Origin of the sequence: Streptomyces sp. NPDC047108 (genome assembly GCF_040643575.1) — a bacterium.
Taxonomy (GTDB): Bacteria; Actinomycetota; Actinomycetes; order Streptomycetales; family Streptomycetaceae; genus Streptomyces.
On the sequence record NZ_JBEYUP010000002.1, the window covers coordinates 57087 to 111905 of the forward strand.

Sequence of the window (54819 nt, forward strand, 5' to 3'; positions counted from 1 at the left end):
CTTGCGGCGCAGCGCGACGACGGTGCACAGCAGGAGGACGACGATCAGTCCCCTGCCGTGACCCTCCTGGACGACCCACAGCCCGGCGGGCCCGAACAGGATGACGGCCCAGAAGGTGTCGACCCCGGTCGGGTGCCTGCGGAGGAAGTCGTAAACGCGCTGCACGTCACCCAGCGTAGGCACGTCGCGCACGTGCCGGGGTCAACCGGAGGGCCGATCCCTGTGCCCCACACATACTCCGCAAGGTGGACGATGGCCCGCGGCCGAGCGCTCGCCGGCCCGCCCGTACGGTGGGGGCGTGAGCGAGGACGAGGCGCCCCGGCAGGGCTGGCGCGAGGCGGCGGAACGGGCGTTGTACGGGCCGGACGGCTTCTTCGTACGGGAACGGCCGGGCGGGCATTTCCGCACGTCAGTACATGCGTCTCCGCTCTTCGCCGGGGCCGTCGCCGCTCTGGTCGTCCGGCTCGACCAAGCCCTCGGTCGCCCCGGTGAACTGGCGCTCGTGGACGTCGGCGCCGGCAGGGGTGAGCTGCTGGCGGACGTACTGCGGACGGTGCCCTCCGGCCTCGCCGCCCGGCTGCGCCCGTGCGCCGTGGAGCGCGCGCCCCGGCCCGCCGGTCTCGATCCGCGCATCGACTGGCGGCCCGGCCTCCCGGAAGCGGAATCCCTGACCGGCCTGGTGTTCGCCAACGAGTGGCTCGACAACGTGCCCGTCGACGTGGCCGAGACCGGCCCGGACGGCGAGCCCCGCGCGGTGCTGGTCGGCGCGGACGGGTCGGAGGCGCTCGGCGGTCCCGTTCCGGGCGCCGACGCGGACTGGCTGGAGCGGTGGTGGCCCCTGCGCGACGGCGAACCGGGGATGCGCGCCGAGATCGGCCGCCCCCGGGACGAGGCATGGGCGCAGGCCGTACGGTGCCTGGCGCGCGGACTCGCCGTCGCCGTGGACTACGCCCACACCCGCGAGACCCGTCCGCCCTTCGGCACCCTGACCGGCTTCCGCGACGGGCACGAGGTCCGCCCGGTCCCGGACGGCTCGTGCGACATCACGGCCCATGTGGCGCTGGACGCGTGCGCGTCGGCGGCCGGAGCGCTCGGCGCCCGCGGGGAGACGGCAGGAGCTCAGCCAGGCCGCGGAGGAGTCGAACTCGCGGACCGGGCCGACCCGTTCCTGCTGTCGCAGCGCGACGCCCTGCGGGCGCTGGGCATCGCGGGCCGGCGCCCGCCGCTGGCTCTGGCGACGACCGATCCCGCCGCATACGTACGGGCGTTGAGCGCGGCGGGTGAGGCCGCGGAACTCACCGACCCCGCGGGGCTGGGCGGCTTCACCTGGCTCGTCCACCCGGTGCGGATCCCCGCGGATGCCCTCGCCGCGACCGGCCTCGCCGGCCCCGCCCCGGTGGGCGGAGGCCCGGACCATGGCGCGGGACGCGGCGTCAGTCCCGGGTGAGCCAGCGGTCGGGGAGCGCCGCGTGGCGGCCCGTACGGGACCGGTCCGCCTGGGCGGCGACGATCGCCCGCGCCTCGGCCGCGTCCCGCAGCCCCGCCTGCACGCTCTTGTTCGCGCCCGTGTCCACGTGCACGTCCGCCAGGTCCAGGCGCCGCTGCCACGGCCCTTGGGTCCGCCGTACGCTCTGCACCTTCGCGTGCGGGACGAGGGACAGCGTCCGCCCCAGCAGTCCGTGCCGGGCGGCGAAGACGTGCTCGTCCGCGGCGAAGACCTGTCCCCGCCACCAGACCGGGACGCACCACCGCGCCCTCCTCGGCGGTGCCTGAAGGGCCCCCGTCACCGCGGCCACGTCGACACCGGGCAGGACACGGCCGACGACCTGCGCGGCCACGGACCGCTCGGCGACGGGCAGCAGGACGCCGTTCTTCGAGCCCGCCACGTCCAGTTCCACCCGCACCCAGCCGCGCCGCCGCCACAGCAGCGGCTCCACGATCCGTACGGTCTGCACGCGGCCCGGCGGCACCGTCTCGTGCTCGCGGTCGAGCAGGCCGTGGTCGAGCCGCAGGCCGTCCGGTGACTCGCCGAGCCTCCAGTCGTACTCGGCGACGAAGCGGCCCGCGCTGCTCGCCCACGCTCCGCCGAGGAAGGGCAGCGCGGTGGCGAGGGCGGCCCACAGGCTGCCCGTCAGCAGCCACGTCAGCGGCGGTGCGGCGAGAGCGACGAGCAGGGCGCACCAGACGCTCACCATCAGCAGCAGGGAAACGGCGAGGTCCCGCGGTTGGACGCGGGCGAGCTCCCGTACGGGCGCCTCGCCCGCGTCCTGCGCCGACTCGGGCGCGATACCCGCCGCCCGCGCCAGGAGTTCGGCGCGCAGGGCGCGGGCCTCGCCCTCGCCGAGATAGGCCAGTTCGTCCTTGTCGTCCGCGCCGACGACGTCGAGCTTGAGCTTGGCGACACCGAGCAGGCGGGCGAAGAGGGGCTGGGTGACGTCGACGGCCTGGAGGCGGTCGAGGCGGATGTGCGCGGTCCGCCGGAAGATCAGTCCGGTACGGATCCGCAGTTCTGTGCTCGTCACCGAGAAGTGGGTGAACCACCAGGAGAGGAAGCCGTACGCGCCCGCGAGGGGTATGAGCACGGCCAGCCCCACCAGCACGAGTCCCGGGGTGAGTTCGGCGAACCACTCCCGCGCCCGGTTGAGGTCGTGGACGATCAGGCCGGTGGCGACGGCGATGGGGGCCCAGGCGCGGCGCAGCGGGGTGACGGGGTGGAGCCGCCGCTCGACGCCGAGGCCGGGCAGGTCCGCGCCGTCGGTGGAGGAGTCCATGCCGTCGGTGGAGGAGTCCGCACCTTTGGTCAGGCGGTTCGTCGCTTCGGTCGAGCGGTCCGTACCGGTCGCGACGAGGCCCGCGTCCGCTGCGGTCTCCGTGTGCACGGCGCCGGTCTCGGACTCGCCTCCGGCTCCGCCGGCCCCCTCCGCCGCCGCCCGATCCGGCCCCGTCACAGCCCCGCCGATCGGGCCTGGCCGAGCTCCGTGAGGCGTTCGCGCAGCCGCTCCGCCTCCTCGGGCAGCAGCCCCGGGATGCAGGCGTCGGTCGCGGCCGCCGCGGTGTGGAGCTGGACGCTCGCCAGACCGAAGTGGCGCTCGACCGGCCCCGAGGTGACCTCGACGAGTTGCATCCGCCCGTACGGCACGACGGTCAGCTCGTGCCACAGCACACCGCGGCTGATCAGCAGGTCGTCGGCGCGCTCCGCGTACCGCCAGGAGCGCCAGTTGCGCTCCACCAGCCACCAGCCCCAGCCGGTCAGGGCCAGCAGCGGCAGCGCCGCGAGTGCGGCCCAGCCCGGTCCGGCGAGCGGCCACAGCACGGCCGCCGCGGCGACGGCCAGCAGCGGCACGATCGTCACGAGGAGCGTGCGGCGCATCCGCAGCAGTCCCCCCGGCAGGCCGGTCCAGACGGTGTCGTCCCCGGCTTCGGTGACCGCGTCGTCCCCGGCCCCTGCTCCCTGTCCTGTCCCCGTGTGCATGCCACCAGGTTAGGCGCTGGAGCGAGCTGCGAGACTGTCCTCATGACGGAGACGACAGTCGGGATCGGCGGTGCGGCGGAGAGCACGGACATGGTGCTCAACATCGGGCCGCAGCATCCGTCCACGCACGGTGTGCTGCGGCTGCGGATCGTGCTGGACGGCGAGCTGATCCGGAGCGCGGAACCGGTGATCGGCTACATGCACCGCGGCGCCGAGAAGCTCTTCGAGGCGCGCGACTACCGCCAGATCATCGTGCTCGCCAACCGCCACGACTGGCTGTCGGCCTTCTCCAACGAACTCGGCGTCGTCATGGGCGTGGAGCGCATGCTCGGCATGGAGGTGCCGGAGCGCGCGGTGTGGCTGCGGACGCTGCTGGCCGAGCTGAACCGGGTCCTCAACCACCTGATGTTCCTCGGCTCATACCCCCTCGAACTGGGCGGAATCACCCCGATCTTCCACGCGTTCCGCGAGCGCGAGGATCTTCAGCACGTGATGGAGGAGATCTCCGGCGGCCGGATGCACTACATGTTCAACCGCGTCGGCGGACTGAAGGAGGACCTCCCCGCGGGCTGGCTCGGCCGCGCCCGCGCGGCGGTCGCCGAGGTCCGCTCCCGCATGGACGTGTACGACCGGCTGGTCCTCGGCAACGAGATCTTCCGCGGCCGGACCCGCGGCGTCGGCGTGCTGTCCCCGGAGGACGTGCACGCGTACGGCGTGAGCGGGCCGATCGCCCGCGCGTCCGGGGTGGACTTCGACCTGCGGCGCGATGAGCCGTACCTCGCCTACGGGGACCTTCAGGACGTCCTGAAGGTGGTCACCCGGACCGAGGGCGACTGCCTCGCGCGCTTCGAGTGCCTGCTGGAGCAGACGCACAACGCGCTGGAGCTGGCGGACGCCTGTCTGGACCGGCTGGACGCGATGGGGCAGGGGCCGGTCAACCAGCGGCTGCCGAAGGTGCTGAAGGCGCCGGAGGGCCACACGTACGCGTGGACGGAGAACCCGCTCGGCCTCAACGGCTACTACCTGGTCTCCAAGGGCGAGAAGACGCCGTACCGGCTGAAGCTGCGCTCGGCGTCCTTCAACAACATCCAGGCGCTGACGGTGCTGCTGCCGGGCACGCTGGTCGCGGACATGGTCGCGATCCTCGGCTCGATGTTCTTCGTCGTGGGCGACATCGACAAGTGACCCGCGTGACCCACGGGGTGTGAGACGGCTGACCCGCGGCGCGCAGTGATGCGTACCGCGGGTCGGTGCGTGCGGGGGCGCGGGCGGGAGCCCGCCGCGGAGGCGGGCGGCACGGGCCGTAGGGGGCTACGACGAGTGGGCGCGCAGCTCCCGCACGTCGAGCTGTTCGGTCTCGTCGTGCTCGGTGAGATCGACGACGTCGCCCGCGCCGCGGTCCTCGCGGCCGGCGGCGGCCAGGACCTCGGCCCCGACGACATCCGCGAGGTCCTCGCCCTCGAGGTCGTCCTTCGCCCGCTCCTCGGGCGCCCCGGCGTCCGCGGCCCCGTCCCGGCCCGCCTCCGCGGCGCCGTTCAGGTCCGCGTCCTGGTCCGCGTCGCCCTGGTCCGTGACGTCCCGGTCCGTGTTGCCCTGGTCCGTGACGTCCTGGTCCGTGTTGCCCTGGTCCGTGACGTCCTGGTCCGCGTCCGCGGTCCGGTCCTCGGCGACCTCACGGGCCTCGGCATCGACGGCCGGCCCGTGGCCGTTCACCGACTCCTCCGCCGAGGCGTGGCCGCCCACCGACTCCTCGGCGCCCAGGCCCTCTTCGGGGTGCGCCAGGGCCGGGGCGAGCTGGAGCCGCTGGGTCGAGGCGGCGATGGCCTCACGCTTGCGGGTGCCCGGCTTGGCGCCGAAGAAGTCGAAGCCGCCCTCGACGCGCGAGGTCGGACGGCGCAGCGGCTCGTAGGGAACGACCGCGACGGCGGCCTGGACCGCGTGGTGGTCGCCGGTCGCGGCCTGGTCCTGCGCGGCGGCCGCCTCGGCGTCGTGGTCGTGGCCCGCCTCCGGACGGAACCCGGCCTCGTCCGGCGATCCGGCCCCGGGCTCGGGGTCGGCGGTCGCGCCTGCGGCCTCGGAGTTCACCGAGGACTCCTGATCCGCCGGCTCCGCCGGAACCTCCTGCTGCCGCTCCTGCTCGGCGAGTTCGCGGCGCCGGGCGGCTTCGGCGGCCCGCTTCGCGTTCTGGCGGGCGCTGTTGCGGACGAGTTCCGTGAGCGCGGTGTCGGCCTTCGCGTACGCCCCGGGGGTCGGGGCGCCGTTGGCGCCGAGCAGACCGTCACCGGGCGTGGCCGGCAGTGCCTTGGTCGGCGCCACCGTCTCCAGCTCCAGCAGGCGGCGGCCCTCCAGCGCGCTGGCCCGCTCGGTCTCCGCGGTGGCGTACCGGCGCAGCAGCTCGGCGTGTTCGTTGCGCAGGCGCGAGAGTTCGGCGCGCTTGCGGCGCAGCTTGGTGTCGAGCGCGGCCCGCAGCTCGCGCGACTCCTCGACGTCCGCCTCGAGTTCGGCGACCCGCTCCTCGTGACGCCATTCGTCACTGGTGCGGGCACGAGTGAGCTCGGCGACGCGCTTCCCCGCGGCGCGGTCCCAGGAACGCATCAGGACCGCGCCGGTCACTGCGGCTGCGGCGGCGGCCGCCACCAGGACCCGGAGCACCACGGGATCGCCGAGCAACAGCGCACTCGAGGCGCAGGCGATCGACGCGCCGGCGACCACCGTGGGGGGAAGAAGCCTGTGCAGGGGCGGCGAATGGCGGTGGCGTCCACGTGACATGGCCAGAAACTTACCGTGCGTGCGGTACGTGTGGGGAGCCGCCCGCCGATCTGTTTTCCGCCGGTTACGTCGGAGCTACCCCTTCAGCAAGTCCTTGGACTCCAAGTACTCCTTCGCGACATCCGCGGGCTTCTGCCGCTGCGCGTCGATCTTGCGGTTGAGCTGGATCAAGTCGTCGGTCGTGAGCGTCTCGGTGAGCTTGTTGAGCGCGGTCTCGATCTCCTTGTCGCCCGCGTCCTTCTCGTTGACCACGGGCAGCACGTTGTCCGCGTTCTGCAGGCGCTTGTCGTCCTCGAGCAGCACCAGGCCGAAGTCGTCGAGCGTGGCGTCGGTCGTGGTGGTCAGGACGAGCTGGTCGGAGCCGTCCTTGACCGCCTGCTTGGCCTGGGGGGTGCCGACGCCCTTGGGGTCGATCTCGGTGATGTCGATGCCGTACGTCTTCTCCAGGCCCGGCTGGCAGAATGGCCGGATTTCGCACTCGTCGCCGGCCGCGATTTTGATCTTCTGCTTCGACTTGCCCAGATCGGAGAGCGACTTGAGGTCGTACTTCGCCGCGAACTCCTTGGTGACGGCGAAGGCGTTCTGGTCGACGGCCTCACCGGCGGGCAGGACCTTGAGGCCCTTGGGCTCGGCGAGCTTCTTCAGCTCCGCGACGGTCTTGTCCACGTCGCTGGAGGCCACCGGCTTCGCCTTCGACCCGTTCTTCTTGCCGTTGAGGAACTCGGCGAGCGTCGCGGCGTACTCCGGGACGATGTCGATCTGCCCCTTCTCCAGGGCAGGTTCGTACAGCTCGCGGTTCTCGAGCGTCTTCACGGACGCGCCGTAACCGGCGTCCTCCAGGACCTGCTTGTAGAGCTCGGCCATCAGCGCGGACTCGGTGAATCCGGCCGAGCCGATCACGAGCGAGCCCTTCTTGCCTCCGCCCTCGCCCGAGCCGCCTTCCTTGCTCTCCAGGCTGTCGCCGCCGCATCCGGCAGTGGTGGCGGCCAGGGCGACCGCGGCCACGGCGGCGCCCGCCACCCGCACCGCTCGTCTCGTACGCGACGTCCTGCTCATGGGAATCACCATCCAACCGATCGTTGTTCAGACTGCCTTGACCACGGCTGCGGCCGGGGCCGGGGCGGCCGCGACAGAACGCCGCCGCATGGGGTCGAAGAGCCGGCCCACGAGCACCAGCAGGGCTTCGACGAGCAGGGCCAGCGCGGCCACGAGCACCGCTCCGGCCACCACCTGCGGGGTGTTGTACGTGTTGAAGCCGTTCGTGATGATCCGGCCGAGGCCGCCCTCGCCGGCCATCGCGGCGAGCGTCGCCGTGGCGACGACCTGCACCGCGGCGGACCGCAGACCGGTCATGACCAGGGGGTAGGCGAGGGGGAGTTCGACCCGCAGGAAGAGCTGCCCCCCGGACATGCCCATGCCCCGGGCGGCCTCCACCACGGCCGCGTCCACCTCGCGCATCCCGATGTAGGCATTGGTCAGCAGCGGCGGTACGGCGAAGAGCACCAGCGCGACGATCGTCGGCAGGTCGCCCTGCCTGCCGAGCGGAGTGAGCGTGAGCAGCACCAGCACGGCGAGCGTCGGCACGGCCCGGCCGATATTGGAGATATTGACGGCGAGTGCCCCGCCCTTGCCGATATGCCCGAGATACAGGGCGATCGGCAGCGCGATCAGGCAGGCCAGCACCAGGCACACCGAGCTGAACCACAGGTGTTCACCGAGCCGGTGCCACACCCCGCTCTGCCCCGCCCAGTTGGCGCCCGTGGTGAGCCAGGTCCAGGAATCGGCGATCGCACCCATGTGTCAGGCCCCCTTCCCGGCGCGCGCACCGGCACGTGTCCACGGCGTGAGCAGACGCTGCACGCCCAGCAGTGCCGCGTCGGCGGTGACGGCCAGCACCACGCAGATGACGGAGGCCGTGAGCACCTGGGGTCTGAAGTAGGTGTCGAGGCCGTCGAGGATGAGCGTGCCCAGACCGCCGTACCCGACGATGGCGCCGACCGTGGTGAGCGCGATCGTGGAGACGGCGGCGATCCGCACACCGCCGATCAGCGCGGGCAGCGCGAGCGGGAGCTCGACCTCGAACAGCAGCCGCACCGGCCCGTACCCCATCCCGCGGGCGGCCTCACGGGCCTCGGCGGGCACCGCGTCGAGGCCGGCCAGGATGTTCCGTACGAGGACGGTCAGCGAGTAGAGCACGAGCCCCGTGACGACCACCGAGACCGAGACGCCGAACAGCGGCATCAGCAGCGAGAACATCGCGAGCGACGGCACGGTGTAGAGCACGGAGGTCAGGCCCAGCACGGGCCCGGCGAGCCCGCCCCGCCTGCGGGCGAGCAGGGCCAGGGGGAAGGCGACCAGCAGGCCGATCGAGACGGAGGCTGCGGTGATGCCGATGTGCTGGACCGTGGCATCGATCAACTCCTGGCTGCGGGAGCTGACGTACTTGCCGCAGATCCAGTCGCCCCGCTCCAGACAGTCCGCCACGCGCGTCCACCTCCCCGGACTTCGCGACATCAATGCCTGGCGACCCTATCCCCAAGGACTGACAATCGGTGAAGACTGCCACACTGCCGCAATAGTTTCTTCATACGTTTCCGGCCCATGACCGGCCACAATGAGGTGTCATGATCCGCTTCGAGCACGTCACCAAGCGCTACGCCGACGGCACCACCGCCGTCGACGACCTGTCCTTCGAGGTCGCGGAGGGCGAGCTGGTCACGCTCGTCGGACCCTCGGGCTGCGGCAAGACCACCACGATGAAGATGGTCAACCGCCTCATCGAACCCACCTCCGGGAGCATCTTCCTGGAGGACCAGGACATTTCGACCGTCGATCCGGTGAAGCTGCGCCGCCGGATCGGCTACGTCATCCAGCAGGTCGGCCTGTTCCCGCACCGGACCGTCCTCGACAACACCGCCACCGTCCCGCACCTCCTGGGCTGGCAGCGCAAGAAGGCCCGCGCACGGGCGGCCGAACTCCTCGACCTGGTCGGGCTCGACCCGTCCGTCCACGGCAACCGCTACCCCGACCAGCTCTCCGGCGGCCAGCGCCAGCGCGTCGGCGTCGCCCGCGCCCTGGCCGCCGACCCGCCGGTCCTGCTCATGGACGAGCCGTTCGGGGCCGTCGACCCGGTCGTGCGCGAACACCTGCAGAACGAATTCCTGCGGCTGCAGTCCCAGGTGCGGAAGACCGTCCTCTTCGTCACCCACGACATCGAGGAAGCCGTACGGCTCGGCGACCGCATCGCCGTCTACGGGGAGGGCCGCATCGAGCAGTTCGACCCGCCCACCGCCGTCCTCGGCGCCCCCGCCACCCCGTACGTCGCCGACTTCGTGGGCGCGGACCGGGGCCTCAAGCGGCTGTCGGTGACCGCGATCGAGGCGGGCGACCTCGAACAGCCGCCCGTCGTCCACCTCGACGACCCGCTCCCCCAGGCCGCGGCCCGCCTCGCCGAGGAGGACGCGCGCTGGGCGGTCGTCCTGGACGACTCCGACAACCTCCACGGCTGGATCTCACTGGAGTCCGTGACCACAGGCTCCGTGGCGAAGAGCGCGCTCAAGGGCACGGTCCGCGAACACGCCCGCCGTATGGAGGCATGGCTTCCGCTCGGGTCGACGCTCAAGCAGGCGTTCAGCACGATGCTCCAGCACGACGCGGGCTGGATAGCGGTCGTCGACGGCGAACGGTTCCTCGGCGTCCTCACCCCGGCCCGTCTCCACGAGGCGCTCCGGCGCTCGATCGACGCGGACGCGAACGCGATCGCGCGCGCGGACGTGGACCTGGAGACGGTGGCGGGCGCCTAGCCCCGGCGGCCGGCACCCGCTGCCGCCGCGCAGTACCGCCCCGCACCGGGGGCCGAGTCCCGCACCGCCGCGGCAGTCGGTCCGCTACGCCGCCGCGCCCTGCGGCTTGTCGTCGTCCTCGTCCTCGGGGAGCTTGCACACCCGCTCCAGGAACAGCGCCGCTACGACGACCGCGATGCCCGTCACCACCGACAGACCCGCGTAGATCGCCTGGTCCCGGCGCGGCCCCTCGTCGAGGCCGTCCAGCAGCAGGAAGAGGAACGTGCCCCCGTACACCCCGGCGACCAGCGACGCGACCAGGGCGCTCGCCTGTCCGAAGACCACGGCGCGGGCGGCCACCAGCGGATCCACGCCCTTCGCTCCCGGCCGCCGCTCCCGCTGAGCCTTCAGCCGGCCGCGCAGTGCCAGCGCGGTCGCCGCGAGGACGGCCGCGATCACCGCGAGCACGATCGGTGCGGCCACCGGGACCCGGGGCAGCGTGGCGAAGGTGTCCCACAGGCGTGCACCGGCCCAGGACAGCACCACGGCCACGCCGAACAGGCCGACCAGGACCCTGACCCGCAGCTCCTTCACTGGATCTCTCTCCTCGCGATGCCACCCGTGCCGTGCGCCGGGATGCGCCACGGTCCACGGCCCGTACCGGGGAGCCTAACGACTACTCGGGCAGGCGGAGTTCCAGGTCCGTGCGGGGGACGACGCCCGCCCGCCCCACGGCGGCCAGCAGTTCGGCGACGGTCCCGAACCCGGGCACCTCGGCGCCCGGCTCCACGTCGTGCCACGGCACCAGGACGAAGGCGCGCTCGTGGGCGCGCGGGTGCGGCAGCGTCAGCCTCGGGTCGTCCGACCGCACGTCCTGGTACGACACGATGTCCACGTCCAGCGTCCGCGGGCCCCAGCGCTCGTCCCGCACGCGCTCGAAGGCCTCCTCGATGGCGTGCGAACGCTCCAGCAGCGAGGACGGCGGCAGGGTCGTCTTCACCAGCACGACGGCGTTGAAGTACGCGGGCTGCGAATCCGGGTCGACACCCCACGGCTGCGTCTCGTAGACCGGTGAGACCGCCTTGACCCGGAGCCCGGGAGTGTCCTCCAGGGCGTCGATCGCGCCCTGCAGCGTCTCCAGACGGTTGCCCAGGTTGCTGCCCAGGGCGATCACCGCGCGTTTGGGGTTGCTCAGCGTCACATCGGCGGCGTCGACCTGCTGGACCACCGCGGCGGGCACGGGCTGCACGGTGGGGTCGCTGCTGGTGCTCATACTCGGCTCCGGGTGATCGTGATGGTCACGTCGTCGAACGGCACGGTGATCGGGGCGCCGGGCTTGTGCACGACGACCTCGACCTCCTGAACGGCCCCGTGCTTCAGGCATTGCTGGGCGATCCGCTCGGCCAGCGTCTCGATCAGGTCGACCGGCTCGCCCTGGACGATGTCCACGACTTCCTCGGCCACCACCCCGTAGTGCACGGTCTTCGCGAGGTCGTCGCCTGCCGACGCCGGGCGGGTGTCCAGGCCCAGCACCAGGTCCACGACGAAGGTCTGGCCCTCCTCGCGCTCCTGCGGGAACACCCCGTGGTGACCACGGGCCCTCAGGCCGCGCAGCGCGACACGGTCCACGCGAATCCCTCCTGCTGGTCGTCTGTCCGGGGCGCGCACGACCCGCCGGCCGGGTGCCGCGCGCACACGAATCTACCTGCGGCCACCGACAGGGCCCGCCCACGGGGCCGCGCCCGACCTGCCGGGCCGGTCGCGCCCGGCGTGTCGTGCCGCACAGGCCGTGCCTACCCAGACCCCTGTCCCCCACCCCTACCCGGCACTTCCTTGGCTCGAACGAGTGGGGCCGGTGCACGGGCGGTACGGCGATCAGCCCTCGCCGTTTTCGTCTTCCTGGGTGTCGGCGAGTACGGGTGAGCCGTGATGAGACCACACCTTCCAGCCATCCGCTGTGCGACGGAACACATTCGTGGCCACCACGAGCTGCCCGACGAGCGGCCCCAGCTCGCCCTCCTCGTCCGCGGGTCCCCCGCTGAGGATGTTCTCGGTGCAGGTCACCAGTGCGGTGTCGTCCTCGACCGTGACCTCGACATCGGTCAGGAAGAACTGGATGTAGTCGGTGTTGGCCATGATCAGGGCGTACGAGCGCAGCACCTCGTTGTGGCCGCGCAGCACCGGCCAGCCCGGGTGCACGCAGCTCACGTCGCCGTCCAGCCACATCCCGGACAGGGTCTCGAAGTCGCCCTGCTCCATGGCCTCGTAGAGGGCTGTGTTGGCCTGCTCGACCGACTCACGGTCCGTACGGGCCGCGCTCACAGCACCCCCTGGCCCGTACGGTCGCCGTCCGTGCCTGCGCCCCGCGCGTCGTTCACTCTGTCCCCTCGCCGCTCACTCTGCCCCCTCCACCGCACGTGCCACACGCACCGCGTCCGCCGTCGGCCGTACCTCGTGCACCCGTACCGCCCACGCGCCTTCGCGGGCCGCTATGGCCGAGACGGCGGCGGTGGCCGCGTCGCGCTCGCGTGCGGGCGGCGGGCTGCCGTCTCCGGCGGCCAGGACGCGTCCGAGGAACCGTTTGCGCGAGGCGGCCACCAGCAGCGGCCTGCCCAGCGCGCGCAGCTCCCGCAGATGCGCGACCAGAGCCAGGTCGTGGTCGGCCTCCTTCGCGAAGCCGAGGCCCGGGTCGACCACGATCCGCTCGGGGACGACACCTCCCGCGACCACCGCGTCCATGCGGGCGCGCAGTTCGGAGAACACCTCGGCGACCACGTCCCCGTAAACGGCGCGGCTATTCATGTCGTGGCTGAAACCACGCCAGTGCATGACCACGAACGGCACCTGCGCGGCGGCCACCACCGGCACCATCGAAGGGTCCGCGAGCCCGCCGCTGACGTCGTTGACCAGCACGGCCCCCGCGGCGATCGCCTGCTCGGCGACGGAGGCGCGCATGGTGTCGACGGAGACCGGAACGCCTTCGTCCGCCAGACCGCGTACGACAGGGACGACCCGGCGCAGCTCCTCGTCCTCGTCCACGCGGGAGGCGCCCGGGCGGGTCGACTCCCCGCCGACGTCCACGAGGTCGGCCCCGGTCGCGGCGAGGTCGAGGCCGCGCTTGACCGCCGCCTCGGTGTCGAACCAGCGGCCCCCGTCCGAGAAGGAATCGGGGGTCACGTTGACCACGCCCATCACGGCACAGCGGTCCCACTCGGGGAGGCCGGCCACCCGGCCGCGCAACGTACTCATGTGCCCAGACTAGGCCGGACCTCCCCGTCGGGCGGCGGGCGGGGCGCACGGGCAGCCGTACGCCGCACCACGGAAGCCGCTGTACGACGTACCGCGTGGCCCGCCCTACGACGTACCGCCCGAGCAGCCCCGCGGCCTCCGCGGACGTGCCCCGGCAGTGTTGGCGGGCGCCGGTCTACGCCGCCTGCGGCTCGCTCTCCGACGTCCGGGCCTGTGCCACCGTCGGCACGTGCGCGCACGGCCGGGCCTGCCGGGCCGCGCCGCCGCGGTTGAAGGGCCGCGGGAGCCCGAGCGTGACGAAGCCCTCGGCCTGCATCGCCGCGAAGCCGATGCGCGGCAGGTCACGGGTGTTGCGGAAGACCAGGAACCGCGGCTCCCAGACGGGGCGGAACTTGGCGTTGAACTTGTAGAGCGACTCGATCTGGAACCAGCGCGAGAGGAATACCAGCAGCCCGCGCCATCCGCGGAGCACCGGCCCCGCGCCGAGTCGCTCGCCGCGTGCCAGTGCCGCCCGGAACATCGCGAAGTTCAGCGACACCCGCTGGACGCGCAGCTCCGGCGCCGTCTGCAGCGCGGCCACGATGAGCAGTTCGTTCATGCCCGGGTCCGCCGACCGGTCACGGCGCATCAGGTCGAGCGACATCCCGTCCGGTCCCCAGGGCACGAAGTGAAGTACGGCCTTCAAGTCGCCGTAGGGGCCCGGGTTTCCGTCCTCGTCCGCCTTGTGGGCGGTCGCGACCACGCAGTCGCCGTCCTCCGGGTCGCCGATCCGGCCCAGCGCCATCGAGAAGCCGCGCTCGGTGTCGGTCCCGCGCCAATCCGCCGCGGCCCGCCGGATGCGCTCCAGCTCCTCGACGGGGATGTCCGCGACCCGGCGGACCCGCGTCACGTAGCCGCCGCGCTCGATCCGCTTCACCATCTGCCGGACGTTGCGCATCGCGCGGCCGGAGAGCGAGAAGTCCGGTACGTGCACGACCGCTTCGTCGCCCAGCTCCAGCGCGTCCAGCCCGGTCTCCCGGGTCCAGACGTGGCCGCCGGTCTCGCTGCAGCCCATGACCGCCGGGGTCCACGAGTGCAGCCGCGCCTGCTCCATGAACTGCTCGATGGCGCCGGGCCACGCCTCGACGTCCCCGATCGGGTCGCCGCTGGCGAGCATCACGCCGGAGACGACGCGGTAGCAGACGGCGCTCTTGCCGGACGGCGAGAAGACGACGCCCTTGTCGCGGCGGAGCGCGAAGTGGCCCAGCGAGTCGCGGCCTCCGTGCTGGTCCAGCAGCTCGCGCAGCCGCGCCTCGTCGTCGTCCGTCAGCCGTGCGGCCGGGGACTCGGGGCGCAGCGCGAGGTACAGGGTGGTGAGGGCGGTCAACAGGCCGAGCGCGCCCAGCGAGTAGCCCACGGTCCAGGACACCTGGCCCGTGTAGTCGACCGGGCCCTCCAGGCCCACCAGCCCGTAGACCACGTGCTCCAGGCGGTCGGCGAACCCGGGTTCGCCGACGACGCGGTGCGGGTGGGAGCTGACGATGATCATGCCGAGGCCGACGCTGCCGATGCCGAGCAGGACGAAGTTGGCCAGCGCCTTCCAGCGGCTGCGCGGATCGGGCAGAGCCGCGAACTCGCCCCGGTGGCGCAGCAGAAGAGCCAGCAGCGCCAGGGAGAGCAGGGTGCCGATCACGGAGTGGCGGTAGACGAACTGCGCCACCGCCCCCGCGGGCAGGAGCACGACGGCCGCGACCCAGGCACGGCGCTTGCGGCGCTTGAGGCCGTGGGCCAGAAGCAGCAGCAGGACGCCGGCGCTGATGGCGAGGGCCGCGGCGAACGGGCCGAGGGCGCCCGGCAGGACCTCGGCGACGGCGTGCATCCGGCTGTGCCGGAACCGGGGGAAGACCCCGGCGGCCACATCGAGGAAGCCGATGATTGCGCACGCCGTCCCGACGAGACCGGGCACCTTTTCGGGTCGCGGCCCGCGCAGCACTCGGCGCAGCCCCCTGTACCGCGCCGGAACCGCATCGGACTTTTCGCCATCTACCCTGACAGACATCGCTTCCCGTGGCTCCGTCGTGACATTTTCTCCGGCGACCGGTCACGCCGTCCGGAGGATTTGCGACCTGTAGGACGCCGCTTCAAGGGCCCGGGTTCATCGGTCCGGCCCACGGATCCGGAGGCGGTGGAGCTGTTTCCACCGCGACACGGACGAGCCGGGTCGCCCGCACAGGAAGCGATTCATGGGTCTCACCAGCAAAAAGGTGCTGCTGCTCACCATCGTCGCGGCAGTCGCGCTGTTCGCGCTCACGATCTGGTACTGGCCCCGTCTCGGCCGCCGCGGCACCCGCGTCGTCCTGGGCCGGATAGGCGTCCTGCTGGCGACACAGCTCTCGATCCTCGCGGCCGGCGGTCTCCTGGCCAACAACTACTTCGGCTTCTACAGCTCATGGGCCGACCTGTTCGGCACCAACACCGACATGGGCGTCGTCGTCGACCACGGCGAGGACGGCCCGAAACAGCTCCAGGTGGTGGGTTCCCAGGGGGTTGGCGTCCCGGGCGGAGGCAACCCCGTACGGTCGGGCCGGATCGACAAGGTGCAGATCCACGGACAGAGCACGGACCTTGCGTCCCCCGCGTACGTCTATCTGCCGCCGCAGTACTTCCAGAAGCGCTACGCCGCCACGAAGTTCCCGGCCGCCGTCGTCCTCACGGGTTTCCCCGGAACGGCCGAGAACCTCATCACCCGGCTCCGCTATCCGCAGACCGCGACCCAGCACATCGAGGCGGGCACCATGAAGCCCACGATCCTGGTCATGATGCGGCCGACCGTCGCCCCGCCGCGCGACACCGAGTGCGTGGACGTACCCGAAGGACCGCAGACGGAGAGCTTCTTCACCAGGGACGTCCGCGCAGCCATCGGCTCCCACTACCGCGTGGGTGAGAAGGCCCGGAGCTGGGGCGTGATCGGCAACTCCACCGGCGGCTACTGCGCGCTGAAGATGGCCATGCGCAGCCCGAAGTCCTTCGGGGCCGCGGCCGCCCTGTCCGGCACGTTCAAGGCGCCGCTGGACGCGACCACCGGTGACCTCTTCGGCGGCAGCAAGCAGCTGGAGCGGGAGAACGACATGCTCTGGCGTCTGAACAACCGGCCCATGCCGCCGGTGTCCGTGCTCCTCGCCAGCAGCAAGAAGGGCGAGCACAACTACAAGGACACCCTGACGTTCATCTCCAAGGCGAAGAAGCCGCTGAAGGTGTCGTCGATCATCCTCGAGAGCGGCGGCCACAACACCAACACCTGGAACCGTGAGGTCCCGCCGTCGCTGGACTGGCTGTCGAACCGCCTCAGCGCGCCATGATGAGGCTCATCGCCTCGGAACGAGTGGCGGGGTCACGCAGCTGGCCCCGCACCGCCGAGGTGGTGGTCTTCGCCCCCGGCTTCCGTATGCCGCGCATGGACATGCACATGTGCTCGCACTCGACGACGACGATCACGCCGCGCGGCTCCAGGATCTGCATCAGCGAGTCCGCGATCTGCGTCGTCATCCGCTCCTGGACCTGCGGCCGGCGGGCGTAGACGTCGACGAGCCGGGCGAGCTTCGACAGCCCGGTGATCTTGCCGTCGGTGGACGGGATGTAGCCCACGTGCGCAACGCCGTGGAACGGTACGAGGTGGTGCTCGCAGGTGCTGTAGACCTCGATGTCCTTGACCAGCACCATCTCGTCGTGGCCGAGGTCGAAGGTCGTCGTCAGGACCTCCTCCGGCGACTGCCACAGGCCCGCGAAGATCTCCTTGTAGGCGCGGGCGACGCGCGCCGGGGTCTCCAGCAGGCCGTCCCGGTCGGGGTCCTCGCCCACGGCGATGAGCAGTTCGCGAATGGCGTTCTCGGCCCGCTTCTCATCGAACTCGCCGATGGGGATGTCGCCGTCCAGCGTCACCGGGTCCGTCATCTGTGCCTCGATCCTCGTGCGTTCGTGCAGGCGCATGGCCGAAAAGCCGCGCCCCCTCAGGTTAGAACCCGAGGGGGCGCGGCTTTCATCCCGGACCCCGTGGGGCCTGGTGCCCGAAGGTCAGCTCTCGGAGCCGGTCTCCTCCGGGCGGTCCGCCTTCTCCGTGGTCACCTTGGCGGAGGCGGCGCCGGAGCCCGGCTGCGCGCCGTTGGCCATGCTCAGTTCCTTCGGGGACAGCACCGGCGGCCGGGTGGAGGGCGTACGGCGCGAGGATCCGGTCCAGGCCGGGCGCGACGGGCGCTTCACCACGGTCGAGAAGATCTCCGCGATCTCCTCCTTGCCGAGGGTCTCCTTCTCCAGCAGCGCGAGGACGAGGTTGTCCAGGACGTCCCGGTTCTCGACCAGGATCTCCCAGGCGTCGTTGTGCGCCGCCTCGATGAGCTTCTTGACCTCCTCGTCGACCAGCGCGGCGACCTCCTCGGAGTAGTCGCGCTGGTGAGACATCTCACGGCCGAGGAAGGGCTCAGACTGGTCGGAGCCGAACTTGATCGCGCCGAGCCGCTCGGTCATGCCGTACTGCGTGACCATGGCGCGGGCGGTCGCCGTCGCCTTCTCGATGTCGTTCGCCGCGCCCGTGGTCGGGTCGTGGAAGACGAGCTCCTCCGCCGCGCGGCCGCCCAGCATGTACGCGAGCTGGTCCAGCATCTCGTTGCGCGTGGTGGAGTACTTGTCCTCGTCCGGCAGGACCATCGTGTACCCGAGGGCTCTGCCGCGGGACAAGATCGTGATCTTGTGGACGGGGTCGCTGTTCGGAGAAGCCGCCGCGACCAGGGCGTGTCCGCCCTCGTGATACGCGGTGATCTTCTTCTCCTTGTCGCTCATGATCCGGGTCCGCTTCTGCGGGCCGGCCACGACACGGTCGATCGCCTCGTCCAGGAAGTGGTTGTCGATCAGCTTCGCGTCACTGCGGGCCGTGAGCAGCGCGGCCTCGTTCAGCACGTTCGACAGATCGGCACCGGTGAAGCCCGGCGTACGGCGGGCGACGGCACCGAGGTCGACGTCCGGCGCGACCGGCTTGCCCTTCTGGTGGACCTTGAGGATCTCCAGACGGCCCTGCATGTCCGGGCGGTCGACGGCGATCTGCCGGTCGAAGCGGCCGGGGCGCAGCAGCGCCGGGTCGAGGATGTCGGGCCGGTTGGTGGCGGCGATCAGAATGACGCCGCCCTTCACGTCGAAGCCGTCCATCTCGACGAGGAGCTGGTTCAGGGTCTGCTCGCGCTCGTCGTGGCCGCCGCCGAGACCCGCACCGCGGTGTCGGCCGACGGCGTCGATCTCGTCGACGAAGACGATCGCCGGGGCGTTGGCCTTGGCCTGCTCGAACAGGTCGCGGACCCGGGAGGCACCGACACCGACGAACATCTCGACGAAGTCGGAGCCGGAGATCGAGTAGAACGGCACACCGGCCTCGCCCGCGACGGCGCGCGCGAGCAGCGTCTTGCCCGTTCCGGGCGGGCCGTAGAGCAGGACGCCCTTGGGGATCTTGGCCCCGACGGCCTGGAACTTCGCGGGCTCCTGGAGGAACTCCTTGATCTCCTGGAGCTCCTCCACGGCCTCGTCGGATCCGGCCACGTCGGAGAACGTCGTCTTCGGGGTGTCCTTGGTGATCAGCTTGGCCTTGGACTTCCCGAAGTTCATCACCCGGGAGCCGCCGCCCTGCATCTGGTTCATCAGGAACAGGAAGACGACGACGATGAGGACGAACGGCAGCAGCGACAGCAGGACACCGACGAACGGGTTCTGCTTCGACGGCGAGACCGTGTAGCCGTCGGGCAGGGTGTTCTTGTCGTTGTCGTTGGTCTTGGCCTGCAGGTCCTGAGCGAGCTGGGCGCCCTGCTCATCGATGTAGCTCGCCTGCAGCTTGTCGCTGCCCTCGACCTTCTGGCCGTCCTTGAGTTCGACCTTGATCTTGTTTTCGTCGCCGGTGGTGAGTTCGGCGGACTTGACCTTGTTCTCGGCGATGGCCTGAACAACCTGGCCGGTGTCCACCGTCTTGTAGCCGCCGGACGAACCGACGACCTGCATCAACACGACCACGGCGAGGACGGCCAGCACGATCCACATGACCGGCCCACGGAAGTAGCGCTTCACGTCCATCCATACGGGGCGATGTGCACCCCGTCCCTCCTGCCACAGTGAGGCACGACGGCTCCTGCTGGAACCGTCAGTGCGTACGGTGTATTACCCGACCTATTGCGAGTCCGACCTTCGGACCGTACCCCAGCATTGTCACCCGACGCCGCCCCGGACGGTTAACAAAACCGCCTTCCCATGCTCCAACGGCGGAAAACCGGGAGACGTTCCCGGGGAGAATCCCGCCGTCGGTGCGAAGGGGCAGGGCCGTTCAGCCGCCGTAGACGTGGGGCGCGAGCGTGCCCACGAACGGCAGGTTGCGGTACTTCTCCGCGTAGTCGAGGCCGTAGCCGACGACGAACTCGTTCGGGATGTCGAAGCCCACGTACTTCACGTCGATGGCGACCTTGGCGGCCTCCGGCTTGCGCAGCAGGGTGCACACGTTCAGCGACGCCGGTCCGCGCGAGCTGAGGTTCGACAGCAGCCAGGACAGGGTCAGGCCGGAGTCGATGATGTCCTCGACGATCAGGACGTCCCGGCCGGCGATGTCGGTGTCGAGGTCCTTGAGGATCCGCACGACGCCGGAGGACTTGGTGCCGGCCCCGTACGAGGAGACCGCCATCCAGTCCATCGTCACCGGGGCGGACAGCGCCCGGGCCAGGTCCGCCATGACCATCACGGCGCCCTTGAGGACACCGACGATGAGCAGGTCCTTGCCCGCGTACTCCGCGTCGATCTTCGCGGCCAGCTCGGCCAGCTTCGCGTCGATCTCTTCCTTGGTGATGAGCACCGACTGGAGGTCGGTGCCCATGTCCTTGTCGTCCACCCGCGTCACTCTCGGTCGATCCGGTGAACCGGGGCGTACGACACCTGTCGTGCGCAGTCCCGGCGTGGCCGAAGGTTTCGGCTCAGTGTTCGGCGGCGGCCTCGTCGCGTCGCCGGATCACCAGACTGCCACACCGCCGCTGGGCCTCGACCCGGCCGGGCAGGTTGATGGCCCCCTGCCCGCGCCAGCCGGTGATCAGACGGTCGACTTCCTCGATGTGCCGGGCGAAGAGGGAGCCTGGCGGGGACCCCGCCGCGATGGCCGCGCGGCGGAGCACGCGACGGCGGACGGCGGGCGGGAGCGCGTAGAGCTTGGCGGTGTCGAGAGCGGGCGGCGCCCCGGCGCCCTCGGCGGCTTCGGCTGCTGCCGCGGGGGACTCGGCACGGACGGTCCGCTCGGCGTCGGCGGCCCAGGCGTCGAGGGCGTCGGCGTCGTCGCGCGAGAGCTGGGCGGTCCGCGCGAGGGCCTCGATGACGCCCTTGCCCAGTGACTTCTCCAGGGCGGGCAGGCCCTCGTGGCGGAGGCGGGAGCGCAGGTAGGCGGGGTCGGCGTTGTGCGGGTCGTCCCAGACCGGAAGGGACTGGACGAGGCAGGCCTTGCGCGCGGTCTGGCGGTCGAGGTGGAGGAAGGGCCGGCGGTAACGGCCCCGGGTACCGGAGACAGCGGCCATACCGGAGAGCGAGCGGATGCCCGAACCGCGGGCGAGCCCCAGCAGGACGGTCTCGGCCTGGTCGTCCCGGGTGTGACCGAGGAGCACGGCGGCGGCGCCGAGCCGCTCCGCGGCCTCGTCGAGCGCGGCGTACCGGGCGTCCCGCGCGGCGGCCTCGGGACCGCCCTCGCGTCCGACGCGGACCGCGACGTTCTCGACCGGGTCCAGGTCCAGCGCGCGCAGCCGGACGGCGACTTCGGCGGCGCGCACTTCGGAACCGGTCTGGAGGCCGTGGTCGATCGTCACCCCGCCGGCACGGATGCCCAGCTTGGGAGCCTCGAAGGCAAGGGCGGAGGCGAGCGCCATGGAGTCGGCGCCACCGCTGCAGGCGACGAGGACGAGGGGGCGCGGCGAGACGTCTGAGGGGGGAGGGGCGGTTCGGGAGGAGTCGGCGCCGCTCAGGGCGTCGTTGAGCACGTCGTGCAGGGCGCGGCGCACTGCCAGGCGTATCGCTGCGACCGCTGGATGGGGACCCATGTCCGGTTCACTTCCTCGGGGCCGGTGCCGGGCCGCAAGGGCTCAGTCACGGCTTATCGGTGACGAGTTGTCAGTCACGGCTTTCATCACACTGAGTAGGTAGATGGTGACAGAGCCGAGCCGTTCCCAGAGCATCGCACGCCTATCCCTGCCCCACGGTCCCTCGGAAGGGTGATTGGCGGGGACTTCTCGTGCCGCCGTACGCGCCCCCTCATGACGCTGTCCTATGCCCCATCCGATTTGCGGTGAACGCGGGTGATCCAGTCCGCCGGCCTGGCGATCTCGGACTTGGTCGGAAGGGTGTTGGGGGACGTCCAGACGCGGTTGAAGCCCTCCATGCCGACCTCGTCGACCACGGCCCGGACGAACCGCTCGCCGTCCCGGTACTGCCGCAGCTTGGCGTCCAGGCCGAGCAGCTTCCGCAACGCCAGGTCGAGCCGTCCCGCCCCGCTGGCCCGGCGCTTCTGGAACTTCTCGCGGATCTCGGCGACCGAGGGCACGACCTGGGGGCCCACCCCGTCCATCACGTAGTCGGCGTGGCCCTCGAGCAGCGACATGACGGCCGTGAGGCGGGCCAGGATCTCGCGCTGGGCGGGCGTCTGGACCAGCTCGACGATGCTGCGGCCGCCGTCGGCCGGGCCGTCGGGCCGGTTGCCGGTGAGCGACTGGGCCGCCTCGCGCAGCCGCTCGAGGAGCGTCGACGGGTCGATCTCGGTCTCGGCGAGGAACGCCTGGATCTCGCCCTCGATGTGGTCGCGCAGCCAGGGCACGGCGCTGAACTGGGTGCGGTGCGTCTCCTCGTGCAGACACACCCAGAGTCTGAAGTCGTGCGGCTGGACGTCGAGTTCGCGCTCGACGTGGACGATGTTGGGCGCCACGAGGAGGAGGCGGCCGCCGCCGTTCTCCGACCCCGGGAACTCACGGCCGGCCGGGGCGAAGGTCTCGTACTGCCCGAGCACCCGGGAGGACAGGAAGGACAGGAGCATCCCCAGCTCAACGCCGGTGACCTTGCCGCCCACGGAGCCGAGGACACCGCCGCCGGGAGGGCCGCCGCGGCGCTCCTGCATCTTCTCCAGCAGGGGCTTGAGGATCTCGCGGAACCCGGCGACGTTGGCCCTGACCCAGCCGGGGCGGTCGACGACCAGGACCGGAGTGTCATGTCCGCCGACGGCTCCGTGCTCCGCCATGTGCGTGAACGACCGGACGTGCTCCTCGGACGCCTTGGCGTGCCGGCGCAGCTCGGACACCACGGCCCGCGCCTCGTCCCGGCTCACCTCCGGACCCGGCCGCACGAGCCGGGTCGCGGTCGCGACCGCGAGATTCCAGTCGACCATCTCGGCACCACCGATGCTCGTCATGGATTCACGGTACGTGCTGGGACGCGCCAGCGGTGAGGCCTCACCTCCCGGGGGCCCCGGGGAGCGCGCCGGGAAGGGCCCTTGAGCGCTCCTCCGCGGGCCGTCGCCGTCAGCGGCAGCCGCAGTTGGCGACCGCCGAGGCCAGACGGTCCAGGACGGACTGGGCCGCCTTCGCGTCGACGGCGTCCGAGGTCATGAACGCGAAGACGAGCAGGCGGCCGTCCGCGTCGACGACCGTGCCAGCGAGGGTGTTCACGCCGGTGAGGGTGCCGGTCTTGGCCCGGACCATGCCCGTACCCGTCGGTGCGTCGGCGTAGCGGCTGCGCAGGGTGCCGCTGAAGCCCGCCACGGGGAGCCCCGTGAGGACGGGCCGCAGCCCGGTGCGGCGGGTGTCCGCGGCCCGTACGAGGAGCTGGGCCAGCAGGTCGGCGGACACCTTGTCGTCACGGCTGAGGCCGCTGCCGTCGGCGAAGCGGGCACCGGAGACCGGCAGGCCGAGCCTCTTCAGCCGGGCGCTCACGGCCTTCCCCGCGCCGTCGAACGTCACCGGTCCGCCCGCGGCGATCGCCGTCTGGCGGGCGAGCGCCTCGGCGATGTCGTTGTCGCTGGCGGTGAGCATGCGTTCGACGAGGGCCGACAGGGGCTGCGAACGGACGGTGGCGAGCTTCCCGGCCCTCTCGCCCGCGGTCGCGCGGCGGGGGTCGCCCTTGATCTCCACGCCCCGGTCCCGGAGCATCCCGGCGAACGCTTTCGCCGCGTCCGCCGCCGGCTCGGCGGACCGCGGGGCCGGGCCGCCCGTGCTGTCGTCGAGGCGGCCTTCGTCGACCATCAGGGCGCTGACGGGGGCGAGGTTGGGGTTGGGGCCGATGGAGTGCTGCTCCGGTCCGCCGTAGCGCGAGGTGTCGTACGCGACCGTGACCTTCTTCGTGCCGCCCTCCTTGAGGGCGCGTGCGGTCCGGTCGGCGAGATCGCTCAGTTCCGCGGGGGCTTCAGGGCCCTTGGCCTCGCGTGCCGTCAGCGTCGGGTCGCCGCCCCCGACGAGAACGATCTCGTCGGCGCCCTTGCCCTTCACCACGGCCGTCTCGATGCGATGGTCCGGCCCGAGCGCGTCGAGGGCCGCCACGGCGGTCGCGATCTTGATCGTGGAGGCCGGTACCGCGGCGGTCCCGGCGCGCGAGCCGTAGAGCTGCTTACCGGTCGAGGCATCGACGACGGAGGCCGTACGCAGGGGCCCGAGCGCCGGGTCCTTCAGCAACGGCGAGAGGGCGTCGGCCAGTCCCGGGCGGGTGGGCGGCGGCACGGGGTCGGGGGATTCGGCCGGGCTCGCGACGCCGAGCGCGGCGAGGACGGCTGCCGCAGGCGGTGTCGCGCCACCCGCCGTACGACCGGAGCGTCCGCTCGCCTGTTCGCCGTGATCCTCACCACCCGTGCTGCTCGCGGCCTCTGCGCGGTCCTTCTCGGCCGTACGCTGTCCGGAGTCCCAGGGTCCTGCCGCTGTCACGGCACCGGCCGCGACAGCCAGTCCGACCAGGGCGGATACGACGGGCAGATGCCACGCCGGTACCGCCCGCCACCGTTCGACGGCCCACTTGAACTGCCACGATCCGGCCTCGGGCACCTCGGACCAGCCCCTTTCGCGACCACACACCTGCGTGAGGGACACTTAATCACCCGAAGTATGTGCTGATCATGGAGGAGCCACCCGTGGAGTTCGACGTCACCATCGAGATTCCGAAGGGTTCGCGGAACAAGTACGAGGTGGATCACGAGACCGGCCGTATCCGCCTGGACCGTCGACTCTTCACTTCGACCAGCTACCCGGCCGACTACGGCTTCGTGGAGAACACCCTCGGCGAGGACGGGGACCCGCTGGACGCCCTGGTGATTCTTGACGAGCCGACGTTCCCGGGGTGCCTCATCAAGTGCCGGGCGATCGGCATGTTCCGGATGACGGACGAGGCCGGTGGTGACGACAAGGTGCTGTGTGTGCCGGCGTCCGACCCGCGCGTCGAGCACCTGCGTGACATCCACCACGTGTCGGAGTTCGACCGCCTGGAGGTCCAGCACTTCTTCGAGGTCTACAAGGATCTGGAGCCCGGCAAGTCGGTCGAGGGCGCCACATGGGTGGGCCGGACCGAGGCGGAGGCCGAGATCGAAGCATCGATCAAGCGCCTCGAAGCCCAGGGTGGTCAGCACTGAGAGGCTGACAACGCTCCTACTTCCACAGTCGGGCGGCGCACACCCATCAGGGGGTGCGCCGCCCGACTGCTGCGCGTGACCCCGATCGAGAGGCCTGATGGCCGCTCAGGGCGGGCATGCGGCATGGTGGCCGGGAAGGCCACGGACACAGGAGCACGACCCCGTACGCAGGCAGGTTGCGGAACCCGCACGCGGAACGGGTACGAAAAACCGGCACACGAGAACCGGCACCCGGAAAACACTCGAACAGCACAGCCCGGGCCACGGAACGGGCGGCACCGGGCACGGCACGCAGCACAGGCACACCGCACCGGTACGGCCACCAACAGGCACTGGCACAGGCACAGACAGGCACTGGCACAGGCACAGACAGGCACTGGCACAGGCACAGCTTCGGCCGACGAGCCGACAGGACAGGAAAGGAGGAACCGACCGAAGTGGTCGCGGCCCAGAAGCGGACGGGTCCCGAGACAGATCTCCTCGAGGACCGCAAACCGCACTCGGACGAAGCGCACAGCGCCTTCACTCCTCCGTCCGGCCTCCCCCTGCCCCCTCCGCCCGAGGACGAGCACCCGACGTCGGAGTTCGCCGTGCCCACCGGGCTGGCGACCGAGCAGGCGCCGGAGCCGGAGGGCTCGGCGTTCACCCCACCGGCAGGGCACTCCGCCCCCGGTGCGGGCACGCAGACACCGTCACGGCAGCAGCAGCTCTCGGCGTACCCGGCGTTCACACCGCCGCAGGGCGTTCCGGTCGTCCGGCTGACCAAGGAGACGCCCTGGCAGGACCGGATGCGCACGATGCTGCGCATGCCGATCGCCGAGCGGCCGGTTCCGGAGCGGACCGAGCGGCCGGAGGGCGACACTGTCCCGGCCATTCCGCGCATCCTCGACCTGACGCTCCGTATCGGCGAACTGCTGCTGGCGGGCGGCGAGGGCGCGGAGGACGTCGAGGCGGCCATGTTCGGCGTGGCCCACGCCTACGGGCTGGACCGGGTCGAGCCGACCGTCACCTTCACGCTGCTGTCGGTGTCGTACCAGCCGTCGCTGGTCGACGACCCCGTCACGGCGAGCAGGACGGTACGGCGGCGCGGCACGGACTACACCCGGCTGTCCGCGGTCTTCCGTCTCGTCGACGACATCTGCTCGGACGAGGAGCAGGTCTCGCTGGAGGACGCCTACCGGCGCCTGGTGGACATCCGCCGTAACCGGCACCCGTACTCGAAGTGGGCGCTGACGATGGCCAGCGGCGCGCTGGCCGGCGCGGCGAGCATCCTCGTCGGCGGTACATGGCTGGTGTTCATCGTGGCCGCGGTCGGCGCGATGCTGGGCGACCGCCTGGCGTGGCGCGCCTCGGCGCGCGGGCTGCCGGAGTTCTACCACTTCGTGGTCGCGGCGATGCCGCCCGCGGTGCTGGCGGTCGCGCTGACCCTTCTGCACGTCGACGTGAAAGCGTCGGCGGTCATCACCGGTGGCCTGTTCGCCCTGATCCCGGGGCGGGCGCTCGTCGCGGCCGTCCAGGACGGGCTGACCGGCTACTACATCACCGCGTCCGCCCGCCTGCTCGAGGTCTGCTACCTGATCGTCGGCATCGTGTGCGGCGTGCTGATCGTGCTGTACGGCGGTCTGCAACTGGACGCGAAGCTGCAGCCCGGGGAGTCGCTGGGCATGACCGAGCGTCCGGTGGTGCAGATCCTGGCGGCGATGCTGCTGACGGTGGCCTTCGCGGTCCTGCTGCAGCAGGAGCGGCACACCGTGCTGATGGCGACCCTCAACGGCGGTGTCGCGTGGGTGGTCTTCGGGTCGCTGCACTACACGGTGGAGATGAACCCGGTGGCGTCGACGGCAGTGGCGGCCGGTCTCGTCGGCCTCTTCGGTCAACTGCTCTCGCGCTACCGGTACGCGTCAGCTCTTCCGTACGTCACGGCGGCGATCGGGCCGCTGCTGCCCGGTAGCGCGACGTACTTCGGGCTGCTGGGGCTGGCCCAGGGGAACCTGAACGCCGGGATCGCCTCGCTGACGCAGGCGGCGGCGCTGGCGCTGGCCATCGCGATCGGCGTGAACCTGGGCGGTGAGATGGCCCGGCTGTTCATCCAGGCGCCGGGTGCCACCGAGGCCAAGGCCCGCCGCGGCGCGAAGCGTACCCGCGGCTTCTAGCGGCGGCGTGCGGCTCCCTGTCCGTCCCGACAGTCGGGGACACGGCCGCGGGGCGGGTGCGGGCTTTCGTGCCGGGGCGGCCGCGGCTGCCGGTGGCCAGGAGCCGCGGCCGGGGACGGCCGGGGACGGCCGGGGACGGCCGGTGGCTTCGGAACCGTCTCGACCAGGACGAACGGCGGAGGGCCGCCCGGAAACCCGGGCGGCCCTCCATCCGTCTCGACGCGTTACCGGCGGGCGTCAGCGCTTGGCGTGGCGTCCGCGCTGGGCCTGCGGCGGGGTCTCGCCGGGCTCCGCCGGGGTCTCCTCGGCGTCGCCGTCCTGCTTCGACTTCGAACGTGCGCGGAGGAACTCGATCACGATCGGGAGCACCGAGAGCAGCACGATCCCGATGAGGATCGCCTCGATGTGCTCGTGGACGAAGTCGATCTGGCCGAGGGCCGCGCCGAGCAGGGTGACCCCGACGCCCCACAGGATGCCGCCGATGATGTTGAACGTGATGAACGACCGGTAGTTCATGCGGCTCACGCCGGCGATGATCGGTGTGAAGGTCCTCACGATCGGTACGAAGCGGGCCAGCACCAGGGACTTCGGGCCGTACTTCTCGAAGAAGTCATGGGCCTTCTCCACGTTCTCCTGCTTGAAGAACCGCGAATCGGGGCGCTTGAAGAGCGCCGGGCCCACCTTGCGGCCGAAGAGATAGCCGACCTGGTCGCCGATGATCGCCGCGAGAGCGATCAGGGTGCAGATGAGCCAGAGCGGCGTGTCCAGCTTGTCCGTGACCACCAGCAGGCCGGTGGTGAACAACAGGGAGTCGCCCGGCAGGAAGAACCCGATGAGCAGACCCGACTCGGCGAACACGATGGTCAGGATCCCGATGACCCCGAACGTGTTGATCAGATAGTCCGGGTCCAGCCAGCTGGGGCCGAGCGCAAGGGTGGTCACGGTTGACAGGCTCCTGGGTCGAGGGCGCAGGCACAAGCGGGGCCCGGGCACAGGTCGGGGCTGGGGGTGTGCCGCCCAAAGCTATCAACGCGGCAGGAGCGCCCCCGGTTCCGGATGGCCGGTCCGCGGACGCTCCCGACGTGCGGCCCGGCCGACCTCACGCGACGCTACTCGACAGGAGGTGGATGCGATGAGCATCGACGAGTACGGCGGTGGGCAGGGCACCGGGGCCGACGTCCTGGTCGTGACGACGAACGACGTGCCGGGCTACCACGTCCAGCAGGTCATCGGTGAGGTCTTCGGCCTCACCGTGCGCTCGCGTCACCTGGGCAGTCAGATCGGCGCCGGGCTCAAGTCGATGGTCGGCGGCGAGCTGAAGGGCCTGACCAAGACGCTGGTGGAGACGCGGAACCAGGCCATGGAGCGCCTGGTGGAGCAGGCCAGGGCCCGGGGCGGCAACGCGGTGCTCATGATGCGCTTCGATGTGACCGAAGCCGCAGACGTCGGCACCGAGGTGTGCGCCTACGGCACGGCCGTGGTGCTGGCCCCGCAGTCCTGAGACGGACGCGGGGCCGGACGAGCCCCCGTACGGTGGCGCGTCCCCCGCTCACCGCCGCCCGCTACGCGTTGCGGGCGGCATTGGCGAGTATCGCGTCGCGCAGGTACTGCGCCATGCCGGGCTTGATGGCCTCGTAGGTGGCGGTGAACCGTTCGTCGGCCACATACATCTCCCCCAGGCAGGTGTGCAGCTCGTACCCGCACTCGTAGAAGTCGCGGCAGATCTGCTGCCGGTGCTCCTCCGCGAGGTCCATGGCGGGTTCGGACCCGGGCTCCTCACCGGAGTCCATGAGCGCGGCGAAGCGGTTGTTCCACTCCTCCTGCTCGGTCCTGATCCGCAGCCAGTCCTCCTTGGTGTACGTGGCGACCCGACGCTGCGACTCGGCGTACGCCTCGGTGTTGCCCCAGCGCTCCTCGACCTCCTCGGCGTACTGGTCCGGGTCGTGGTCGCCGAATACCTCGAACTTCTCCTCGGGCGAAAGGTTGATGCCCATCTTCCGTGCCTCCATGGCGTGTTCGACGGCCGCGGCCATCTTCTGCAGTTCCTCGATCCGTGCGGTGAGCAGACCGTGCTGGCGCCTCAAGTGCTCCTGCGGGTCCGTGCCCGGATCGTCGAGCAGAGCCGCGACCTCTTCGAGCGGGAAGCCGAGCTCCCGGTAGAACAGGATCTGCTGCAGCCGGTCGAGGTCGCCGTCGTCGTAACGCCGGTGGCCCGCGTGGCTGCGGGCGCTCGGCGAGAGCAGCCCGATCGCGTCGTAGTGATGCAAGGTGCGCACCGTGACGCCGGCGAAGCCGGCGACCTGTCCCACGGAGTAGCTCATCGTCTCCGCGCTCCTTTCTGCGTGCGCTCCTCATGCTGAGTCCTCACGCCACGTGAGGTGCAACCCCCGAGTTTCTCGGATGGTTTGCCCCATCAACCCCCTTATGGTGTGCCGGTGGTCACGGAATCAGCCTCTCAGTCACGCCCGGAGGGCCCGCGACTTCTGCTCCGGCTCTCCGTCCCCGCGCTGCTGATCGGGGTCGGGTCGAGCCTGCTGCTCATCGGGGTGGAGGAGGTCGCCGAAGGGCTTGAGCACGTGCTGTGGACCACGCTGCCCGAGACCCTGGACATCGGCCGCTGGTCGGTCGGCTGGATGCTCGCCGTCCTCACGGTCGCCGGCCTCGCGGTCGGCCTGGTGGTCTGGAAGATCCCAGGGCACGCCGGTCCCGACCCGGCCACCACCGGGCTGGTGGAGCCGCCGATGGCGGTGGCCGCCGTGCCGGGGGTGCTGCTGACGAGCATCCTGGCTCTCGCGGGCGGCGTCAGCCTCGGACCTGAGAACCCGATCACCGCGTCCAACATCGCCCTGGCCTACTGGTTCGGGCGCAGGGTCGCTCCGGGCAGCCCCGCCGACCTGTGGCTGGCCCTCGCAGCCGCGGGCACGATCGGAGCCCTGTTCGGGACACCGGTCGCCGCGGCGCTCGTCCTCACCGAGACGCTGGCCGGCGGCGCCGTGCGGACACCGGGTATGCGGTCGCTGTGGGACCAGCTGTTCGCTCCGCTGGTTGCCGCCGGGGCCGGCTCCATCACGACCGTCCTGATCTCCGAGCCCTCCTTCGCGGTGAACCTGCCCGCATACACGGGCCCGAGGTTCGGGGACGTCCCCGCCGCGATGCTGATCGCCTCGGCCGGAGCCCTGCTGGGCATGGCGGCCGTCCACGCGTTCCCGTACGTCCACCGGGCCTTCCGGCAGCTGCGGCATCCCGTGGCGATGACCACGGCCGGCGGTGTGGTGCTGGGGCTGCTCGCGGCGCTCGGCGGACATCTCACCCTCTTCAAGGGGCTCGACCAGATGGCGGAACTGGCGGAGGACCCCGGGGCGTGGTCGGCCGGGGAGCTCGCGCTGATGGCCGTGGTCAAGGTCGCGGCCGTCGTCGTCGCGTCCACCTGCGGCTTCCGGGGCGGACGCATCTTCCCCTCGGTCTTCGCGGGCGTCGCCCTGGGGATGTTCGCCCATGCGATCGTGCCCCAGGTGCCCTTGGCCGTGGCGGTGGTGTGCGGGGTGCTCGGCATCCTCATGGCGGTCACCCGGCACGGCTGGCTGAGCCTCTTCACGGCGGCCATCCTGGCCGCGGAGATCACCATCCTTCCGCTGCTGATCCTGGCCGCACTCCCCGCCTGGCTGCTGGTGACGGGCCGTCCGCTGATGCAGCTGCGTGAGGACGGGACATCGGTGCGGTGACGCGGCGCCGCCAGGCGCAGCAACCGCGCGGGCCTGCTGGGCGATTTGCCCGTATGGTCGCGGCGAAGGGAGGCGTGAGCACCATGTCGCTGCACAGAGGACCAGAGCCCGCCGGAGCAGGACAGGAAGGCCGGCTCTCGGTCAATCCCTTCTTCGGGCCCGCCGATCCGGTCGGGGGCATGGCGACGGACCCGCCCAAGCACCGGCTGCCGGACGGTCCGATGCCTCCCGGCACGGCTTTCCAGCTCGTCCATGACGAGCTGATGCTCGACGGCAACTCCCGGCTGAATCTGGCCACCTTCGTGACCACCTGGATGGAGCCCCAGGCCGGCACGCTCATGGGGATCTGCCGGGACAAGAACATGATCGACAAGGACGAGTACCCGCGGACCGCCGAACTCGAGCAGCGGTGCGTGGCGATCCTCGCCGACCTGTGGAACGCCCCCGATCCCGCCTCGGCCGTGGGGTGCTCCACCACCGGATCCAGCGAGGCCTGCATGCTCGCCGGGATGGCGCTCAAGCGGCGCTGGATGCGGCAGGCGCTCCGGCGCGGCAAGGACTCGCGCTATCCGGGGCACGCCCGGCCCAACCTCGTGATGGGCGCGAACGTCCAGGTGTGCTGGGACAAGTTCTGCAACTTCTGGGAGGTCGAAGCCCGCCAGGTCCCCATGGAGGGCGACCGCTTCCACCTCGACCCTCAGGCCGCGGCCGACCTCTGCGACGAGAACACCATCGGCGTCGTGACCGTGCTGGGCTCGACCTTCGACGGGTCCTACGAACCCGTGGGTGAGGTGTGCGCGGCCCTGGACGCGCTCCAGGAACGCACCGGACTCGACGTGCCCGTGCACGTGGACGGAGCGTCCGGTGCGATGATCGCGCCCTTCCTGGACGAGGACCTGGTCTGGGACTTCCGGCTCCCCCGAGTCGCCTCCATCAACACCTCGGGCCACAAGTACGGCCTCGTCTACCCGGGTGTGGGCTGGGCCCTGTGGCGCGACAACGACGCCCTCCCGGAGGAACTCGTCTTCCGCGTGAACTACCTGGGCGGGGACATGCCCACCTTCGCGCTCAACTTCTCCCGCCCCGGCGCCCAGGTGGCCGCGCAGTACTACACCTTCCTCCGGCTGGGCCGGGAAGGCTTCCGCGCGGTCCAGCAGACATCGCGGGACGTGGCCCGCTCGCTCGCCGAACGCATCGAGTCCATGGGCGACTTCCACCTGCTCACCTACGGCTCGGAACTCCCCGTCTTCGCCTTCACCACCACCCCCGACGTCACGTCCTACGACGTCTTCGACGTCTCCCGGCGGCTCCGCGAGAAGGGCTGGCTCGTGCCCGCCTACACCTTCCCGCCCAACCGCCAGGATCTCTCCGTCCTGCGCGTGGTGTGCCGCAACGGATTCTCCGCCGACCTCGCCGACCTGTTCGTGGAGGACCTGGCGGCGCTTCTGCCCGAACTGCGGGAGCAGCCCGCCCCCTTGGGCCGCCCCGTCTCCCAGGCGACCGCCTTCCACCACTAGATCGAACCGCTCCGTCGCACCCGACCGTCCGGCCACGATGCCCCCCTCACCGCGGGCGCCCTCCCCGGGCGCCGTTCACTTTCTCTACACCGCGGAACGCCGCCAGGTTCCACCCCCGCCGTGGGCGGGCCAGCGGGCCCGGAGTTCCCGGTGCGGGACACGGGCCCGGTGCGGTGACACGGGCCTGGTGCGGGAAACCAGGCCCAGTGCGGGGTACGGCCGCCACACCCCCGTACCCCCGCACGCGTACCCCCCGCCCCCCCGTGGCCCTCCTACCGGCTCAGGCGCGCGAACCGGCTCACCGCGAGCGGGAAGAAGACCGCGAGCAGCACCAGCGGCCACGCGACGGCCAGCTCCAGCGCATGCCGCGCGACCCACGAACCGCCGCCCCACCCCGGATTGGCGAACAACTCACGCACCGCGGCAGCCGTCGCCGACAGCGGGTTCCACTCCGCGACGGCCCCCAGCCACCCCGGCATGTCCTCCGGCGAGGAGAAGACGCTGGACAGGAACGCGACCGGCCAGATCAGGATCTGTACCGCCTGGACCAACTCCGGCCTCCCCGCGAGGAGTCCGAGGAAGATGCCGATCCACAGCATCGCGAACCGCAGCAGGAGCAGCAGTCCGACGGCGCCCAGTGCCCCGGCCGAGCCCCCCTGCCACCGCCAGCCCATCGCCAGGCCCACACCGACCATGACGACCAGGCCGAGAGCGGACTGGAGCATGTCGGCCGCGCTGCGCCCCACCAGTACCGCGGACGACGCCATGGGCATCGACCGGAACCGGTCCACGACCCCCTTGTTGAGGTCCTGCGTGATCGCGATCATCGTCGCTTCGAGCCCGAACGCCATGGTGAGGACGAACATGCCCGGCACCAGGAACTCCTTGTAGTCCCCGCCGCCCGCGACCGTCATCCCGCCACCGATGAAGTACGCGAACATCAGCAGCATCATCACCGGGAAGACGAGACCGACGACGATCTGCACCGGTTGCCGTGCCCAGTGGGCGAGTTCGCGCCGCGTCATGGTCCAGCAGTCCGTCAGGAACCAGCGCGGTCCGGCGCCCCGCGAGGTCTCCCGCGGCGAGCCGGCCCCCGGCGTGTGCGCCGGAGTGATGGTGGTGGTCATACGGCAGCCTCCATGCCCTCGTGCCCGCCCCGACCGGTGCCGCCTCGGCGACCGGCACCACGGCCCGTCCCGCCGTCCCCGTCGGTTTCCCCAACCCGACCGGCTTCCCCAACGCGACCGGCTTCCGCAACCCGACCGGCTTCCCCGTCGCGGTCGGCTCCCCCGCCGCCGACCGCCCCGCCGCAGACCGCCCCACCGCCGCCGACCGCCCCGCCGCCGACCGCCTCGCCGCCCCCGCCCGTCACGCGCAGGAACACCTCGTCGAGCGTGGGCCGCCGCAGGGCGATGTCCTCCGCCTCGACACCCGCCGCGCCCAGTGCCCGTACGGTCTCGGTCAGCGCCGCCATCCGGTCCGTCACCGGTGCGCTGACCCGGCGCGCGTCCGTGTCCGTCCCGACCTCGTCCGTCCCGACGGCCGCGCCCACCAGCGAGGCGGCCTCGGCCAGTCGTCCGGCGTCGTGCACCACGACGTCGATACGGTCGCCGCCGATCCCCGACTTGAGCTCGTCCGGTGTGCCCTCGGCGATGCGCCGTCCCCGGTCGACGACCGAGATGCGGTCCGCCAACTGATCGGCCTCCTCCAGGTACTGGGTCGTCAGCAGCACCGTCGTACCGCCGCCGACCAGGGCGCGGACCGCGTTCCACACCTCCGTCCTGCCCCGCGGGTCCAGACCGGTGGTCGGCTCGTCGAGGAAGAGGATGTGCGGCGCGGTGACGAGGGCCGCGGCCAGATCGAGCCGCCGCCGCATGCCCCCGCTGTACTGCCGTACGGGTTTCCGTCCCGCCTCTTCGAGGCCGAAGCCCTCCAGGAGTTCGTCCGCGCGGGTGCCCGCGCGCCGCGCGCCCAGGTGGTGGAGCCGCCCGAACATCTCGAGGTTCTGCCGGCCGCTCAACTCCTCGTCCACGGCCGCGTGCTGACCGAGCAGGCCGATCCGGGAGCGGACCTCCCGCGGCCGGCGCAGCACGTCGAAACCGGCCACTTCGGCACGGCCGCCGTCGTGCCGGAGGAGCGTGGAGAGGATCCGTACGGCGGTGGTCTTCCCGGCGCCGTTCGGGCCGAGGAGACCGTGGACCGTGCCCGTCCGCACGGTCAGGTCGAGGCCGTCGAGGGCCCGTTTGTCTCCGTACGTCTTCCGCAGTCCTTCGACGACGACCGACAGATCGCAGTCCGTCACAACGCTCGCCTCCCTTTAGTAGTCAAACTTGACTACAGCGAACCCGAAGGTACTGGGGACCCTGCCGTTAGTCAAACTTGATTAATTCGCAGTGCGCGCGTACCGCTCCATCGGACCGGCCACAGCCGCCTTGCCTATCCGCCGTCCCCGTCCGGCTCCCCGGTCGCGTACGGGTTCTCCACCCCGTCCGGGAGCACGCCGACGAACGGCTCGCCCTCCCCCGCGAACGTGTACGCCCCCGCCTCGACGCGCTCGATCAGCCCGCGCGTCCACTCCGCGCCGTTGTCCGCCGAGTGGACCCAGAGATTCATGATCTCGCCGATGTGCCCGATCGACTCGGGGCCCTCCTCTGGGGTGTAGTGGTCCGTCACCGCCGAGCGCCACTCCTCCAGGTGCCGTACGCGCTCCTTGAGCAGCGCCACCGCCTCCTCGCGCGGCAGGTCGACGATGAAGCCGATGCCGGCCGACAGCACGTCGATCTTCTGGTCGTGCCGGCGCAGGGCCTCGCGCAGCAGGGCGAAGTACTCCTCCTGGCCCGCGTCCGTGACCTCGTACTCCGTACGCGGTGGGCCGCCCGCTGTGCTCGGTGCGGTCTCGTGGACGAGCAACAGCCCTTGCTTGGCCATCTGTTTGAGCGCGTGGTAGATCGATCCGGGTTTGGCGTTGGACCACTCGTGGGCGCCCCAGTACTCCAGGTCGTTGCGCACCTGGTAGCCGTGAGCCCGCCCGTGCTGGCGGACCGCCCCCAGCACCAGCAGCCGGATCGCTGACATGGCCCGTATCTCCCCATCGCCCTCGTGCCGTACGGCGTCCCTGGCGTCACCGTAGCCCGCACACCAGCCTATTCAGGCTCGGGCGGGGGGTGCGGGCGGAGTGCCGAAGGGCCGGTAGGGGCCGGGCCGGGGGCGGCGGGTGCGAGGCAGGGGGCCCGCGGCACCCCGCATCCCGCCGCTCCCCCGTGCCGAGGAGGGTCCCCCGCGCTCAGGAGGTGACCGCCTCCGCCACCAGCTCGAAGGCCGTCTTCCCGTCCAGGGACTCGCGGATGATGTCTGCATGGCCCGCGTGACGCGCCGTCTCCTCGATCAGGTGCAGCAGCAGCCAGCGCTGCGAGACCCGCGAGGCCGGCGGATACCAGGGCGCCTCCGGCAGCGGGAAGGTGTCGTCGAGGCTGGGCAGTGAGCGGATCCAGTCCTCGACCTCCTGAGCTGTCTTCTCCCAGGATGCGAGCGTCCCCTCGATGCTCTCGCCCTCCAGGAGCCGGAAGCTGTCGGACCAGGTCTCCTCGGTCCGCTGGGTCTCGTCGGGCCGCTGCTGGGCACGGCGCAGCCAGCCCAGCTCCACCTCGGCGACGTGCTTGAGCAGCCCGGACAGGGAGAGTTCGCTCGCACTCGGCTTCTGCCCCGCCTGCTCCTCCGTCAGGCCGAGGAGTGCCCGGCGCACGCCGCCGCGCTGCGCCTCCAGGAAGGCGAGGAGGGCACCGCGCTCGTCGCCGTCGGCCTCGGGGAGAACGTGAGTGGGCATGGAGTCCGCCTTTCGTGGAGCACGTCGTCGTGCCGGAAGTCGTGACGCCGGAGGGGGTCCGTCCCGTCCCCCTCCCGGCACCACAGAAGCTATGGGCCCTTGCGGTCAGGTACGGTCCGCAACTCTCCCGCTCCCCGTTCGCCTCGCCCGGAGGTGCCCCTTACACGCCCGGAACCGCGCCTCGGACACCACGCCCCAGATCCACGGCTCGGAGGACCGCGCCCTCAGAACGGGAACGTGCTCCGCCCGTGCTGGATCGAGATCCACTTCTGCGTCGTGAACGCCTCCACCATGGAGTCGCCGTTCAGCCGCCCCACCCCCGAGTGCTTCTCGCCCCCGAACGGCACGATCGGCTCGTCGTGCACCGTGCTGTCGTTGATGTGGATCATGCCCGTGTCGATCCGGTGGGCGATGCGGACCCCGCGCTCGACGTCGCCCGTGTGCACCGCCCCGCTCAGGCCGTACGGCGTGGCGTTGGCGATCCGTACGGCCTCGTCCTCCCCGTCGAAGGGCACCACGAGCGCGACCGGGCCGAAGATCTCCTGCGCGAGCGCGGGTGAGTCGGCCGGGAGACCGGTGAGGACGGTCGGGTGTACGAGGTTGCCCCGCGTGCTTCCCCGCAGCAGCGCCGTCGCGCCCGCCGCGACCGTCGTCTCGACGAACGCCGAAACCGCCTCCGCCTGGAGCGAGTTGATGAGCGGACCGATGTGAGTCCCGGGGTCGGCGGGGTCGCCGACCTTCAGCGCCTTCACCTTCTCGATGAACTTCTCCGTGAACTCCCGCTCCACCGCCCGGTCCACGAGCACGCGGTTGGCCGCCATGCACACCTGGCCCTGGTGCACGAACCGGCTGAAGACCGCCGCGTCCACCGCGTAGTCGATGTCGGCGTCCTCCAGCACGATGAGCGCGCTGTTGCCGCCCAGTTCGAGGACGGCGTACTTGAAGTGGGCGGCGCAGACGGCTCCGACGTGGCGGCCGGCCTCGTCGGAGCCGGTGAAGGAGATGACCTTCGGCACCGGGTGCTCGATGAGCGCGTCGCCGATCTCGGCGATGTCGGTGATCACGACGTTGAGCAGCCCCGCCGGAAGGCCCGCGTCCTCGAAGACCTTGGCCACGAGCGTGCCGCCGCAGACCGGTGTGTCCTGGTGCGGCTTGAGGACGACCGCGTTGCCGAGGACCAGCGCCGCGGCGACGGACTTCAGGGACAGCAGGAACGGGAAGTTGAACGGGCTGATGACGCCGACGACGCCGACCGGCACCCGGTAGAGACGGTTCTCCTTGCCCTCGGCGGGCGAGGCGATGATCCGGCCCTCCGGACGCAGGGCCAGGGCGATCGCCTCGCGCAGGAATTCCTTGGCAAGGCTCAGCTCGAAGGCGGCGTTGAGCCGGGTGCCGCCCAGTTCGGCGACGAGGGCCTCGGTGATCTCCTGCTCGCGGTCCTCGACGATCCGCAGCGCCCGTTCGCAGACGAGGCGGCGCGCGTACGGGTTGGTGCCGGCCCAGGTCCGCTGCGCCCGCTCGGCCGCGCGGTAGGCCCGGTCCACCTCGTCCCTCGTGGCGATGGTGATCGAGGCCAGCTTCTCGCCGTTGTACGGGTTGACGTCGATGATGTCCCAGGAGCCACTGCCCGTCCGCCATGCGCCGTCGATGTACTGGTGGGCCAACTCTGCGAAGGAGGACATGCGCTTGCCTGTCTGGAGGCCGGGACGCCGGTCCGGCGTCCGCGGACGAGTACCGCTCCTGATGGCATGTCATCGTAACGACAGACTGCGGGAGTTGGAGGGGGCTCCGCGGATGCGCGGGGCGCACGGCTCGGCGGATGCGCGGGTCCCACGGATCCACGGACACCGTCCGGCCCGCCGCACGGCGCCCGCCGGACGGTGTCCTCGACCTCAGAGGCGCTGGAGCGTGCTCGCGAGCAGATCCCGGCTGCCGGACGGGCTCAGGCTGTCCTCCTGGAGCCGCTGCATCGCCCGCTCGTACTGGGCGACGTCCTCGGCCTTGTCCAGGTAGAGCGCGCTGGTGAGCTGCTCCAGATAGACCACGTCGGGCAGGTCCGGCTCGGGGAACCGCAGGATCGTGAACGCGCCGCTCTCGCCCGCGTGGCCCCCGAACCCGAACGGCATGATCTGCAGCCGCACATTGGGACGCTCGGAGAAGTCGACGAGGTGGCGGAGCTGACCGCGCATCACCTCCGCGTCCCCGTAGGGGCGGTGCAGCGCGGCCTCGTCCAGGACCAGGTGGAAGTCGGGCGCGCGCTCGGAGAGCAACAGCTTCTGCCGCTCCACGCGCAGGGCGACCCGGCGGTCGACCTCACTGCGGGAGGCGTCGGGCTGACCGCGGACGACGACGGCGTGGACGTAGTCCTCGGTCTGGAGCAGCCCGGGCACGAACTGGACCTCGTAGCCGCGGATGAGGCAGGCGGCGCCCTCCAGCCCGACGTAGGTCTGGAACCAGCCGGGCAGCACGTCGCCGTAACTGTGCCACCACCCGGCCACGTTGGCCTCGCGCACGAGGCTCAGCAGCGCGTCGCGCTCGGCCTCGTCGGTGACCCCGTAGAGCGTCAGCAGGTCGTCCACGTCCCGTGCCTTGAAGCTCACCCGGCCCAACTCCATACGGCTGATCTTCGATTCGGATGCGCGGATGGAGTAGCCGGCGGCCTCCCGCGTCACGCCGCGGGCTTCGCGGAGGCGCCTGAGGTGTGAGCCGAGCAGGATGCGGCGCACCACCGAACCGCTCGCCCCGCCTGCTCCGTCCGTCGCCCTTCCCGGTTGCACTGTGCTCATTTCCCGACTGCCTGTCTCGATTGGTGATGCACTGCGACCGTCCAATGTGCTGAGTCTGCCATCTCCGGGCTCCGTTGCGTGCCCGCGCGGTTACACAGATGAGAAGTCGTCAGGCAAGGCCCTGAAACCGGCCGCAGGAAGAATTGGGCTCCAATCCACCCGCTTAGCGATAAGTCCGGCGCCGTGCACGTGCATCTGCCCTTGCATCTGCCCTGCGCATTGGGAACGATGGTCCGCGAGCACAGCACGCCGCCTTGACCGATTCCTATAGGGCCAGGAGTGCCACGCATGGGGACCGAAGGATCGACCATGCTCGAGCCGTTACGGCAGGGCCTCCCTCCCATCGACCCGGCGAGCGTGTCGAGTTCCGTCTCGTGCTCACTCACAGCGGACTACGCATCGGTGCGAGAGGCCCGCGCGTTCACCAAGTCCGCGCTCGACCGGTGGGAGTTGGCCGAGCGGTTCGACGACGTCGCGCTGGTCGTCTCGGAACTCGTCACCAACGCACTCCGCCACGCCGTCCCCGACAGTCCCGGGGCCCCGGACCCCGCGGTCCGCCTCCATCTGATGCACTGGACCTCACGCCTGGTCTGTGCCGTACGGGACCCCAGCGAGGCCAGCCCGGTCACCGCACGCACCGGCGGGGAGCCGGACTTCGCCGCGGAGTCGGGGCGCGGACTCCATCTCGTTGAGGCGGTCAGCGACGGATGGGGCTGGCACCCTCTCGCGGGAACGCTGCGCGGCAAGGTCGTCTGGGCCCTCTTCCGGCTCCCGGCCTCCCGCTTCCCCCTCCAGGGTTGACGTCCCGTACAGGCCGACGAGGCCCACGGCCCTCCAGGCGCACCTAGTCGACCAGGTGGTCGAACTCCCCGTCCTTGACCCCGAGCAGCAGCGCCTCCACCTCGGCCGGGGTGTAGATGAGGGCCGGCCCGTCGGGGAATCGCGAATTGCGCATCGCCACACCACCGTCCGGCAGCTTCGCCAACTCCACACAGGCGCCCTGTGAGTTGCTGCGACGGCTTTTCATCCAGACGACATCGTCGAGAGCCGCGGCCGCCATGCCATTCCGGTACGGGTGATGCACAGGACTCTCCCGAGGTAGTTGCGTATGTCAACTGACCTGGGATCATAGCTCCGTTCACATGCTGCTGCATGGGCGAATGCACGTGCACGGACTGTGCCCGGAGTACTTCGGACGGTTGACCTCCCGGCTACGCGCCCTTTCTCCCGTAGGGCAGCAACGCCATTTCCCGTGCGTTCTTGACGGCACGTGCGAGGCGGCGCTGCTGCTGGGCGGTGACACGGGTCACCCTGCGGCTCCGTACCTTGCCCCGGTCGGAGATGAACTTCCGCAGGAGGTCGGTGTCCTTGTAGTCGATATAGGTGACGCCCGCCGCGTCCAATGGGTTGGGTCGCGGCCGGGAATTCTTTCCGGCATCGCCGCGCCGTGTCATGAATCGGTGCCTTTCTCTGCGGAGTCGGGTATCCGGTCGGGTATTCAGGAAACGGGGTCGAGAAGCGCGTCGAAGGCCGGGGACAGCCCCTTCCACGCCTCGTGCCCCGCCGTGTATTCGGCATCCGTGAGCAGGCAGGAGTCCAGGAGTTCGACGAGCGCGTCGCGGTCCAGCCCCGGTGAGGTGAAGACGAGGTGCTGGGCGCGGTCGCCGTGTTCGGCGTCCCAGTCCAGGGCCGCGGCCGCCCGGCGCATCGGCGGGACCATCTCCCAGGCCGCGTCCGGGAGGGCCGCCAGCCAGGGGCCGGCGTTCTCCACGCACAGGGCACCGCCCGCCGCGTCCCAGGAGAGGAGCGTGTCGGGCCGGTCGGCGAGCCAGAAGCGGCCACGGCTGCGCGCGGCGGCACAGGTCAGATCCTCCAGCGCCGCGTACAGCCGCTCGGGGTGGAACGGCCTGGTGCGGTGCCATACGAACGTGGTCACCCCGTGCTCGTCGGCGTCCTGGGGCAGCAGCGCGCACGCGGGGTGCTGCCGTGCCGCCGCGGCTTCGATGTCGAAGCCGGCGAAGGCGGCCTCCGCCAGCGCGCCCGAGCCCACCGGGACATGACGCGCCGTCGGGTGGAGTTGGCGCAGCAGGGCGAGATCGCCCGGGTCCGGCTCCTCTCCGCCCTCGGGGGGTGCGAGCGCCAGCACGGGCGGGTACTCGAGCTGCCGCGCCCAGGTGTCGGCGACGGTGCGCTGATCGGTCGCGGCGGCCGCCAGTCCGGTCTCGGCCAGATCGTCGCCGCAGCCCAGGAAGGGCACGAGGAGCGAGGGGTCGACGACCGTGACGACGCCGGTGAGTTCGAGCGTCTCCCCGCTGAGGGCGGCCACCACCTCCGCCATCGCCTTGGGCTCGACGGAGTCCCACAGCTCGACCACCGCCAGGCGGCAGAGCCCGTCGTCCGCGAGCCGCACGAGCTCGGGCACCAGGTCCTCGCGCAGCGCGCAGCAGGCGCAGTCGTTGACGAGCGGCGCGTCGCCGCCGCCGAGGAGTCCGCCGCTGTCGCGCACGGTCCGCCGTACGGTCCCCGCGGACGCCGTCGACAGGTCGTGGTGGAGCGCCACGCTGCCGGGGACCGTACGCAGCAGCCCTTCGACCGCGGCCCTTCGGGCGTCGGCGTGCAGCCCCGCGACCAGAGCCACCGGGAGCCGGTCGCGCCGGTCGCGCAACGGTGCGCCGGAGTTGCGGGCTTCCATCAGCGGGCCCCGCGCCGGCCGTAGCGGCGCTCGAAGCGTTCCACGCGTCCGGCGGTGTCCATGACGCGGGTCCTGCCGGTGTAGAAGGGGTGGCTCGCCGAGGACACCTCGACGTCGATCACCGGATACGTGCGGCCGTCCTCCCACTCCACGGTCTTCTCGCTCGTCGCGGTCGAACGCGTCAGGAAGGCGGTGCCGGACGCGCTGTCGCGGAAGACGACGGGGCGGTACGGCGGGTGGATTCCGGGCTTCATGGCTGTCTCTCCTCTCGGTTGCTCGCCGGCTGGGGCCGGCCTGTCGTCAGCGCTCCTCGCGGAAGTCGACGTGGCGGCGGGCGACCGGGTCGTACTTGCGGAGCCGGAGCCGGTCGGGGTCGTTACGGCGGTTCTTGCGGGTCACGTACGTGTAGCCGGTTCCGGCGGTGGACCGGAGCTTGATCAGGGGGCGGATGTCGTCGCGTGCCATGACCGGTACACTAACAGAAATGGTTTCCATTTTCATTAGGAGGTTCCGACCGTGTCCGCCCACTGCATGCTGACCGGCCGCAAGCCCGGCTTCGGCCACCGCGTCTCCCACTCGCACCGCCGCACCAAGCGGCGCTTCGACCCCAACATCCAGACCCGGCGCTACTGGCTGGCGGGCGAACGCCGGTACATCCGGCTCACCCTCAGCGCCAAGGGCGTCAAGACCGTGGACACGATCGGCGTCGAGAAGGCCGTCGCACGGATCCGGAAGCGGGGGACGCACGTCTGATGGCCAAGAAGAGCAAGACGGCGAAGAACGAACGGCGGCGGCTGGTCGTCGCGCGCTACGCCGCCCGGCGAGCGGTGCTGAAGGCGGTCATCCGCGACCCGCGGACCCCGCGGGACGAGCGGGCCGCCGCCGTGCGCGAGCTCGGACGGCAGCCCCGCGACGCGAGTGCGACGCGGGTCCGCAACCGGGACGCGGTGGACGGACGTCCTCGCGGATACGTCCGCGCCTTCGGCCTGTCCCGGATCCGTCTGCGCGAGCAGGCGCACGCCGGGTATCTGCCGGGTGTGCGCAGGTCGAGCTGGTAGACCGGACGGGCGGGGCGCGGCAGAGGGCCGCGGCCCGCCCACGCCGGGCACGACGACGGGAGAGACGCAGTGCTCGTACAGGCACGAACAGCCGGTGCGGCGGCGGCCGTTGCGGTGGCGGCACTGCTGCTGGGCGGCTGCGGCACCGAAGGCAGCGGCACGGACGACGACGCTCCGGCGAGGACCGCCGCGCCGTCGGAGGAGGACGGCGGGAGCGGCGGCGGGGAGGGCGGGGACGGCGCGGGGGACGAGCGCGAGGTCGGCCCCGAGGCGATCGCCGGCGTCTGGCGCACGACCGGCCTCGACGGCGAGTACCACCTGTCCGTCACCGGCCGGAAGGCCGTCCTCGCCGGTGAGCACCCATGCACGGGCACGGTCACGGCGGGGAAGGGCAGGGCCGGGCTGGCGCTCGGCTGCAAGGACGGGAACACCGAACGGACGAAGGGCACCGCGGCTCCGTCCCAGGGCGGCAGGACCCTCACGGTCGAGTGGGGGTCCGGCGCCTCCGAGACGTACACCAAGGTGGGCGGCGGCAAGCTGCCGGAGGGCCTGCCGACCGGCCTCGGGGGCCGGGCCCGCTGAGCCCGCCGGGCGGCCCACCGTACGGGCGCGGCTCAGCGGCCGTCGTCAGTGGTCGCCGCCCTCGTCGATGAGGCGGCGGACCTCGCGGTCGATCAGCCCCAGCCTGGCCTCCGCGACCATCGGCACGCTCCGCCGCTGCCGCCGCGCCTCGTGCGGGTCGATGTCGACGGTGACGAGCCCCGGCTCCCACTTCGGGGCCTGCGCCACGACCATGCCCCGCGGGTCGACCACCCGCGAGCCACCCCAGAACGAGGCGCCGTGCTCGTTGCCGATCCGGTTCACGAAGACGACCCAGCACTGCAGCATCCGCGCGGTGTAGGAGAGCAGTGTGTCCCAGTAGAGGCCGGTGTCCATGGCCTCCGGGTCCAGGCTGGCGGCGCTGTTGGTCGGCACGAACACGACCTCGGCGCCGTCCTGCACCGCCAGCCACGGCACGACCGGCTGCCAGGCGTCGTTGCAGACCAGCGTGGCCGCGCGCCCGTATCCGCCGGGGAGTTCGTAGGCGCGCAGCGACTGCCCGGGGCTCACGTGCTTGCGCTCCTCCCAGGCCAGATAGGTGGGCAGATACAGCTTGCGGTGGGCGTGGAGGAGAGCGCCCGTGCCGTAGTAGGCGGCGGTGTTGTACGCGCGCAGGCTGGTGTGCTCGTGGAAGCCGACGACGACGTCGGCGCCGTGTGTGCTCAGCTCGGCCAGCCGCGGATCGCGCGTCTCGACCGAGGTGTCACGCTCGAGCGCACCGAGGTGATAGCCGTTGAGACTCAGCTCCGGGAAGACCACGAGGTCGGCGCCCTGGGCGACGGCCTGCCCGATCTGCTCCCGGGCGATCTCGAGGTTCGCGTCGACATCGCCGAGCACACTGTCCGTCTGTGCCAGCGCCACCCGCATGGCCTGCACCCTCCTCGGCTCGCCGGGGGGACGGTCGGACTCTCCTGCCATTCTCCGTACGCGTGGCCGGTCCTGCCTGTCAGGGGGGAGACTGCTGCTGTACGCATACGGGGCCTGCGCGGTCACGCCCCGTACCGGCGAGCGGCGGACGGGGACGCACGGTGCTGAAGGCGACGCGCGACCAGGCCCTGGCCTGGCGGATGCGGCAGCAGAGCCTCACCCCGCGGACGTCGTCGACCGTCCCGCAGCTCGTCGAGCGGCTGGCCGGGGTGCAGGCGCAGGTCGCGTCGTCGGCGGAGCTGGCGATCGCCACCCGGCAGCGCCGGCCGAAGGCGGGCGCGGTGGAGAAGGCCCTGGCGGACCGCACGGTCGTGAAGACATGGTCGATGCGCGGCACGCTGCATCTGCTCGTACCGGAGCAGATGGCGGCCTTCCAGTCGCTGCTGGCCGCCGCCCGGATCTGGGTGAAGCCGTCGTGGCAGCGCAGCTTCGGTGTGACCCCCGACCAGATGGAGCGGCTGGGCGAGGCGATCGACGAACTGCTGGACGGCGGGCGGGCGATGGGCCGGGCCGAGCTGACCGAGGCCGTCATCGCCCTGCCCGGCTACGGCGACCTGCGCGAACAGCTCACCTCGGGCTGGGGGACGGTCCTCAAGCCGCTTGCCTGGACCGGCCACCTCTGCCACGGCTCGGGCGAGGGCCGTCGCACCACCTTCGTCTCGCCCCGCTCCCTGATCCCCGGCTGGAGGGGTCTGCCCGATCCGGAGGAGGCGGCCCGGGTCGCGGTCCCCGCGTACCTGCGCGCGCACGGCCCCGCGACGGCCGAGGCCTTCGACGCCTGGCTGATCCGCGGACTGACCCCGAAGGCCGCCATGCGGGCGCGGTTCGCCTCGCTGGGGGACGCTCTGACCGAGGTCGACGTCGAGGGCGAGCGGGCGTACGTGCTCGCGGAGGACGCGGACGCACTGGCCCGCACGAAGCCGTCGAAGGAGGTCCGGCTGCTCGCGGGCTTCGACCAGTACGTGCTGGGCCCGGGCACCGCCGACACCCGCGTCCTCGCCGCGGACCGCCGCAAGGCCGTGAGCCGTACGGCCGGGTGGATCTCCCCGGTGGTGGTGCACGGCGGGCGGGTGGCCGGGGTGTGGGAGGTCACGGACGACGGGGCGGTGGACGTACAGGTCTTCGCGGAGAGCGGGAAGGTCCCGCGGGACGCGCTGGAGGCGGAGGCGGCCCACCTCGCGGCGTGCACGGGCAGGGAACGGGAGTTGTCGGTACGGACGGTGTGAGGCCGGTCGCCGCGGGAGGCGGGAAGCGGCTCCACAGGACGTGCGCGACAAGACGGGCGTGCATGGGGAGGGTGGGCGCGGGCCCGGGCATGCCGAACCGGGAGGCGTGAAGACCCCGGACCCGCGCGCCCCTCACACGGACCGGCCCGCCGTGTCCCCGTCACGCCGGAACGCGGCGAAGGGACGGCCCGTGTGGGTCCATTGCCCGGCCGGGGACCAGCCCGCGGCGCGCGCCTCGCGGTGGAGCGCCGCGAGGCCCACCCGGGCCCAGGGGAAGTCGGCGTCCGTGCCCGCGGCGGTGCGCGGCCCCGGTACGGCGAGCGCGCTCGGGGACATACCGCGCCCGTCGTCGATGCGGACCCGTACGCGTTCGTCGACGTCCCCGGTGGCCGCCTCGACCAGGGCGAGCCCGCCCGGCGCGACGATCGCCGCGACCCGTGTCAGCAGCGCCCGCGGGTCGCCGCCGATGCCGATGTTGCCGTCGATGAGCAGTGCCGTGCCCCAACGCCCCTCTCCTGGCAGGGTGTCGAAGACCGAGCGGCGCAGCGCCTGCCCGCCCTCGGTGACCGTACGGGCGACCGCGGCGGGGCTGACGTCGATGCCGAGGCTGACCCGGCCCATCGCGGCGAGGGCCGCGACCAGGCGGCCGGGGCCGCAGCCGATGTCGAGCACGCTCCCCTCACAGCGGCGGAGCACGCTCATGTCGGAGGGGTCGGCGCCGTTGCACCAGCGCTCGACATCGAGGGGCAGCAGCCAGCCGTCGGCGCGGCGCAGGAAGAGCGGGCCGCGACCGGTGCTGAGGGCCGTCGCGTACGGTTCGGCGCGCCAGGCGGCGGGCCGCGACGCGGGCGCGGGGTGAGCTTCGGGGCGCTGCGCGGGGCGCCCGGCCGCCGGGGGCGCGGGGCGGATCATCGCGTCGCCGCCCGCGTCGCCCGCGCCATCCGCGCGACCGCCGCGGCGAATCGGCCGTCCGGCGCGGCGGCGGCCACCTCGGCGGCGTCGGCTGCCGTGTCGACGTCGCGCAGCACCGGCAGATCCCTCACCCGCAGGCCCGCGTCGACCAGGCGACGGCGCTGCTCGGCACCGGTGCCCGCGGTGGACATCGGTACGCCGCGGACGAGGCGTCCGTCCGGGACCGCGAGCCCGAGCGCCCAGAATCCGCCGTCCGCGGCCGGCCCGAACCAGGCGTCGCAGTCCGTCCAGGCGTCCGGGCCGAGGACGGGGGCGAGCAGGGACGACGTGATCTGCGGGGTGTCCATGCCGATGAGCAGGGCGGGCCCGGCGCAGCGGTCGAACGCCGCCGCCAGCCGCTCGTCGAGCCCGCCCCCGCACTGCGGCACCACCTCGACACCGGGCGGCAGCCATGGACCCGGCCGCCCGTCGAGGACGAGGACGCGTTCGCGCGCCGGTACGGCGAGGGCCGTGCGGAGGGTGTCGGCGAGGGCTGCCGCGGCGAGTTCCGCGGCCTCCTCCGGCGTGTAGGCGGGCGTCAGCCGAGTCTTGACCCGCCCGGGGACGGGCTCCTTGGCGACGACGAGGAGTGCGGTGCCGCCGTCCGTCGTCCGCCCGGACTTCTGCGGTCCTGCAGTCGGCCTCGGCTCGGGTTCCGGCTGCGCACGACGCTCCGGGGACATCGCCACCGCACCACGCTCCCCCTCGGCACGCGGCGGCCGGCGGAGCACGGCGCGCATGTCCCGGACCGCGTGCCAGGTGCCGAGCCACGTACCCGTGACCTTCGATTCCCCGGTCCGCGGCAGGTACGGCACATCACGCTCCTCGATGCGCCAGCCGGCGTCCGCCGCCTCGACCACCATCTGGAGGGGATAGCCGCTGCGGCGGTCCGTCAGGTCCAGCCCGAGCAGGGCTTCCCGGCGTGCGGCGCGCATCGGGCCCAGGTCGCCCAGGCTCACCCCCGTACGGCGCCGGAGCATCCGTACGAGGGCGAGGTTGCCCGCCCGGGCGTGCGGGGGCCAGGCGCCGCGGGTCTGCGGCCGTCTGCGGCCGAGGACCAGGTCCGCCGTGCCCTCGGCCACGAGGCCGACGAGACCGGGCAGGAGTCCGGGATCGAGGGAGCCGTCGCAGTCGAGGAAGCAGACGAACTCGGCGTCGGAGGCGAGGAGTCCGGCATGGCAGGCGGCGCCGAACCCCCGCCGCGGTTCGTGCACCACCGTGGCGCCCAGGTCGCGGGCGATCCCGGCGGAGCCGTCCGTCGAACCGTTGTCGACGACGACGGCCCGCCAGCCGTGCGGGATGCGTTCCAGGACCCAGGGCAGGGCGGCCGCTTCGTCCAGGCAGGGGAGGACGACGTCCACATCGGTTGCAGTCGCGTTGGTCACCCTCATCACCGTACGGAGAGTGAACGGACATATCGGACTCAAGGTCCTTACGAATCACGGACGTCGGGCGATCGGCGCCACCCCGGGGGGAGCCGGACGGCGTCCGCAGTGCCAGGCTGGGGCCATGCAGAGCCCCGTACCGTCCCCATCCCCGGCCGGCCGCGTCCTCGTCGTGGACGACGACCCGACCGTGGCCGAGATCGTCGCGGGCTACCTCGACCGCGCCGGATTCACCGTCGACCGCGCCGCTGACGGCCCCTCCGCCCTGGCCCGCGCCGACGAGCGGCGGCCCGACCTCGTCGTGCTCGACCTGATGCTCCCCGGCATGGACGGGCTCGACGTGTGCCGGAGCCTGCGCGCGAAGGGCCCGGTGCCGGTCATCATGCTCACCGCGCGCGGGGACGAGGACGATCGCATCCTCGGCCTGGAGGTCGGCGCGGACGACTATGTCACCAAGCCGTTCAGCCCGCGCGAACTGGTCCTGCGCGTCGGGTCCGTCCTGCGCCGTTCGCGGGCCGCGGGGAGTGAGAACGGCGGCCCTTCCGGCGGGCCGCCCGGCGTCGGACCCGCGGGCGGGAGGCTGGCCGCGGCCGGGCTGGAACTGGACCCGGTCGCCCGCCGCGCCACCAAGGACGGACGTGAACTCTCCCTGACCCTGCGCGAGTTCGACCTGCTCACCTATCTGCTGCGCCACCCCGGCCGCGCCTGCGGTCGCGAGGAGCTGATGCACGAGGTGTGGGGCTGGGAGTTCGGGGACCTGTCGACCGTCACCGTCCACGTACGGCGGCTGCGCTCGAAGATCGAGGACGACCCCGCGGCACCGGAGCTGATCACGACGGTCTGGGGCGTCGGCTACCGCTTCGACCCGCGGGACGGCGGCGGCGGAACCGGTGAGCCACGGGAGCGAGAAGGCGGTACGCCGTGAAGGACCTCCTCCTCATCGCGCTGTACGCCCTCGTCGGCGCCGCCGGTGCCGGGCTGCTGGGGGCGCTGGCCCTGCGGGTGCTGCGCGGCCGGTCCGTGGCGGTCGCGCTGACCGTCGTCGCGGGGGTCGCGGTGACGGCGATGCTCGCCGGCACCCTGGCCGTCGCCTGGGCGATGTTCCTGTCCGCCCACGACCTGACGGTGGTCACCACGGTCGTGGGAATGGCCGCCGTCGTCTCCCTCGCGGTGGCGCTCCTCCTCGGCCGCTGGGTGGTCGCGCGCAGCAACGAACTGGCACGGGCGGCCCGTTCCTTCGGCGAGGGCGGCCGCTTCGCCGCGCCCGGCGGCGAGGCCACCGCCGAACTCGCGCAGCTCAGCCGGGAGTTGGAGGCCACCAGCGCCCGGCTCGCGGAGTCCCGCGAACGCGAGCGCGCCCTCGACGCCTCCCGCCGCGAGCTGGTCGCCTGGATCTCGCACGACCTGCGCACCCCGCTCGCCGGTCTGCGCGCCATGGCCGAGGCCCTGGAGGACGGCATGGCGCAGGACCCCGACCGCTACTTCCGCCAGATCCGTACGGAGGTCGAACGCCTCAACTCCATGGTCGGCGACCTCTTCGAGCTCTCCCGCATCCATGCGGGGGCGCTGACGCTCTCACCGAGCCGGATGTCGGTGTACGACCTGGTGGGCGACGCGCTGGCGGGCGCCGACCCGCTGGCGCGGGAGCTGGGGGTACGGCTGGTGGGCAACCCCGTCGACGCGGTGCCGGTGGAGGTCGACGGCAAGGAGATGACGCGGGTCCTCGGCAACCTGCTCATCAACGCCATCCGCCGCACCCCGGCCGACGGGACGGTCGCGGTGGCGGCCGAACGCCGCGGGTACGACAGCGTGGTGCTGTCGGTCACGGACGGCTGCGGCGGCATCCCGGAGGAGGACCTGCCGCGCGTCTTCGACACCGGCTGGCGCGGCAACCACGCCCGGACACCGACCCCTCCGGCGGGCGCGGGCCTGGGGTTGGCGATCGTCCGCGGGATCGTCGAGGCCCATGCGGGTCACGCGGGGGTCCGGAACGTACCGGGCGGCTGCCGCTTCGAGGTGACCCTGCCCGCGGCACCGTAGGGGCGGGTGTGCCCCCCGTCGCACCGCACAGCACCTCACGCCCGTACCGGTGTCCGCAGCGGCGCGCGGGCGAACTCCGCCATTCCGTCCGTGAAGGCCACCTGGGGCCGCCATCCCAGCTCGCTCGTCAGCCGGCGCGAGGACGCCGTGATGTGGCGGACGTCCCCGAGCCGGTACTCGCCCGTGGTCACCGGTTCCGGTCCCCCGTACGCGCGGGCCAGCTCCGCGGCCATCTCCCCCACCGTGCGGGGCTCGCCGCTGCCGGTGTTGTAGGCGCGGAACACCCCGGCCGCGCGGCCGGGCAGACACGTCAGCGCGGCGACATTCGCGTCCGCCACATCCCGTACGTGGACGAAGTCCCTGCGCTGGCGGCCGTCCTCGAACACCCGGGGCGCCGCGCCCCGTTCGAGCGCCGAGCGGAAGAAGGAGGCCACGCCCGCGTACGGGGTGTCGCGCGGCATGCCGGGCCCGTAGACGTTGTGGTAGCGCAGGGAGACCACGCTGCCGCCGGTCGCGCGGGCCCAGGCGGCGGCGAGGTGTTCCTGGGCGAGCTTGGTGGTCGCGTAGACGTTGCGGGGGTCGACCGGGGCGTCCTCCCCGACCAGGCCCGGCTCCAAGGGCTGCCCGCAGTCCGGGCACGGCGGCTCGAAGCGGCCCGCGTCCAGGTCGGCGGGCCTGCGCGGACCGGGCCGCACCGGACCATGGCGCGGGCAGTCGTAGCGCCCTTCGCCGTAGACGACCATCGACCCGGCCAGCACCAGGTCCCGCACACCGCTTCCCGCCATCGTGGCCAGGAGCGCGGCGGTGCCGAGGTCGTTGCACGCGACGTAGTCCGGTGCGTCCGTGAAGTCCCGGCCGAGTCCGACCATCGCGGCCTGGTGGCAGACCGCTTCCACGCCGCGCAGGGCCCGGCGCAGCAGCGCCGGGTCCCGGACATCGCCGTGGAAGCACGCCGCGGCCCCGGGCACGGACAGAGCCGTGCCGGAGCGGCCGCCGTGGGCCGAGGGCAGCAGGGCGTCGAGGACGACGGGCTCGTGGCCGAGTGCGGCCAGAGCCGTGACGATGTGGGAGCCGATGAAGCCCGCTCCTCCGGTGACGAGTACGCGCATGCCGTGGACGCTACGGCCGGGCGGCCGTAGGCGTACGGGACCGGGCCCCGCCGTCACGGGTCCGTAAGGACTCGGGTACCGGCGGGGCACTCGGATACCGGCGGGGCGTCCGTGCCCGGCCGTCGGCCGGTCAGTGCGCGCGGGTCGGCGGCACCGCTGCGGACGCGCCTGTCAGCGGCGCCTGTCAGCGGCGCGCCTTCGCTCGGTCGACCGCTGCCACTCCGCCTGCCGCGAGGACGACCTGGAAGAGCAGTTCGATCCAGTCGATGCCTCCGGTATCGGCCACGTCGAGCCCGTAGGCGATGGCGGTTCCGATGAGGGCGGCGACGATGCCGATCAGCATCGTCCACAGGATGCCGATGTGCTGGCGGCCCGGGATGACGAGGCGGCCCAGCCCTCCGATGATGATGCCGATGACGATCGCGGTGATGATGCCGGAGATCTCCATGGGGTCCTCCGCGGCTGTGCTGCGAAGCTTCCGGCGAAGCTCCTGCTCTCCATGTTCCCCCTCTGCGCGCACACCACCACTTATGACCAGGAGATTCGGGACGAGGGAGGGTCCGATGCCCCCCGGAGAAGGCTCGGAGTCAGGCTCCGGAGAAGGCGCGGAGTCCGGCTCCGGAGAAGGCGCGGAGTCCGGCTCCGGAGGGGGCGCAGACGGGGTGGCTCCCCGGGGGGCGTCCCGGAGCGCGCTACCGGCCCTCCCGGAAGGCAAGGACCGTCTCCACCGTGTCCGCCTCCGCCGCCGTCTTGTCGTCGCGGTAGCGGAGCACCCGCGCGAAGCGCAGCGTGACGCCCTCCGGGTAGCGGGTGGACCGCTGCACGCCGTCGAAGGCGATCTCCACCACCAGCTCGGGCCGCACGGTCACCACCCACCCGTCGTCCTGCACGGCCAGCTCCTGAAGCCGCTCCGTCTGCCAGGCGAGCAGTACGTCGGTCAGCCCCTTGAAGGTCTTGCCGAGCATGGCGAACGTGCCGTCGGGTCGGCGCGCGCCGAGGTGGAGGTTGGACAGCTTGCCCGTACGCCGCCCATGTCCCCACTCGGCCGCGAGCACGACCAGGTCGAGGGTGTGGACGGGCTTGACCTTGAGCCAGGAGGCGCCGCGCCGCCCCGCGCTGTACGCGGAGTCCAGGCCCTTGACCACCACGCCCTCATGGCCGCGGGCCAGCACCTCGTCGGCGAACGCGCGCGCCCGGACCCGCGCCGCGTCGTCCGCCGGGTCCTCGACGACGAGACGCCGTACGCGCAGCGGCTCCGGTACCGTTCGGGCCAGCTCCGCGTGGCGCTCGGCCGTGTCGAGCGTCAGCAGCTCGCGGCCGTCGACCAGAAGCAGATCGAAGAAGACCGGCGAGACGGGCAGGGTCGCGCGCGCACCGGTCACGTCCAGCCGGGAACCGACGCGGCCCGCGGTCTCCTGGAACGGCCGTGGCCGCCCGTCCTCGCCCAGCGCGATGAGCTCCCCGTCGAGGACGGCCCGCTCCGCCGTGAGGTCACGCGCCGCGGCGACGACCTCCGGGAGGCGGTCGGTGATCTCGTCCAGGGTGCGGGTGAAGACGCGTACGCTCTCGCCGTCCCGGTGCACCTGCACCCGGATGCCGTCGAGCTTCTCCTCGATCGCGCAGGGCCCGAGCCTGTCCAGCGCCTCGTCCACGTCCTTGGCGGTCTGCGCCAGCATCGGCTGGACGGGGCGGCCCACTTCGAGGCGGAAATCGGCGAGCGCGTCCGGGCCGCGGGCGAGCAGAGCCTCGGCGACGGCGCCGAGCGATCCGCCGAGCATCACCGCGCGCCGTACGTCCGCGGGGGCTGCGCCGGCGGCCGCCGACAGGCCGTCGACGGCGAACGCGTCCAGCGCGCCCTGCCGCAGCTCGCCGCTGATCAGCCCGAAGAGAAAACGCTGTTCGGCCCCGGTGGCGGCGGACAGCAGCTCCCGCAGCAGCCGCTTGCGTTCGGCCTGCGCGCCCTTGCCGGAGACGACGGCGATACGGCCGAGCGCGTCGTGCACCTCCAGCACGGTCAGCCGGGGCTCGTCCGCGGGCGGGACGGGGTCGCGCAGGGTGCTCCAGCCGACGCCGATCTTCCGCTGCGGGAGGCGGCCCGCGAGGTAGGTGATGACGACGGGCGCCTCGGCGGGCTCCGCCGTGCGGAACAGCTCGGCCAGCAGCGCGACCTTCTCCGTACGGGCGGAGGTCGCGGCGACGTCGCGCGAGGTGTCTGCGAGCTCGGCGAGCAGCATGTGCCCATGATGACCCGGCGGCGGGACTCCCTCACCTTGCCGCCGCGGGTCACGGGGCTCCTCTTCACGTCCTCGCATCGCCGGTCGCCCTCTCACGTCGGACCCTCGCACCGCAGGCCACCCCCCACTTCGCGTCCGGGCATGGCCGACCGCCCCTCACTTCGCGTCCGCGTAGCACTCGACCACCGCCGTGGTGAAGGGGAACGAGACCGGGGTGTCGCCGAAGGCCGCACGCCCCGCCCGTTCGCCCGCCGCGCGGATGGCCTCCGTCACCGCCTCCGCCTCCTCGGCGGGGCAGTGGACGATCACCTCGTCGTGCTGGAAGAACACCAGCTCGGCGCGGAGTTCCGCCAGGGACTGACGGAGTGACGCGAGGACCAGCAGGGCCCAGTCGGCCGCGCTCCCCTGGACGACGAAGTTGCGGGTGAAGCGGCCCCGGGCCCGGGCGTCGCGCGAGGCGTAGCCGTAGCCCTGCATCGGGCCCTCGCCCTCGCTCCGGCCCGGTACGGACCCCTGAGCGCGGGCGCCGTCCGCGGGCGACGGCTCCTCCTGCGGCAGGCCCGCCTCCCCCGGCTCGCCGTCCGCGGCGGCCGCGGAGGGCGGACAGGTCCGGCCGAGCCAGGTCCGTACGAGGCGGCCCTCCTCGCCCGCGCGGGCGGCGTCGTCGACATAGGCGACGGCGGCCGGGAAGCGGCGGCGGAGGTCCGCGAGGTACTTCAGCGCGTCGCCCGACGTCTGCCCGTACACCGCGCCGAGCAGGGCGAGTTTGGCCTGTTCGCGGTCGCCCGCGAAGGCTTGGTCGGACAGCGCGGTGTAGAGATCGCCCCGGTGGCCCGCCACCTCCATCAGGCCCGGGTCGCGTGAGACAGCGGCCAGGACGCGCGGCTCCATCTGGTCGGCGTCCGCGACGACGAGGCGCCAGCCCGGGTCGGCGACGACCGCCCGGCGGACGACCTTGGGGATCTGGAGCGCCCCGCCGCCGTTGGACGTCCAGCGGCCGGAGACCGTACCCCCGGGCACGTACTCGGGGCGGAAGCGGCCGTCCCTGACCCAGGAGGTCAGCCACGCCCAGCCGTGCGCGGTGTGCAGCCGGTACAGCTTCTTGTAGGCGAGCAGGTGCGGCACGGCGGGGTGGTCGATCGCCTGCAACTCCCAGGCGCGGGTGGAGGTGAGCCTGATGCCCTCGCGGGCGAAGGCGCGGACGATGTCCGCGGGCAGATCGGGACGGACCCGTACGCCGCCGAACGCGCGGGACACCTCGTCGGCCAACTCGGCCAGCCGCTGCGGCTCCTGGACGCCCGGGTAGCGCTCCCCGAGCATCTCGGTGAGCAGCGTGCGGTGCACATCGGCCCGCCAGGGGACCCCGGCGCGGGTCATCTCGGCGGCGACGAGAGCCCCGGCCGACTCGGCCGCGGTCAGCAGCCGCATCCGGCCCGGGTGTTCGGCCGCCTCGTGCCGCCGCTGCTGGTCGGCGTAGACCTCGAGGAGCGCGGCCAGCGGGTCCGTGCCCGGCGGCAGCGGCACGGGGCCGGGTTCGAAGAGCGAGGGCTGGGCCTGGGCGGCCCGCGGCGGCGGATCGTCGGGCACGGGGAGCCGGTGCAGGCGGGCCCAGGCGGCGGCCAGGGAACGCGGCCGCCCCCAGTGGCCCTCGTGCCCCGTCAGCAGGGCCTCGGCGGCCTCCAGGTCGTAGGCACG

Annotated in this window: 54 protein-coding genes and 2 pseudogenes (2 of these 56 running past the window's edge); 16 read left to right on the top strand and 40 right to left on the bottom strand. The window is 72.1% G+C overall.

Translation table 11 applies throughout. The annotated features are described in order from the left end of the window. A protein-coding gene (locus ABZ822_RS05410; RefSeq protein WP_360847242.1) for a sensor histidine kinase crosses the window boundary here: on the bottom strand, positions 1 to 165 show its 5' end (the start). The gene continues 1017 nt to the left of window position 1, outside the view; only the first 165 of its 1182 coding nucleotides appear in the window; its start codon is at positions 163 to 165; the stop codon falls past the left edge of the window. A gap of 133 nt (positions 166 to 298) precedes the next feature. On the opposite strand from ABZ822_RS05410, the gene ABZ822_RS05415 reads away from it, so the two are divergent. Next, positions 299 to 1447, top strand: coding sequence for an SAM-dependent methyltransferase (locus tag ABZ822_RS05415; protein WP_360847245.1), 1149 nt, complete (start codon positions 299 to 301; stop codon positions 1445 to 1447). Here the strand turns inward: ABZ822_RS05415 and ABZ822_RS05420 are convergent. Together ABZ822_RS05420 and ABZ822_RS05425 are read right to left on the bottom strand one after the other, a co-directional pair. Further along, positions 1434 to 2771: a PH domain-containing protein gene (locus tag ABZ822_RS05420; protein WP_360848758.1), complete on the bottom strand. Its 1338-nt coding sequence runs from the start codon at positions 2769 to 2771 to the stop codon at positions 1434 to 1436. The two genes, ABZ822_RS05415 and ABZ822_RS05420, sit on opposite strands and share 14 nt — an antisense overlap. Before the next feature lie 173 nt (positions 2772 to 2944). After that, the gene (locus tag ABZ822_RS05425) at positions 2945 to 3472 is read right to left on the bottom strand and encodes a PH domain-containing protein (RefSeq protein ID WP_360847247.1); all 528 of its coding nucleotides are present in this window, start codon (positions 3470 to 3472) and stop codon (positions 2945 to 2947) included. A 42-nt stretch (positions 3473 to 3514) separates the two neighbouring features. Here ABZ822_RS05425 and ABZ822_RS05430 point away from each other — a divergent pair, with 42 nt between their 5' ends. Further along, entirely contained in the window at positions 3515 to 4657 is a 1143-nt protein-coding gene (locus ABZ822_RS05430; protein WP_360847250.1) for an NADH-quinone oxidoreductase subunit D, read from the top strand. A gap of 126 nt (positions 4658 to 4783) precedes the next feature. Here ABZ822_RS05430 and ABZ822_RS05435 read toward each other — a convergent pair whose 3' ends face one another. The 4 genes from ABZ822_RS05435 to ABZ822_RS05450 all read right to left on the bottom strand — a co-directional run bounded on the left by ABZ822_RS05435 (position 4784) and on the right by ABZ822_RS05450 (position 8725). Next, a complete protein-coding gene (locus ABZ822_RS05435) occupies positions 4784 to 6241 on the bottom strand; it encodes a hypothetical protein (protein ID WP_360847253.1) in 1458 nt (485 codons plus the stop codon). A 75-nt stretch (positions 6242 to 6316) separates the two neighbouring features. After that, positions 6317 to 7297: an ABC transporter substrate-binding protein gene (locus ABZ822_RS05440; protein WP_360847256.1), complete on the bottom strand. Its 981-nt coding sequence runs from the start codon at positions 7295 to 7297 to the stop codon at positions 6317 to 6319. A gap of 27 nt (positions 7298 to 7324) precedes the next feature. Then, positions 7325 to 8038, bottom strand: a complete 714-nt coding sequence (locus tag ABZ822_RS05445) for an ABC transporter permease (RefSeq protein WP_360847258.1) — start codon at positions 8036 to 8038, stop codon at positions 7325 to 7327. Between the two features lie 3 nt (positions 8039 to 8041). Then, positions 8042 to 8725, bottom strand: coding sequence for an ABC transporter permease (locus tag ABZ822_RS05450; protein WP_360847262.1), 684 nt, complete (start codon positions 8723 to 8725; stop codon positions 8042 to 8044). Positions 8726 to 8865: 140 nt separating this feature from the next. On the opposite strand from ABZ822_RS05450, the gene ABZ822_RS05455 reads away from it, so the two are divergent. Next, positions 8866 to 10044, top strand: a complete 1179-nt coding sequence (locus tag ABZ822_RS05455) for a betaine/proline/choline family ABC transporter ATP-binding protein (protein WP_360847265.1) — start codon at positions 8866 to 8868, stop codon at positions 10042 to 10044. Positions 10045 to 10128: 84 nt separating this feature from the next. On the opposite strand, the gene ABZ822_RS05460 is transcribed toward ABZ822_RS05455, so the two are convergent. The 6 genes from ABZ822_RS05460 to ABZ822_RS05485 form a co-directional block, all read right to left on the bottom strand. Beyond that, positions 10129 to 10617 (bottom strand): DUF3180 domain-containing protein, encoded by a 489-nt coding sequence (locus ABZ822_RS05460; RefSeq protein ID WP_360847268.1) that lies wholly within the window; start codon positions 10615 to 10617, stop codon positions 10129 to 10131. A gap of 82 nt (positions 10618 to 10699) precedes the next feature. Further along, positions 10700 to 11296 carry a 2-amino-4-hydroxy-6-hydroxymethyldihydropteridine diphosphokinase gene (gene folK, locus ABZ822_RS05465; protein ID WP_360847271.1) on the bottom strand — a complete coding sequence of 199 codons (597 nt, stop codon included), beginning with the start codon at positions 11294 to 11296 and terminating at the stop codon, positions 10700 to 10702. Further along, entirely contained in the window at positions 11293 to 11652 is a 360-nt protein-coding gene (gene folB, locus ABZ822_RS05470) for a dihydroneopterin aldolase (protein ID WP_360847274.1), read from the bottom strand. The genes folK and folB overlap by 4 nt, the downstream gene beginning before the upstream one ends. A 246-nt stretch (positions 11653 to 11898) precedes the next feature. Beyond that, on the bottom strand, positions 11899 to 12345 hold the full coding sequence (locus ABZ822_RS05475; RefSeq protein WP_360847277.1) for a nuclear transport factor 2 family protein: 447 nt from the start codon (positions 12343 to 12345) through the stop codon (positions 11899 to 11901). Positions 12346 to 12417: 72 nt separating this feature from the next. Continuing rightward, positions 12418 to 13272 carry a dihydropteroate synthase gene (gene folP, locus ABZ822_RS05480; protein WP_360847280.1) on the bottom strand — a complete coding sequence of 285 codons (855 nt, stop codon included), beginning with the start codon at positions 13270 to 13272 and terminating at the stop codon, positions 12418 to 12420. A 175-nt stretch (positions 13273 to 13447) separates the two neighbouring features. Continuing rightward, on the bottom strand, positions 13448 to 15310 hold the full coding sequence (locus ABZ822_RS05485; RefSeq protein ID WP_360847283.1) for a phosphatidylglycerol lysyltransferase domain-containing protein: 1863 nt from the start codon (positions 15308 to 15310) through the stop codon (positions 13448 to 13450). Between the two features lie 184 nt (positions 15311 to 15494). Between ABZ822_RS05485 and ABZ822_RS05490 the strand changes: the two genes are divergently transcribed. Beyond that, entirely contained in the window at positions 15495 to 16610 is a 1116-nt protein-coding gene (locus ABZ822_RS05490) for an alpha/beta hydrolase-fold protein (RefSeq protein ID WP_360847286.1), read from the top strand. Here ABZ822_RS05490 and folE read toward each other — a convergent pair. The 6 genes from folE to dacB form a co-directional block, all read right to left on the bottom strand. Beyond that, positions 16597 to 17202 carry a GTP cyclohydrolase I FolE gene (gene folE / locus ABZ822_RS05495; protein WP_360847289.1) on the bottom strand — a complete coding sequence of 202 codons (606 nt, stop codon included), beginning with the start codon at positions 17200 to 17202 and terminating at the stop codon, positions 16597 to 16599. The two genes, ABZ822_RS05490 and folE, sit on opposite strands and share 14 nt — an antisense overlap. A 120-nt stretch (positions 17203 to 17322) precedes the next feature. Beyond that, on the bottom strand, positions 17323 to 19356 hold the full coding sequence (ftsH, locus tag ABZ822_RS05500) for an ATP-dependent zinc metalloprotease FtsH (protein ID WP_360847292.1): 2034 nt from the start codon (positions 19354 to 19356) through the stop codon (positions 17323 to 17325). 247 nt (positions 19357 to 19603) lie between these two features. Then, a complete protein-coding gene (hpt, locus tag ABZ822_RS05505; RefSeq protein WP_360848761.1) occupies positions 19604 to 20143 on the bottom strand; it encodes a hypoxanthine phosphoribosyltransferase in 540 nt (179 codons plus the stop codon). A 97-nt stretch (positions 20144 to 20240) separates the two neighbouring features. After that, positions 20241 to 21344, bottom strand: a complete 1104-nt coding sequence (tilS, locus tag ABZ822_RS05510; protein WP_360847295.1) for a tRNA lysidine(34) synthetase TilS — start codon at positions 21342 to 21344, stop codon at positions 20241 to 20243. A 224-nt stretch (positions 21345 to 21568) separates the two neighbouring features. Further along, on the bottom strand, positions 21569 to 22702 hold the full coding sequence (locus ABZ822_RS05515; RefSeq protein ID WP_360847300.1) for a zinc-dependent metalloprotease: 1134 nt from the start codon (positions 22700 to 22702) through the stop codon (positions 21569 to 21571). Between the two features lie 109 nt (positions 22703 to 22811). Further along, positions 22812 to 24251: a D-alanyl-D-alanine carboxypeptidase/D-alanyl-D-alanine-endopeptidase gene (gene dacB, locus ABZ822_RS05520; RefSeq protein ID WP_360848764.1), complete on the bottom strand. Its 1440-nt coding sequence runs from the start codon at positions 24249 to 24251 to the stop codon at positions 22812 to 22814. Positions 24252 to 24406: 155 nt separating this feature from the next. Between dacB and ABZ822_RS05525 the strand changes: the two genes are divergently transcribed. Continuing rightward, on the top strand, positions 24407 to 24901 hold the full coding sequence (locus tag ABZ822_RS05525; protein ID WP_360848767.1) for an inorganic diphosphatase: 495 nt from the start codon (positions 24407 to 24409) through the stop codon (positions 24899 to 24901). Positions 24902 to 25338: 437 nt separating this feature from the next. Beyond that, entirely contained in the window at positions 25339 to 27054 is a 1716-nt protein-coding gene (locus ABZ822_RS05530) for a threonine/serine exporter family protein (RefSeq protein WP_360847303.1), read from the top strand. Positions 27055 to 27291: 237 nt separating this feature from the next. Here the strand turns inward: ABZ822_RS05530 and ABZ822_RS05535 are convergent, their stop codons facing one another. Then, positions 27292 to 27996 carry a VTT domain-containing protein gene (locus tag ABZ822_RS05535; protein ID WP_360847306.1) on the bottom strand — a complete coding sequence of 235 codons (705 nt, stop codon included), beginning with the start codon at positions 27994 to 27996 and terminating at the stop codon, positions 27292 to 27294. Positions 27997 to 28186: 190 nt separating this feature from the next. On the opposite strand from ABZ822_RS05535, the gene ABZ822_RS05540 reads away from it, so the two are divergent. Further along, positions 28187 to 28555 carry a YbjQ family protein gene (locus ABZ822_RS05540; protein WP_360847309.1) on the top strand — a complete coding sequence of 123 codons (369 nt, stop codon included), beginning with the start codon at positions 28187 to 28189 and terminating at the stop codon, positions 28553 to 28555. Positions 28556 to 28616: 61 nt separating this feature from the next. On the opposite strand, the gene ABZ822_RS05545 is transcribed toward ABZ822_RS05540, so the two are convergent. After that, entirely contained in the window at positions 28617 to 29375 is a 759-nt protein-coding gene (locus ABZ822_RS05545; protein ID WP_360847312.1) for a MerR family transcriptional regulator, read from the bottom strand. A gap of 114 nt (positions 29376 to 29489) precedes the next feature. On the opposite strand from ABZ822_RS05545, the gene ABZ822_RS05550 reads away from it, so the two are divergent. Both ABZ822_RS05550 and ABZ822_RS05555 read left to right on the top strand, forming a co-directional pair. Continuing rightward, positions 29490 to 30776 carry an ion channel protein gene (locus tag ABZ822_RS05550; RefSeq protein ID WP_360847315.1) on the top strand — a complete coding sequence of 429 codons (1287 nt, stop codon included), beginning with the start codon at positions 29490 to 29492 and terminating at the stop codon, positions 30774 to 30776. Positions 30777 to 30859: 83 nt separating this feature from the next. Further along, on the top strand, positions 30860 to 32293 hold the full coding sequence (locus ABZ822_RS05555; protein WP_360847318.1) for a glutamate decarboxylase: 1434 nt from the start codon (positions 30860 to 30862) through the stop codon (positions 32291 to 32293). A 272-nt stretch (positions 32294 to 32565) separates the two neighbouring features. Here ABZ822_RS05555 and ABZ822_RS05560 read toward each other — a convergent pair whose 3' ends face one another. The 6 genes and pseudogenes from ABZ822_RS05560 to ABZ822_RS05585 all read right to left on the bottom strand — a co-directional run bounded on the left by ABZ822_RS05560 (position 32566) and on the right by ABZ822_RS05585 (position 38902). Continuing rightward, complete coding sequence (locus tag ABZ822_RS05560; RefSeq protein ID WP_360847321.1) at positions 32566 to 33420, bottom strand: ABC transporter permease; 855 nt, start codon at positions 33418 to 33420, stop codon at positions 32566 to 32568. A 236-nt stretch (positions 33421 to 33656) separates the two neighbouring features. Then, positions 33657 to 34595: pseudogene (locus ABZ822_RS05565) on the bottom strand (ATP-binding cassette domain-containing protein); the annotation flags it as partial. A gap of 134 nt (positions 34596 to 34729) precedes the next feature. Further along, the gene (locus tag ABZ822_RS05570; protein WP_360847324.1) at positions 34730 to 35368 is read right to left on the bottom strand and encodes a PadR family transcriptional regulator; all 639 of its coding nucleotides are present in this window, start codon (positions 35366 to 35368) and stop codon (positions 34730 to 34732) included. Positions 35369 to 35576: 208 nt separating this feature from the next. Then, complete coding sequence (locus tag ABZ822_RS05575) at positions 35577 to 36116, bottom strand: DinB family protein (RefSeq protein ID WP_360847327.1); 540 nt, start codon at positions 36114 to 36116, stop codon at positions 35577 to 35579. 224 nt (positions 36117 to 36340) lie between these two features. Further along, a complete protein-coding gene (locus tag ABZ822_RS05580) occupies positions 36341 to 37798 on the bottom strand; it encodes an aldehyde dehydrogenase family protein (RefSeq protein WP_360847330.1) in 1458 nt (485 codons plus the stop codon). 210 nt (positions 37799 to 38008) lie between these two features. Further along, positions 38009 to 38902 (bottom strand): helix-turn-helix transcriptional regulator, encoded by an 894-nt coding sequence (locus ABZ822_RS05585; protein WP_360847333.1) that lies wholly within the window; start codon positions 38900 to 38902, stop codon positions 38009 to 38011. 288 nt (positions 38903 to 39190) lie between these two features. On the opposite strand from ABZ822_RS05585, the gene ABZ822_RS05590 reads away from it, so the two are divergent. Continuing rightward, positions 39191 to 39703, top strand: a complete 513-nt coding sequence (locus tag ABZ822_RS05590) for an ATP-binding protein (protein WP_360847336.1) — start codon at positions 39191 to 39193, stop codon at positions 39701 to 39703. A gap of 43 nt (positions 39704 to 39746) precedes the next feature. Here the strand turns inward: ABZ822_RS05590 and ABZ822_RS05595 are convergent, their stop codons facing one another. The 5 genes from ABZ822_RS05595 to rpmG all read right to left on the bottom strand — a co-directional run bounded on the left by ABZ822_RS05595 (position 39747) and on the right by rpmG (position 42059). Further along, positions 39747 to 39986, bottom strand: a complete 240-nt coding sequence (locus ABZ822_RS05595; protein WP_360847338.1) for a DUF397 domain-containing protein — start codon at positions 39984 to 39986, stop codon at positions 39747 to 39749. Positions 39987 to 40113: 127 nt separating this feature from the next. Further along, the gene (gene rpsR / locus ABZ822_RS05600; protein WP_360847341.1) at positions 40114 to 40356 is read right to left on the bottom strand and encodes a 30S ribosomal protein S18; all 243 of its coding nucleotides are present in this window, start codon (positions 40354 to 40356) and stop codon (positions 40114 to 40116) included. 44 nt (positions 40357 to 40400) lie between these two features. After that, positions 40401 to 41594: a GTP-binding protein gene (locus ABZ822_RS05605; protein ID WP_360847344.1), complete on the bottom strand. Its 1194-nt coding sequence runs from the start codon at positions 41592 to 41594 to the stop codon at positions 40401 to 40403. Continuing rightward, entirely contained in the window at positions 41594 to 41848 is a 255-nt protein-coding gene (locus ABZ822_RS05610) for a type B 50S ribosomal protein L31 (protein ID WP_360847347.1), read from the bottom strand. The genes ABZ822_RS05605 and ABZ822_RS05610 overlap by 1 nt, the downstream gene beginning before the upstream one ends. A 46-nt stretch (positions 41849 to 41894) precedes the next feature. Then, positions 41895 to 42059 (bottom strand): 50S ribosomal protein L33, encoded by a 165-nt coding sequence (rpmG, locus tag ABZ822_RS05615; RefSeq protein ID WP_360847350.1) that lies wholly within the window; start codon positions 42057 to 42059, stop codon positions 41895 to 41897. Positions 42060 to 42110: 51 nt separating this feature from the next. Between rpmG and rpmB the strand changes: the two genes are divergently transcribed. The 3 genes from rpmB to ABZ822_RS05630 all read left to right on the top strand — a co-directional run bounded on the left by rpmB (position 42111) and on the right by ABZ822_RS05630 (position 43234). After that, complete coding sequence (rpmB, locus tag ABZ822_RS05620) at positions 42111 to 42347, top strand: 50S ribosomal protein L28 (RefSeq protein WP_360847353.1); 237 nt, start codon at positions 42111 to 42113, stop codon at positions 42345 to 42347. Next, complete coding sequence (rpsN, locus tag ABZ822_RS05625) at positions 42347 to 42652, top strand: 30S ribosomal protein S14 (protein ID WP_360847356.1); 306 nt, start codon at positions 42347 to 42349, stop codon at positions 42650 to 42652. Before rpmB ends, rpsN begins: the two co-directional genes overlap by 1 nt. Before the next feature lie 69 nt (positions 42653 to 42721). After that, the gene (locus ABZ822_RS05630) at positions 42722 to 43234 is read left to right on the top strand and encodes a hypothetical protein (RefSeq protein ID WP_360847359.1); all 513 of its coding nucleotides are present in this window, start codon (positions 42722 to 42724) and stop codon (positions 43232 to 43234) included. Between the two features lie 45 nt (positions 43235 to 43279). Here the strand turns inward: ABZ822_RS05630 and ABZ822_RS05635 are convergent, their stop codons facing one another. Further along, positions 43280 to 44119 carry a nitrilase-related carbon-nitrogen hydrolase gene (locus tag ABZ822_RS05635; protein WP_360847362.1) on the bottom strand — a complete coding sequence of 280 codons (840 nt, stop codon included), beginning with the start codon at positions 44117 to 44119 and terminating at the stop codon, positions 43280 to 43282. Between the two features lie 161 nt (positions 44120 to 44280). Here ABZ822_RS05635 and ABZ822_RS05640 point away from each other — a divergent pair, with 161 nt between their 5' ends. Further along, entirely contained in the window at positions 44281 to 45405 is a 1125-nt protein-coding gene (locus tag ABZ822_RS05640; protein ID WP_360847365.1) for a winged helix DNA-binding domain-containing protein, read from the top strand. Between the two features lie 132 nt (positions 45406 to 45537). On the opposite strand, the gene ABZ822_RS05645 is transcribed toward ABZ822_RS05640, so the two are convergent. The 3 genes and pseudogenes from ABZ822_RS05645 to ABZ822_RS05655 all read right to left on the bottom strand — a co-directional run. Beyond that, on the bottom strand, positions 45538 to 46317 hold the full coding sequence (locus ABZ822_RS05645; protein ID WP_360847368.1) for a methyltransferase domain-containing protein: 780 nt from the start codon (positions 46315 to 46317) through the stop codon (positions 45538 to 45540). Then, the gene (locus tag ABZ822_RS05650) at positions 46314 to 47096 is read right to left on the bottom strand and encodes a DUF2064 domain-containing protein (protein ID WP_360848769.1); all 783 of its coding nucleotides are present in this window, start codon (positions 47094 to 47096) and stop codon (positions 46314 to 46316) included. Before ABZ822_RS05650 ends, ABZ822_RS05645 begins: the two co-directional genes overlap by 4 nt. Next, a pseudogene (locus ABZ822_RS05655) lies at positions 47070 to 47747 on the bottom strand (glycosyltransferase family 2 protein); the annotation flags it as partial. The pseudogene ABZ822_RS05655 and the gene ABZ822_RS05650, both read right to left, overlap by 27 nt. Positions 47748 to 47865: 118 nt before the next feature. Between ABZ822_RS05655 and ABZ822_RS05660 the strand changes: the two are divergent. After that, on the top strand, positions 47866 to 48666 hold the full coding sequence (locus ABZ822_RS05660; protein WP_360847371.1) for a response regulator transcription factor: 801 nt from the start codon (positions 47866 to 47868) through the stop codon (positions 48664 to 48666). Then, entirely contained in the window at positions 48663 to 49781 is a 1119-nt protein-coding gene (locus tag ABZ822_RS05665; protein WP_360847374.1) for a HAMP domain-containing sensor histidine kinase, read from the top strand. The genes ABZ822_RS05660 and ABZ822_RS05665 overlap by 4 nt, the downstream gene beginning before the upstream one ends. A 35-nt stretch (positions 49782 to 49816) precedes the next feature. Here the strand turns inward: ABZ822_RS05665 and ABZ822_RS05670 are convergent, their stop codons facing one another. The 4 genes from ABZ822_RS05670 to ABZ822_RS05685 all read right to left on the bottom strand — a co-directional run. After that, positions 49817 to 50890 carry an NAD-dependent epimerase/dehydratase family protein gene (locus ABZ822_RS05670; protein ID WP_360847377.1) on the bottom strand — a complete coding sequence of 358 codons (1074 nt, stop codon included), beginning with the start codon at positions 50888 to 50890 and terminating at the stop codon, positions 49817 to 49819. Positions 50891 to 51074: 184 nt separating this feature from the next. Next, positions 51075 to 51338 carry a GlsB/YeaQ/YmgE family stress response membrane protein gene (locus tag ABZ822_RS05675; RefSeq protein ID WP_360847380.1) on the bottom strand — a complete coding sequence of 88 codons (264 nt, stop codon included), beginning with the start codon at positions 51336 to 51338 and terminating at the stop codon, positions 51075 to 51077. Between the two features lie 244 nt (positions 51339 to 51582). Beyond that, positions 51583 to 53124 (bottom strand): ATP-dependent DNA ligase, encoded by a 1542-nt coding sequence (locus tag ABZ822_RS05680; RefSeq protein WP_360847383.1) that lies wholly within the window; start codon positions 53122 to 53124, stop codon positions 51583 to 51585. 156 nt (positions 53125 to 53280) lie between these two features. After that, a protein-coding gene (locus tag ABZ822_RS05685; protein ID WP_360847386.1) for a bifunctional 3'-5' exonuclease/DNA polymerase crosses the window boundary here: on the bottom strand, positions 53281 to 54819 show its 3' portion. 210 nt of this gene lie beyond the right edge of the window; the window shows 1539 of its 1749 coding nt (coding positions 211–1749); its start codon lies off the right edge, out of view; its stop codon occupies positions 53281 to 53283.

What these genes read in the sequence shown, in the direction of transcription:
- ABZ822_RS05425 (WP_360847247.1), bottom strand. Translation starts at nt 3,472, where the DNA reads ATGCACACGGGGACAGGACAGGGAGCAGGGGCCGGGGACGACGCGGTC.
- folP (WP_360847280.1), bottom strand. Translation starts at nt 13,272, where the DNA reads ATGAGTACGTTGCGCGGCCGGGTGGCCGGCCTCCCCGAGTGGGACCGC.
- ABZ822_RS05590 (WP_360847336.1), top strand. Translation starts at nt 39,191, where the DNA reads ATGGGGACCGAAGGATCGACCATGCTCGAGCCGTTACGGCAGGGCCTC.
- ABZ822_RS05490 (WP_360847286.1), top strand. Translation starts at nt 15,495, where the DNA reads ATGGGTCTCACCAGCAAAAAGGTGCTGCTGCTCACCATCGTCGCGGCA.
- ABZ822_RS05435 (WP_360847253.1), bottom strand. Translation starts at nt 6,241, where the DNA reads ATGTCACGTGGACGCCACCGCCATTCGCCGCCCCTGCACAGGCTTCTT.
- ABZ822_RS05610 (WP_360847347.1), bottom strand. Translation starts at nt 41,848, where the DNA reads ATGAAGCCCGGAATCCACCCGCCGTACCGCCCCGTCGTCTTCCGCGAC.
- folE (WP_360847289.1), bottom strand. Translation starts at nt 17,202, where the DNA reads ATGACGGACCCGGTGACGCTGGACGGCGACATCCCCATCGGCGAGTTC.
- ABZ822_RS05515 (WP_360847300.1), bottom strand. Translation starts at nt 22,702, where the DNA reads ATGACGAGCATCGGTGGTGCCGAGATGGTCGACTGGAATCTCGCGGTC.
- ABZ822_RS05445 (WP_360847258.1), bottom strand. Translation starts at nt 8,038, where the DNA reads ATGGGTGCGATCGCCGATTCCTGGACCTGGCTCACCACGGGCGCCAAC.
- ABZ822_RS05455 (WP_360847265.1), top strand. Translation starts at nt 8,866, where the DNA reads ATGATCCGCTTCGAGCACGTCACCAAGCGCTACGCCGACGGCACCACC.
- ABZ822_RS05485 (WP_360847283.1), bottom strand. Translation starts at nt 15,310, where the DNA reads ATGTCTGTCAGGGTAGATGGCGAAAAGTCCGATGCGGTTCCGGCGCGG.
- ABZ822_RS05645 (WP_360847368.1), bottom strand. Translation starts at nt 46,317, where the DNA reads ATGATCCGCCCCGCGCCCCCGGCGGCCGGGCGCCCCGCGCAGCGCCCC.
- ABZ822_RS05545 (WP_360847312.1), bottom strand. Translation starts at nt 29,375, where the DNA reads ATGAGCTACTCCGTGGGACAGGTCGCCGGCTTCGCCGGCGTCACGGTG.
- ABZ822_RS05635 (WP_360847362.1), bottom strand. Translation starts at nt 44,119, where the DNA reads ATGCGGGTGGCGCTGGCACAGACGGACAGTGTGCTCGGCGATGTCGAC.
- ABZ822_RS05605 (WP_360847344.1), bottom strand. Translation starts at nt 41,594, where the DNA reads ATGGAAGCCCGCAACTCCGGCGCACCGTTGCGCGACCGGCGCGACCGG.
- ftsH (WP_360847292.1), bottom strand. Translation starts at nt 19,356, where the DNA reads ATGGACGTGAAGCGCTACTTCCGTGGGCCGGTCATGTGGATCGTGCTG.
- ABZ822_RS05430 (WP_360847250.1), top strand. Translation starts at nt 3,515, where the DNA reads ATGACGGAGACGACAGTCGGGATCGGCGGTGCGGCGGAGAGCACGGAC.
- rpsR (WP_360847341.1), bottom strand. Translation starts at nt 40,356, where the DNA reads ATGACACGGCGCGGCGATGCCGGAAAGAATTCCCGGCCGCGACCCAAC.
- ABZ822_RS05680 (WP_360847383.1), bottom strand. Translation starts at nt 53,124, where the DNA reads ATGCTGCTCGCCGAGCTCGCAGACACCTCGCGCGACGTCGCCGCGACC.
- ABZ822_RS05670 (WP_360847377.1), bottom strand. Translation starts at nt 50,890, where the DNA reads ATGCGCGTACTCGTCACCGGAGGAGCGGGCTTCATCGGCTCCCACATC.
- ABZ822_RS05675 (WP_360847380.1), bottom strand. Translation starts at nt 51,338, where the DNA reads ATGGAGATCTCCGGCATCATCACCGCGATCGTCATCGGCATCATCATC.
- ABZ822_RS05570 (WP_360847324.1), bottom strand. Translation starts at nt 35,368, where the DNA reads ATGTCAGCGATCCGGCTGCTGGTGCTGGGGGCGGTCCGCCAGCACGGG.
- ABZ822_RS05585 (WP_360847333.1), bottom strand. Translation starts at nt 38,902, where the DNA reads ATGAGCACAGTGCAACCGGGAAGGGCGACGGACGGAGCAGGCGGGGCG.
- rpmG (WP_360847350.1), bottom strand. Translation starts at nt 42,059, where the DNA reads ATGGCACGCGACGACATCCGCCCCCTGATCAAGCTCCGGTCCACCGCC.
- ABZ822_RS05555 (WP_360847318.1), top strand. Translation starts at nt 30,860, where the DNA reads ATGTCGCTGCACAGAGGACCAGAGCCCGCCGGAGCAGGACAGGAAGGC.
- ABZ822_RS05440 (WP_360847256.1), bottom strand. Translation starts at nt 7,297, where the DNA reads ATGAGCAGGACGTCGCGTACGAGACGAGCGGTGCGGGTGGCGGGCGCC.
- folK (WP_360847271.1), bottom strand. Translation starts at nt 11,296, where the DNA reads ATGAGCACCAGCAGCGACCCCACCGTGCAGCCCGTGCCCGCCGCGGTG.
- ABZ822_RS05660 (WP_360847371.1), top strand. Translation starts at nt 47,866, where the DNA reads ATGCAGAGCCCCGTACCGTCCCCATCCCCGGCCGGCCGCGTCCTCGTC.
- ABZ822_RS05580 (WP_360847330.1), bottom strand. Translation starts at nt 37,798, where the DNA reads ATGTCCTCCTTCGCAGAGTTGGCCCACCAGTACATCGACGGCGCATGG.
- ABZ822_RS05420 (WP_360848758.1), bottom strand. Translation starts at nt 2,771, where the DNA reads ATGGACTCCTCCACCGACGGCGCGGACCTGCCCGGCCTCGGCGTCGAG.
- ABZ822_RS05540 (WP_360847309.1), top strand. Translation starts at nt 28,187, where the DNA reads ATGAGCATCGACGAGTACGGCGGTGGGCAGGGCACCGGGGCCGACGTC.
- ABZ822_RS05560 (WP_360847321.1), bottom strand. Translation starts at nt 33,420, where the DNA reads ATGACCACCACCATCACTCCGGCGCACACGCCGGGGGCCGGCTCGCCG.
- rpsN (WP_360847356.1), top strand. Translation starts at nt 42,347, where the DNA reads ATGGCCAAGAAGAGCAAGACGGCGAAGAACGAACGGCGGCGGCTGGTC.
- ABZ822_RS05650 (WP_360848769.1), bottom strand. Translation starts at nt 47,096, where the DNA reads ATGCGCGCCGTGCTCCGCCGGCCGCCGCGTGCCGAGGGGGAGCGTGGT.
- tilS (WP_360847295.1), bottom strand. Translation starts at nt 21,344, where the DNA reads ATGGGTCCCCATCCAGCGGTCGCAGCGATACGCCTGGCAGTGCGCCGC.
- ABZ822_RS05575 (WP_360847327.1), bottom strand. Translation starts at nt 36,116, where the DNA reads ATGCCCACTCACGTTCTCCCCGAGGCCGACGGCGACGAGCGCGGTGCC.
- hpt (WP_360848761.1), bottom strand. Translation starts at nt 20,143, where the DNA reads ATGGGCACCGACCTCCAGTCGGTGCTCATCACCAAGGAAGAGATCGAC.